57 protein-coding genes and 1 tRNA gene (2 of these 58 only partly in view) are annotated in these 55,649 nt (G+C 70.0%); 32 read left to right on the top strand and 26 right to left on the bottom strand.

What is annotated here, in order from left to right; translation table 11 throughout:
* The 4 genes from RZO50_RS04890 to RZO50_RS04905 all read left to right on the top strand — a co-directional run.
* A protein-coding gene (locus RZO50_RS04890; protein WP_322598549.1) for a carbohydrate ABC transporter permease crosses the window boundary here: on the top strand, positions 1–210 show its 3' portion. 675 nt of this gene lie to the left of the window's left edge; the window shows 210 of its 885 coding nt (coding positions 676–885); its start codon lies beyond the left edge, outside the window; the stop codon is at positions 208–210.
* 68 nt (positions 211–278) lie between these two features.
* Entirely contained in the window at positions 279–830 is a 552-nt protein-coding gene (locus tag RZO50_RS04895) for a hypothetical protein (protein WP_322598550.1), read from the top strand.
* A gap of 84 nt (positions 831–914) precedes the next feature.
* Positions 915–1,199 (top strand): GntR family transcriptional regulator, encoded by a 285-nt coding sequence (locus tag RZO50_RS04900; protein WP_322598755.1) that lies wholly within the window; start codon positions 915–917, stop codon positions 1,197–1,199.
* A gap of 211 nt (positions 1,200–1,410) precedes the next feature.
* Positions 1,411–1,836: a hypothetical protein gene (locus RZO50_RS04905; protein WP_322598551.1), complete on the top strand. Its 426-nt coding sequence runs from the start codon at positions 1,411–1,413 to the stop codon at positions 1,834–1,836.
* Positions 1,837–2,093: 257 nt separating this feature from the next.
* On the opposite strand, the gene RZO50_RS04910 is transcribed toward RZO50_RS04905, so the two are convergent.
* Positions 2,094–2,167 (bottom strand) — tRNA-Gly (locus RZO50_RS04910).
* Positions 2,168–2,245: 78 nt separating this feature from the next.
* Here RZO50_RS04910 and dcd point away from each other — a divergent pair.
* Positions 2,246–2,851, top strand: coding sequence for a dCTP deaminase (gene dcd, locus RZO50_RS04915; RefSeq protein WP_322598552.1), 606 nt, complete (start codon positions 2,246–2,248; stop codon positions 2,849–2,851).
* A 157-nt stretch (positions 2,852–3,008) separates the two neighbouring features.
* On the opposite strand, the gene RZO50_RS04920 is transcribed toward dcd, so the two are convergent.
* From RZO50_RS04920 to RZO50_RS04930, 3 genes are all read right to left on the bottom strand, one after another.
* On the bottom strand, positions 3,009–5,255 hold the full coding sequence (locus RZO50_RS04920; protein ID WP_322598553.1) for an alpha-galactosidase: 2,247 nt from the start codon (positions 5,253–5,255) through the stop codon (positions 3,009–3,011).
* Positions 5,252–6,349 carry a LacI family DNA-binding transcriptional regulator gene (locus RZO50_RS04925; RefSeq protein ID WP_322598554.1) on the bottom strand — a complete coding sequence of 366 codons (1,098 nt, stop codon included), beginning with the start codon at positions 6,347–6,349 and terminating at the stop codon, positions 5,252–5,254. Before RZO50_RS04925 ends, RZO50_RS04920 begins: the two co-directional genes overlap by 4 nt.
* A gap of 214 nt (positions 6,350–6,563) precedes the next feature.
* Positions 6,564–7,118 carry a helix-turn-helix domain-containing protein gene (locus RZO50_RS04930; RefSeq protein WP_322598555.1) on the bottom strand — a complete coding sequence of 185 codons (555 nt, stop codon included), beginning with the start codon at positions 7,116–7,118 and terminating at the stop codon, positions 6,564–6,566.
* Between the two features lie 89 nt (positions 7,119–7,207).
* Here RZO50_RS04930 and RZO50_RS04935 point away from each other — a divergent pair, with 89 nt between their 5' ends.
* The gene (locus tag RZO50_RS04935) at positions 7,208–7,759 is read left to right on the top strand and encodes a MarR family winged helix-turn-helix transcriptional regulator (RefSeq protein WP_322598556.1); all 552 of its coding nucleotides are present in this window, start codon (positions 7,208–7,210) and stop codon (positions 7,757–7,759) included.
* A gap of 156 nt (positions 7,760–7,915) precedes the next feature.
* Positions 7,916–9,688 (top strand): BCCT family transporter, encoded by a 1,773-nt coding sequence (locus tag RZO50_RS04940; RefSeq protein ID WP_322598756.1) that lies wholly within the window; start codon positions 7,916–7,918, stop codon positions 9,686–9,688.
* 38 nt (positions 9,689–9,726) lie between these two features.
* On the opposite strand, the gene RZO50_RS04945 is transcribed toward RZO50_RS04940, so the two are convergent.
* Positions 9,727–11,133, bottom strand: coding sequence for an MFS transporter (locus tag RZO50_RS04945; protein ID WP_322598557.1), 1,407 nt, complete (start codon positions 11,131–11,133; stop codon positions 9,727–9,729).
* 85 nt (positions 11,134–11,218) lie between these two features.
* Between RZO50_RS04945 and RZO50_RS04950 the strand changes: the two genes are divergently transcribed.
* The 9 genes from RZO50_RS04950 (at position 11,219) to RZO50_RS04990 (ending at position 20,125) form a co-directional block, all read left to right on the top strand.
* Complete coding sequence (locus tag RZO50_RS04950) at positions 11,219–11,707, top strand: cation:proton antiporter regulatory subunit (protein WP_322598558.1); 489 nt, start codon at positions 11,219–11,221, stop codon at positions 11,705–11,707.
* An 8-nt stretch (positions 11,708–11,715) separates the two neighbouring features.
* Complete coding sequence (locus RZO50_RS04955) at positions 11,716–12,897, top strand: cation:proton antiporter (protein ID WP_322598559.1); 1,182 nt, start codon at positions 11,716–11,718, stop codon at positions 12,895–12,897.
* A 142-nt stretch (positions 12,898–13,039) separates the two neighbouring features.
* Positions 13,040–14,899, top strand: a complete 1,860-nt coding sequence (dnaK, locus tag RZO50_RS04960; RefSeq protein ID WP_322598560.1) for a molecular chaperone DnaK — start codon at positions 13,040–13,042, stop codon at positions 14,897–14,899.
* A 2-nt stretch (positions 14,900–14,901) separates the two neighbouring features.
* Positions 14,902–15,510, top strand: coding sequence for a nucleotide exchange factor GrpE (locus RZO50_RS04965; RefSeq protein ID WP_322598561.1), 609 nt, complete (start codon positions 14,902–14,904; stop codon positions 15,508–15,510).
* Between the two features lie 8 nt (positions 15,511–15,518).
* Entirely contained in the window at positions 15,519–16,529 is a 1,011-nt protein-coding gene (locus RZO50_RS04970) for a DnaJ C-terminal domain-containing protein (protein WP_322598562.1), read from the top strand.
* 98 nt (positions 16,530–16,627) lie between these two features.
* A complete protein-coding gene (locus tag RZO50_RS04975; RefSeq protein ID WP_322598563.1) occupies positions 16,628–17,086 on the top strand; it encodes a heat shock protein transcriptional repressor HspR in 459 nt (152 codons plus the stop codon).
* A 39-nt stretch (positions 17,087–17,125) separates the two neighbouring features.
* On the top strand, positions 17,126–18,193 hold the full coding sequence (locus tag RZO50_RS04980; RefSeq protein ID WP_322598564.1) for a DUF998 domain-containing protein: 1,068 nt from the start codon (positions 17,126–17,128) through the stop codon (positions 18,191–18,193).
* Positions 18,194–18,256: 63 nt separating this feature from the next.
* Positions 18,257–19,003, top strand: coding sequence for a potassium channel family protein (locus RZO50_RS04985; protein WP_322598565.1), 747 nt, complete (start codon positions 18,257–18,259; stop codon positions 19,001–19,003).
* A 9-nt stretch (positions 19,004–19,012) separates the two neighbouring features.
* Positions 19,013–20,125, top strand: coding sequence for an AI-2E family transporter (locus RZO50_RS04990; RefSeq protein ID WP_322598566.1), 1,113 nt, complete (start codon positions 19,013–19,015; stop codon positions 20,123–20,125).
* 3 nt (positions 20,126–20,128) lie between these two features.
* On the opposite strand, the gene RZO50_RS04995 is transcribed toward RZO50_RS04990, so the two are convergent.
* The 3 genes from RZO50_RS04995 to RZO50_RS05005 form a co-directional block, all read right to left on the bottom strand.
* Positions 20,129–20,491: an SHOCT domain-containing protein gene (locus RZO50_RS04995; protein WP_322598567.1), complete on the bottom strand. Its 363-nt coding sequence runs from the start codon at positions 20,489–20,491 to the stop codon at positions 20,129–20,131.
* An 11-nt stretch (positions 20,492–20,502) separates the two neighbouring features.
* Positions 20,503–20,922: a DUF6325 family protein gene (locus tag RZO50_RS05000; RefSeq protein WP_322598568.1), complete on the bottom strand. Its 420-nt coding sequence runs from the start codon at positions 20,920–20,922 to the stop codon at positions 20,503–20,505.
* A gap of 81 nt (positions 20,923–21,003) precedes the next feature.
* Positions 21,004–21,597, bottom strand: coding sequence for a hypothetical protein (locus RZO50_RS05005; RefSeq protein WP_322598569.1), 594 nt, complete (start codon positions 21,595–21,597; stop codon positions 21,004–21,006).
* 186 nt (positions 21,598–21,783) lie between these two features.
* Between RZO50_RS05005 and RZO50_RS05010 the strand changes: the two genes are divergently transcribed.
* Complete coding sequence (locus RZO50_RS05010) at positions 21,784–22,980, top strand: glycosyltransferase (protein WP_322598570.1); 1,197 nt, start codon at positions 21,784–21,786, stop codon at positions 22,978–22,980.
* Between the two features lie 4 nt (positions 22,981–22,984).
* A complete protein-coding gene (locus RZO50_RS05015; RefSeq protein WP_322598571.1) occupies positions 22,985–24,193 on the top strand; it encodes a glycosyltransferase family 4 protein in 1,209 nt (402 codons plus the stop codon).
* Here RZO50_RS05015 and RZO50_RS05020 read toward each other — a convergent pair.
* Positions 24,190–24,405: a hypothetical protein gene (locus RZO50_RS05020; protein WP_322598572.1), complete on the bottom strand. Its 216-nt coding sequence runs from the start codon at positions 24,403–24,405 to the stop codon at positions 24,190–24,192. The two genes, RZO50_RS05015 and RZO50_RS05020, sit on opposite strands and share 4 nt — an antisense overlap.
* Positions 24,406–24,502: 97 nt before the next feature.
* Between RZO50_RS05020 and RZO50_RS05025 the strand changes: the two genes are divergently transcribed.
* From RZO50_RS05025 to RZO50_RS05050, 6 genes are all read left to right on the top strand, one after another.
* Positions 24,503–25,498: a GlxA family transcriptional regulator gene (locus RZO50_RS05025; protein WP_322598573.1), complete on the top strand. Its 996-nt coding sequence runs from the start codon at positions 24,503–24,505 to the stop codon at positions 25,496–25,498.
* A 58-nt stretch (positions 25,499–25,556) separates the two neighbouring features.
* Positions 25,557–25,961 carry a response regulator gene (locus tag RZO50_RS05030; protein WP_322598574.1) on the top strand — a complete coding sequence of 135 codons (405 nt, stop codon included), beginning with the start codon at positions 25,557–25,559 and terminating at the stop codon, positions 25,959–25,961.
* 1 nt (position 25,962) lies between these two features.
* Positions 25,963–26,316: a response regulator gene (locus RZO50_RS05035; protein ID WP_322598575.1), complete on the top strand. Its 354-nt coding sequence runs from the start codon at positions 25,963–25,965 to the stop codon at positions 26,314–26,316.
* Positions 26,316–28,061 carry a sensor histidine kinase gene (locus tag RZO50_RS05040; RefSeq protein ID WP_322598576.1) on the top strand — a complete coding sequence of 582 codons (1,746 nt, stop codon included), beginning with the start codon at positions 26,316–26,318 and terminating at the stop codon, positions 28,059–28,061. Before RZO50_RS05035 ends, RZO50_RS05040 begins: the two co-directional genes overlap by 1 nt.
* Before the next feature lie 121 nt (positions 28,062–28,182).
* On the top strand, positions 28,183–30,390 hold the full coding sequence (locus RZO50_RS05045) for an ATP-dependent Clp protease ATP-binding subunit (protein WP_322598577.1): 2,208 nt from the start codon (positions 28,183–28,185) through the stop codon (positions 30,388–30,390).
* Positions 30,391–30,445: 55 nt separating this feature from the next.
* On the top strand, positions 30,446–31,321 hold the full coding sequence (locus RZO50_RS05050) for a UbiA family prenyltransferase (protein ID WP_322598578.1): 876 nt from the start codon (positions 30,446–30,448) through the stop codon (positions 31,319–31,321).
* 139 nt (positions 31,322–31,460) lie between these two features.
* Here the strand turns inward: RZO50_RS05050 and RZO50_RS05055 are convergent, their stop codons facing one another.
* The 4 genes from RZO50_RS05055 to RZO50_RS05070 all read right to left on the bottom strand — a co-directional run bounded on the left by RZO50_RS05055 (position 31,461) and on the right by RZO50_RS05070 (position 35,175).
* Positions 31,461–32,603, bottom strand: coding sequence for an FAD-dependent oxidoreductase (locus tag RZO50_RS05055; RefSeq protein ID WP_322598579.1), 1,143 nt, complete (start codon positions 32,601–32,603; stop codon positions 31,461–31,463).
* Entirely contained in the window at positions 32,596–33,297 is a 702-nt protein-coding gene (locus RZO50_RS05060) for a methyltransferase domain-containing protein (RefSeq protein WP_322598580.1), read from the bottom strand. The genes RZO50_RS05055 and RZO50_RS05060 overlap by 8 nt, the downstream gene beginning before the upstream one ends.
* Entirely contained in the window at positions 33,294–34,391 is a 1,098-nt protein-coding gene (locus tag RZO50_RS05065) for a type III polyketide synthase (RefSeq protein ID WP_322598581.1), read from the bottom strand. The genes RZO50_RS05060 and RZO50_RS05065 overlap by 4 nt, the downstream gene beginning before the upstream one ends.
* A gap of 199 nt (positions 34,392–34,590) precedes the next feature.
* Entirely contained in the window at positions 34,591–35,175 is a 585-nt protein-coding gene (locus RZO50_RS05070; protein ID WP_322598582.1) for a nitroreductase family protein, read from the bottom strand.
* 151 nt (positions 35,176–35,326) lie between these two features.
* On the opposite strand from RZO50_RS05070, the gene rraA reads away from it, so the two are divergent.
* Together rraA and RZO50_RS05080 are read left to right on the top strand one after the other, a co-directional pair.
* Positions 35,327–35,788 (top strand): ribonuclease E activity regulator RraA, encoded by a 462-nt coding sequence (gene rraA, locus RZO50_RS05075; RefSeq protein ID WP_322598583.1) that lies wholly within the window; start codon positions 35,327–35,329, stop codon positions 35,786–35,788.
* A 69-nt stretch (positions 35,789–35,857) separates the two neighbouring features.
* A complete protein-coding gene (locus RZO50_RS05080) occupies positions 35,858–36,238 on the top strand; it encodes a VOC family protein (RefSeq protein ID WP_322598584.1) in 381 nt (126 codons plus the stop codon).
* Between the two features lie 19 nt (positions 36,239–36,257).
* On the opposite strand, the gene RZO50_RS05085 is transcribed toward RZO50_RS05080, so the two are convergent.
* Entirely contained in the window at positions 36,258–37,655 is a 1,398-nt protein-coding gene (locus tag RZO50_RS05085) for a glucose-6-phosphate dehydrogenase (protein ID WP_322598585.1), read from the bottom strand.
* Positions 37,656–37,700: 45 nt separating this feature from the next.
* Here RZO50_RS05085 and RZO50_RS05090 point away from each other — a divergent pair, with 45 nt between their 5' ends.
* Positions 37,701–39,494, top strand: coding sequence for a glycoside hydrolase family 15 protein (locus tag RZO50_RS05090; protein ID WP_322598586.1), 1,794 nt, complete (start codon positions 37,701–37,703; stop codon positions 39,492–39,494).
* Positions 39,495–39,637: 143 nt separating this feature from the next.
* On the opposite strand, the gene RZO50_RS05095 is transcribed toward RZO50_RS05090, so the two are convergent.
* The 4 genes from RZO50_RS05095 to RZO50_RS05110 all read right to left on the bottom strand — a co-directional run bounded on the left by RZO50_RS05095 (position 39,638) and on the right by RZO50_RS05110 (position 43,690).
* The gene (locus tag RZO50_RS05095; protein ID WP_322598587.1) at positions 39,638–40,735 is read right to left on the bottom strand and encodes an ABC transporter permease; all 1,098 of its coding nucleotides are present in this window, start codon (positions 40,733–40,735) and stop codon (positions 39,638–39,640) included.
* On the bottom strand, positions 40,732–41,616 hold the full coding sequence (locus RZO50_RS05100) for an ABC transporter ATP-binding protein (RefSeq protein ID WP_322598588.1): 885 nt from the start codon (positions 41,614–41,616) through the stop codon (positions 40,732–40,734). Before RZO50_RS05100 ends, RZO50_RS05095 begins: the two co-directional genes overlap by 4 nt.
* A gap of 110 nt (positions 41,617–41,726) precedes the next feature.
* Positions 41,727–42,434 (bottom strand): response regulator transcription factor, encoded by a 708-nt coding sequence (locus RZO50_RS05105; RefSeq protein ID WP_322598589.1) that lies wholly within the window; start codon positions 42,432–42,434, stop codon positions 41,727–41,729.
* Positions 42,431–43,690: a sensor histidine kinase gene (locus RZO50_RS05110; protein ID WP_322598590.1), complete on the bottom strand. Its 1,260-nt coding sequence runs from the start codon at positions 43,688–43,690 to the stop codon at positions 42,431–42,433. Before RZO50_RS05110 ends, RZO50_RS05105 begins: the two co-directional genes overlap by 4 nt.
* Positions 43,691–43,799: 109 nt before the next feature.
* On the opposite strand from RZO50_RS05110, the gene RZO50_RS05115 reads away from it, so the two are divergent.
* Together RZO50_RS05115 and RZO50_RS05120 are read left to right on the top strand one after the other, a co-directional pair.
* The gene (locus RZO50_RS05115) at positions 43,800–44,369 is read left to right on the top strand and encodes a hypothetical protein (protein WP_322598591.1); all 570 of its coding nucleotides are present in this window, start codon (positions 43,800–43,802) and stop codon (positions 44,367–44,369) included.
* 191 nt (positions 44,370–44,560) lie between these two features.
* A complete protein-coding gene (locus tag RZO50_RS05120; protein ID WP_322598592.1) occupies positions 44,561–45,895 on the top strand; it encodes a lytic polysaccharide monooxygenase in 1,335 nt (444 codons plus the stop codon).
* 52 nt (positions 45,896–45,947) lie between these two features.
* Here RZO50_RS05120 and RZO50_RS05125 read toward each other — a convergent pair whose 3' ends face one another.
* Both RZO50_RS05125 and RZO50_RS05130 read right to left on the bottom strand, forming a co-directional pair.
* Complete coding sequence (locus tag RZO50_RS05125) at positions 45,948–46,433, bottom strand: nitroreductase/quinone reductase family protein (protein WP_322598593.1); 486 nt, start codon at positions 46,431–46,433, stop codon at positions 45,948–45,950.
* A gap of 55 nt (positions 46,434–46,488) precedes the next feature.
* Positions 46,489–47,328 carry an exodeoxyribonuclease III gene (locus RZO50_RS05130; RefSeq protein ID WP_322598594.1) on the bottom strand — a complete coding sequence of 280 codons (840 nt, stop codon included), beginning with the start codon at positions 47,326–47,328 and terminating at the stop codon, positions 46,489–46,491.
* A gap of 46 nt (positions 47,329–47,374) precedes the next feature.
* Between RZO50_RS05130 and pyrE the strand changes: the two genes are divergently transcribed.
* Together pyrE and RZO50_RS05140 are read left to right on the top strand one after the other, a co-directional pair.
* Positions 47,375–47,953 carry an orotate phosphoribosyltransferase gene (gene pyrE / locus RZO50_RS05135; protein ID WP_322598595.1) on the top strand — a complete coding sequence of 193 codons (579 nt, stop codon included), beginning with the start codon at positions 47,375–47,377 and terminating at the stop codon, positions 47,951–47,953.
* A 63-nt stretch (positions 47,954–48,016) separates the two neighbouring features.
* The gene (locus RZO50_RS05140; protein WP_322598596.1) at positions 48,017–49,096 is read left to right on the top strand and encodes an alkene reductase; all 1,080 of its coding nucleotides are present in this window, start codon (positions 48,017–48,019) and stop codon (positions 49,094–49,096) included.
* A 129-nt stretch (positions 49,097–49,225) separates the two neighbouring features.
* Here the strand turns inward: RZO50_RS05140 and RZO50_RS05145 are convergent, their stop codons facing one another.
* Positions 49,226–50,050: an HAD-IIA family hydrolase gene (locus tag RZO50_RS05145; protein WP_322598597.1), complete on the bottom strand. Its 825-nt coding sequence runs from the start codon at positions 50,048–50,050 to the stop codon at positions 49,226–49,228.
* A 105-nt stretch (positions 50,051–50,155) separates the two neighbouring features.
* Between RZO50_RS05145 and RZO50_RS05150 the strand changes: the two genes are divergently transcribed.
* Complete coding sequence (locus RZO50_RS05150) at positions 50,156–51,118, top strand: SDR family NAD(P)-dependent oxidoreductase (RefSeq protein WP_322598598.1); 963 nt, start codon at positions 50,156–50,158, stop codon at positions 51,116–51,118.
* A 5-nt stretch (positions 51,119–51,123) separates the two neighbouring features.
* Here the strand turns inward: RZO50_RS05150 and RZO50_RS05155 are convergent, their stop codons facing one another.
* The 5 genes from RZO50_RS05155 to RZO50_RS05175 form a co-directional block, all read right to left on the bottom strand.
* Positions 51,124–51,537, bottom strand: a complete 414-nt coding sequence (locus tag RZO50_RS05155; RefSeq protein ID WP_322598599.1) for an ATP-binding protein — start codon at positions 51,535–51,537, stop codon at positions 51,124–51,126.
* Entirely contained in the window at positions 51,527–51,859 is a 333-nt protein-coding gene (locus RZO50_RS05160; RefSeq protein WP_322598600.1) for an STAS domain-containing protein, read from the bottom strand. Before RZO50_RS05160 ends, RZO50_RS05155 begins: the two co-directional genes overlap by 11 nt.
* The gene (locus RZO50_RS05165) at positions 51,856–53,811 is read right to left on the bottom strand and encodes a glycosyltransferase family 2 protein (RefSeq protein ID WP_322598601.1); all 1,956 of its coding nucleotides are present in this window, start codon (positions 53,809–53,811) and stop codon (positions 51,856–51,858) included. The genes RZO50_RS05160 and RZO50_RS05165 overlap by 4 nt, the downstream gene beginning before the upstream one ends.
* Positions 53,808–54,953: a PP2C family protein-serine/threonine phosphatase gene (locus RZO50_RS05170; RefSeq protein WP_322598602.1), complete on the bottom strand. Its 1,146-nt coding sequence runs from the start codon at positions 54,951–54,953 to the stop codon at positions 53,808–53,810. Before RZO50_RS05170 ends, RZO50_RS05165 begins: the two co-directional genes overlap by 4 nt.
* Positions 54,954–55,031: 78 nt before the next feature.
* Positions 55,032–55,649, bottom strand: partial view of a DUF2332 domain-containing protein gene (locus RZO50_RS05175; RefSeq protein WP_322598603.1) — the 3' portion only. It continues 417 nt past the right edge of the window; only the last 618 of its 1,035 coding nucleotides appear in the window; the start codon falls outside the window, past its right edge — the gene reads right to left on this strand; its stop codon occupies positions 55,032–55,034.

The following is a 55,649-nucleotide window of genomic DNA, read 5'->3' on the forward strand; positions in this document are numbered from 1 at the left end:
GACTTCCTCGGTCCCTTGTTGTATCTGAAGGACCCGGACCTGTACACGCTGCCGATCGCTTTGCGCCTGTTCGTCGATCAGACCTCGTCGGTGGACTACGGCGCGCAGATGGCGATGGCGGTCCTCGCGCTCATCCCGGTGTTCCTGTTCTTCCTGATCTTCCAGCGCTACCTGGTTGGAGGAGTGGCGACACAAGGGTTGAAGGGCTGAGCATGAGCGACTTCTCATCGGCACCCGCCTCTCGCGGGTCGAGAGCGCGGCCCCGGATCGCCCATCTCATGACCAGCCGCGGACTGGCGCTGTTCTCCGAGACGATCGTGGTCAGTCTCGCGGTGGGGGTCCTCTCGTTGCCGGGCGTCACGGCTCTGCCTGCGGTCGCGGCGGGCGCGGCGCATGTGCACCGTCATGTCCGTGGGGAGTCGGACACGCTCCTCGAGCTCGGGCGGGACTTCCTTCGCGCGCTGCGCGGAGGGTGGGTCTGGGGGCTCCTCGCCGCGGTGGTGTACGCGGGCATCTCGATCACGGTGTCGAGTCCGATGACGTCGGCCATTCCCGGCGGTGAGGTGTTCCGATGGGGGTCGCTCGCGTTGGGTGCGCTCATCGCCCTCGTGCTGCTGCGTGCCGCAGCGAGGTGGCGGTTCGGTGTGACCTGGGCAGGTCTGATCAGGCTGGCCGGTGAGCAGACCGTGCGCGATCCGGCCGGGTCTTCACTTCTGCTATTGGCGCTCGGGTTGGCGTACGTGATCGTGTGGATGTTCGCGCCGCTTGTCGTGCTCGTTCCGGGACTGCTGATCTTCGCGGCGTGCGCTGTGGCGACACGCGCTGAGTGAGGTGAGGTCGCACAGTCGTGCCTCGGCCCTCGCCGGGAACACCGTACTGTCCGCTGTCGGCCGGCGTGAGCGGCCGCAGGACTGATCTCTTCCGGCCGACTTCTTCCGGAGGAGCGCCTCCCTTCCGTCGGGCAGCTCGCACGGGACTTGGCGGTTGCCCCGGGAACGGTCGCCAGGGCCTACCGCTCGCTGGAGTCCGATGGGTTTGTCACCGCGCGACCCGGCGGTGTGACGCGTGTGAGTCCGCACGCGAGTCCTGCGAGTGCGCGCGTACTCAGCGCTGCGCGTACCTTCTCGGCGGAGTGCGCTCGAGTAGATCTGTCAGCTGATGACACAGTGCGTCTTCTGCGGGCCATGTGGGGCAGCTGACCGCCAACTTGCGGAGTTCGAAATTACTGGCGGCGGCTGCGGACGGCATCTCGTGGCGCAACGGGGTTCGCTCGAAACAGGCACTGTTCAGACGCATGTCCGCCATGCGAGAGTGGGCGCGGAGGTGCGAGTGCGCGCAGCGAGTGAAAGAGACACGGAGCATGCGGTCGACAGAGTCCCGGGAGCCGCGATCCTTCGACGTGTTCGGCGGATGCTCTACGCGGCTGTCGGATCCGCGATCGCCTATTCGGTCTTCACCGTGGGGAGTAAGGGGGGTTGTCTCGGAGTTGTCTCCGAGACGGGCTTCCTCGACGAGAACGGCGTCGCCACGGACGTCAATCCCACGTGTGTCACCCTGACACTCGGGCCCAGCCCGCTGGTGTACGTGGCGTTCGGCGCGGTCGTGTTCGTTGCCATCGGGCGCGTGCTGACCCGCGCTGACAGCGAGAGTGTGGCCTTCCGCATCCTGGACCGCGCCTCGTTCGTCATCGTCATCGCGGCCGCGGCGGCGATCGTCGTTTCACACGTTTGGTTCGGGCTCATCCCCCTCGACGGGATCGGCGGGACCGGGACGTATCTCTGGCCCTTCCCGTTCGCGAGCGGCGACGTGCAGACAGGCTCGATGACCGGTCCGTGACAAGCACGCATCGGCGACCTCCCGCTGAATCCATCGTGGAGGTGCTGGGGTGGACACTGACCGTGGGGCGATGGAGTGACGCGTAGATATGCACGGGCAAGTGCCATGGTGGGGTCGCTGACGCTCGGGGCATGCGCGCCGGACTCCGCGCCTGCTCCCGACCAGTCGGCGAGTAGTTAATGGGCGAACCAGCCGAACGATGCCGTCCCAGTCCGAACTAGCTTTGGAAAATCCAACCTAGCTTTGGAACGGGCAAATGGAGGGGATGACGGGAATCGAACCCGCGCTGTCTGCTTGGGAAGCAGAAGTTCTACCATTGAACTACATCCCCGCAAGCGGAAAACCGCAGCATCCGACAGCATACAAGGTCTGCGTCGATGCGCGGTGCGCGGATCGCTAGGCTGATGCCGTGCTGCTTTCCGATCGCGATATCCGCGCAGAAGTCCAGGCCGAACGCATCGGGATCGCGCCGTGGGATGCGCAGATGGTGCAGCCCTCGAGTGTGGATGTGCGCCTCGACCGCTACTTCCGGCTGTTCGACAACCACAAGTACCCCTTCATCGATCCGGCCGAGGACCAGCCCGACCTCACGCACCTCATCGAGGTCGATCCCGAGGAGCCGTTCATTCTGCACCCGGGCGAGTTCGCGTTGGGATCGACGTTCGAGCAGGTCACGCTGCCGGACGACGTCGCGGCGCGCCTGGAGGGCAAGTCATCCCTCGGCCGCCTGGGCCTTCTCACCCACTCGACGGCCGGGTTCATCGACCCCGGATTCTCGGGGCACGTGACGCTCGAGCTGTCGAACGTCGCCACCCTCCCGATCAAGCTGTGGCCGGGCATGAAGATCGGGCAGCTGTGCTTCTTCCGGCTGTCGTCGCCGACCGAGAACCCCTACGGATCGGGCCCCTACGCCAACCGCTACCAGGGCCAGCGCGGCCCCACCGCTTCGCGTTCCTTCCGCAACTTCCACCGCAGCGACGTCGGCGTGACCGACGCCGGCGCCGCCGGGAAGTGAGAAAACTCTTCCCCTCCGGATGAGAATCCTCTAACGTAGGGGACGTCGGGAATCGGAGGCGACGGAGTCGTCGCTTTCATGCACCACCGATACCCGGGGTTTCACCCCGCGGTCGCCGCGTCGTCGGGGGGCACAGCGGTGACCGCGGGATGCCCCGTCAAACGACGTCGATCGCCTCGATGTCGTACAACACCGTCGTGTCCGGGAACACCGCCGGATGCGCGATCCCGGCGAACCGAAGCGTCCGCCCGCTGAACACCGCACCGGAACCGGACGCGAGCCGCTCGGCCGTGACGGCCGAGTGCGCGGCCGTGTCGCCCGCCCCGGTCCCCCACCACGGCGGCGGCAGCATCCCGCCCAGCTCACCCGCCGGCAGCACCGGCCGCACCCGATACCGGCGCCCGGCATCCAACCCCCGCAGACGTACCCGTCCGTACATGCTCGTCATCGGCCGCTCGACGGACGCGATCGCGAACAGGCCCCGCGCGCGGTCGGCGCTGACGACGCCGTGGCCGAACAGGGTCTCGTCACCGGTGTCGAGGCGCACGACATCGCCGGTGTGCAGCAGATCGCGCCACCGCTTGTAGAACGCCACCCACGCGCCGAGCTGCGCGAACTCGTCTGCCGGGGCGGCCCGCAGGTCCCACTCGATGCCGAGGTGGCCGAACACGGCGGTGGATGCGCGGTATGCCAGAGAATGCCCCCGTCCGGTCGTGTGCGAGACACCCGACGCGATGTGCGCGCCCATCAGTTCCGGCGGCAACAACTGCTGGGTCCACCGGTGCATGAGCTGGCGCTCGTGAGGGTCGATGCAGTCCGAGGTCCATACCCGGTCGGTGCGCTCGATCACCTCGAGGTCGACCCGCCCGCCGCCCGAGGAACACGATTCGATCTCCAGTCCCGGGAACGACTCCTTCAGCTCGTCTACGAGCCGGTAGAAGGCGAGCGTCTGGGCGTGCACGGCCGGTCGGCCGTCGGCGCGGTCGGCCGCCTCGACGAGGTCCCGGTTGTGGTCCCACTTGATGTACGAGATGTCGTACTCACGCAAGATCGCGACCATGGCATCCCGGATGTAGTCGTAGCAGGCGGGGATCGCCAGGTTCAGCACCTGCTGGTTGCGGCTCGGAACGGGAAGACGATCGCGGTCGGCGCTCATGATCCACTCCGGGTGCGCGCGCGCGACATCCGAGTCGACGTTCACCATCTCGGGTTCGAACCACAGGCCGAACTGCATGCCGAGACCCGTGACGTGATCGACGAGCGGGCCGAGTCCATCCGGCCACACCTCCGCCGAGACCTGCCAGTCGCCGAGTCCGGAGGTGTCATCGCGCCGCGAGCCGAACCACCCGTCGTCCAGCACGTACCGCTCGACGCCGATCTCGGCCGCCCGGTCGGCGAGGTCGATCAGGCCCGGCAACGAGTGGTCGAAGTACACCGCCTCCCACACGTTCAGCGTGACCGGGCGCGGGGAGGCGGGATGCTGGTCGCGCGCCCGCAGGTGACGATGGAAACGCCCGGCGAGCTCGTCGAGTCCGTCCCCGTACGCGCCGTACAGCCACGGGGAGGTGTACGACTGGCCGGCTCCGAGGACGACCTCGCCGGGAAGGAGCAGCTCGCCGCCGCCGATGACCTGCTCGCCGCTGAAGACCCGCTCGGCGTAGTGCACGTGATTGCCGCTCCACGCCGTGTGCACGGCCCACACCTCTCCACCGGCGAAGTCGAAGCCCGGCACTCCCGCGTGCAGCAGGTAGGCCGAGTCGGCGCCGGTGCGCCCGCGTCGGTTCTCGCGGAGGTGCGTGCCGACCCCCAGGTCGGTGCGCTGCGGGGTGCGTTCGCGCGCCCAACGGCCCGCGAAATCGAGCACCTCTCGCGCGACCGTGGGGATCGGGAGCGCGAGCGTGAGCGCATCGAGGGCGTAGTCGTCGTCTCCGAGGTTGGTCACGTCGGCGCGTGTGCGCACGAGTCCTGCGGGCAGCATCTCCACTCGCAGCGTCAGACCCAACCCGGCGCCCGCGTCCTCGGCGCGCACGATCAGCGTGCCGGCGGCGGCATCCGTGTGCCCGGCGCCGAGGGGCGCGTCGTCGAGGAGGCGCTCGATCACCCGGAACCGCGGTGACCATGCCGTGCCCTTGCGGGAGCCGGACAGTCCGGGACGCCCCGGCCATCCGGTCCACCCCTCGGGCACGATCCCGACCCGGACCGGTTCGTCGGCCTGGTTCTGGCCCACCGGATCGATGCCCGCATCGACGAGGGCCGCCGCCTCACCCGCCGTGAGGGGGCCGAGGTCGGCGCCCCAGTGCGCCACGGCGGGGAGGAGATCCTCGGAGAGGTCGAGGATCAGTGCGACGCCGGCGGCACGAAGCGACACGGTGCGGCGAACGGGTGCGGGGGTGGATGCGGTCACGAAGGGCCTTTCGATGAGCGGTCGGACGCGGTCGACGGGGGAGTGAGAGGACAGCCGCACGACTCGCGGAGGACGAGCTCGACGGGGAACACGTGGTGACGGGTGGTGGTGCCGGGGCGGGCGTCGACGCTTCCGGTCAGGAGATCGAGCGCGAGGTCGGCCATCTCGCCCACCGGCTGACGCGCCGAGGTCAGGGCCGGCCAGGAGTATTCCCCCGCGCGGGTGCCGTCGAAGCTCACCAGCGGGCAGTCCCGTGGAATGTCGATGCCGCCCTCGAGCAGGGCGCGGAGCACCCCCACCGCCTGCGCGTCGGAGCTGACGAAGAGCGCGTCGGGGAGCATCCCGGTCTCGAGGAGGCGCCGCGCCGCGCGGTAGCCGCCGGCAGCGCTCCACGCCTCGACGGCGAGGGGGCCCTCGCTCGCCTCGTGCGCGGCGAGGGCTTCCCGCCAGCCGACGACGCGCGGATCGGGGCTGGCGAGACCATCTGGGCCGATCACCAAGCCGATGCGGCGGCGATCATGCATCTGTATGAGATGGGAGACCGCGGCGTGCGCGCCGGCGGCGGCATCCGGGCCGATCGTGTGCCGCCCGGGCACCGGACCCGCGCAGTCCAGAAGCACGGTCGGTGGATCGCGCGGATCCAGGGGAACCCGGTCGCGCCATCGGTCACCCGAGCTCATGAGGAGCAGGCCGTCGACTTGCCGGTCGGCCAGTTCGGCGACGAGGCGATGCTCGGTGTCGGCGTCTCCGTGCGACTCGGCGACGACGAGGTGGTACCCGCGGGCGGAGGCGGCGCGCTCGAGGGACTGCGCAAGCTCGGCGAAGAAGGGATTCAGGGTGTCCTGCAGCACCAGGCCGAGGGTGCGGGTGGTGCCGAGGTTCAGGGCGCGGGCGGTGAAATTGGGGCGGTATCCGAGATCGGCCATCACCGCTCGCACGCGCTCGGCGGTCTCCGGCGCGACCGGGCGCGGCCCGTCGTTCATGACGTAGCTGACCACGGCCGTGCTGACGCCCGCCGCGCGCGCCACGTCTGCGCGGGTCACGCGGCGTGCGCGACCCGCATCGTCGCGCATGTCGTCCGCCGGCGTGGTCATGCACCGCAGTCTACGCGGGTAGACCCCTACCCCGCCACGGCATCGCACCCCGCCCTGCGTCGCCCGCGAAGTCGGAGGATCGCGCGTATGTCGGAGGATTTGGCGGCGATCCTCCGACATACGGCCGAATCTCCGACATCGGGTGGAGGTTCGGGGTGGAGGTGCGGGGTGCAGGTGCGGGCGGAGGTGCGGGGCGGGGGCGGGGATGGGCGGGTCAGGTGGCGGGGGTGCAGCGCGGGTCGTGGGGTCCGAAGCCGTGATGACGGTTGTCGCCGTCGCCGTCGCCGTCGCCGCGCTCGGCTCGACCGGCGCCCGGGTGGCCGAAGCCGTGGCGGCCGAATCGGCGTCGACCGCCGCGTGGGGGAGCGTCGGGGTCGCCGCCGAGCGCGCGGGTCATCGCGTCGAGGTTGCGCATCGTCGTGTCGAAAGCGTCCTGGCCGACCGCATCGACGGCTCGTCTGCGCACGGTGTCGCGGATCTCCTCGAGGCGCAGCCGGGCCGCGCGGCCGTCATCGGTGAGCGCCCACGTGCCCGTGCCGGTGTCGTCGATCCATCCGCGGGCAGCGAGGTGGCGCAGGCGCCGGGTCCGTCCGGGACCGCGGTGCGGTGGACGCGAGGCGTCATCCGGCGAGTCGAGGGCGGTCAGCAGCATCAGGTCGCGACGGTCGACGCCTTCTTCGGCGAAGCGGGTGTCGATCTCGGTGGCCAGAGCGCACTCGAGGGCGTGGAGGCGGCGCACGATCTGGCGTTGGTTCTGTGAAGTGTCCATGGTGACTCCTGTATTACATGTCATGTAGCAAGTAGATGCATGGTGACATGTGTCCTGTCTTCATGTCAAGAGACATGTAAGTTCGAAGGATGTCCGAGCCCCGAGCAGACGACCCCGCTGCCGCCATCGCCGGCGCCCTCGCGCGGCTGCGCGGACGCCGCGTGCCCCGTCCGCCGTGGGAAGGCGGGCGGCATCCGCACGGCAAACCCGGCGTCGGCGAGCGCGGGCGGCCCGAGTGGCCCGGGGCGCGCCCGTTCGGAGGCCCGCACGGTGGGGCGCGTTTCGGCGGACCCGCGCGCGTGCGCATGCTCGACGTGCTCGCCGGTGCGTCCGATCCGCTGAGCGTCAGCGAGCTGGCCGAGCGCATCGGCGTCGACCAGCCACGGGCCTCGCGACTGGTGCAGCAGGGCGTGCAGGCGGGGATGGTCCGTCGCGAGGCCGACCCCGACGACGCTCGGCGCACCCGCATCGCCTTGACCGATGACGGGGCGGCGATCGCCCGCAGCGTCCGCGGCGAGCGTACGGATGCGGTGCGCACGGCCCTCGCGGACTTCACCGACGCCGAGCGGGCGGAGCTCGCGCGGCTGCTCGGCAAGCTCGCCGACGCGTGGCCGGACGCCGAGGGAAACCCACGAGCATAGCGAGCCGCCGCGTCCGGTGGCGACGGCTACCGGTGATTCCGCCTCGGTCGATACCGTGGAGCGGTGAGCGACAACGAGACGAAGAACGAACCCGCCGTCGACCCACCCGGATCCCCGAAGGAGGTCGCCCCCGCCGGGACCGACCCCGCGGAGCGGGTGATCTCCACCCCCACCCTCGCGACCGGCCGCGGCGTGCAACCGTGGGTGTTCTGGCCCGCCGCCGGGGTCGTGCTCGTCTTCAGCGCCTTCGCCATCCTCGCGCCGAGCGCGGCCGAAGCGCTGTTCGCCGGCATCCAGGACACGATCGTGGATGCGTTCAGCTGGTACTACGTGCTGATCGCGGCGATCTTCGTGGCGATCGCGATCATGTTCGGCTTCTCACGCTTCGGTGACATCAAGCTCGGACGGGACGACGACGAACCGGAGTTCTCGGTCGGCGCCTGGTTCTCGCTGCTGTTCGCGGCCGGAATGGGCATCGGCCTGGTCTTCTACGGCGTCAGCGAACCGCTCAGCCACTTCGTCTCCCCGCGGCCCGGCGTCACCGGAGAGGAGCCGGCGCTGGCGCAGGCAGCTCTCACGCAGACCTACCTGCACTGGGGTGTCACGGCCTGGTCGATCTACGTCATCGTCGGACTCAGCCTCGCCTACGCCATCCACCGTCGCGGGCGGCCCATCTCCATCCGCTGGACCCTCGAGCCGGTCCTCGGCAAGAAGCGCGTCGAGGGCCCCTGGGGCCACGCGATCGATGTCGTCGCGCTCGCCGGCACCGTCTTCGGCGTCGCCACCTCCCTCGGCCTCGGCGTGCTCCAGATCAGCGCCGGACTGGATGCGGCCGGGCTTGCCGAGCCGACCGAGGGCCTGCAAGTGCTCATCATCGGCGTCATCACCGTGTGCGTGCTCGCCTCGGTGCTCTCCGGCGTCACGCGCGGCATGAAGTGGCTGTCCTCCACGAACCTCGTGCTGGCCGGCCTTCTGCTGCTCTACATCCTGATCTTCGGTCAGACCGAGTACCTGCTGCGCGAGTGGGTGCAGTCGATCGGCTCCTACATCCAGAACTTCGTCGGACTCTCCTTCACCGTCAGCGCCTTCCAGGGCGAGGCGGGCGAAGCCTGGCAGTCGTCGTGGACGTCGTTCTACTGGGGCTGGTGGATCTCGTGGGCCCCCTTCGTCGGGATCTTCATCGCCCGCGTCTCGCGAGGCCGTACCGTGCGTCAGTTCGTCCTCGGCGTGATCGGTGTGCCGACCTTGCTCGGAATCCTCTGGTTCGCGGTGCTCGGCGGATCGGCGCTGTACCTCGAGATGAACCAGCCGGGTTCGATGACCCTCCCGGACGGCTCGGTCAACATCGAGGGTGCGATCTTCCAGCTGCTGGGGTTCTTCCCCGGCACAACGCTGCTCACGATCGGGGTGATGGTGCTCGTGGCGGTCTTCTTCATCACCTCGAGCGACTCGGGCGCCCTCGTGATGGGCATGATCGCCACCGGCGGCAACCAGGAGCCGGCGAAGTGGATCCGCACCTTCTTCACGCTGGTCACCGCGCTCCTGGCGATTTCGCTGCTGCTCACCGGCGGCCTCACCGCGTTGCAGACGGCGGCGATCACGATCGCCTTGCCCTTCAGCGTCGTGATGCTCCTCATCTGCTGGGCCACGATCGTCGCGTTCCAGCGGGAGCGCCGCGCGTACGACCACGCGCAGCGCGCGGCATTCGTGGAGCGCATCGGCGACTACTACGGCCTCGATGTCGAAGAGCCCGACCAGCGGGGCGTGCGATGGCCGAGGCTCCCCAAATGGATGCACCGCCGCTCGGCTGACGGCGACGGTGACGGGACCGGCAACGGTCGCGGGGAATCGCCCGCGCAGCGCGTCGACCCGTCCGTCACCCAGATCGAGGCGTCCCGCAGCGACGTGGGGGCCCACCCGCCCGAGTGATCACCGCGCCCTGAAGCACCCGCGGAAGCAGGCCGTCGTCAGTCGATGACGGCCTGCTTCGCCTTCACCGGAATCATCAGCGCGAGTCCCACGAGCAGGACGAGCGTGATGCCGAGGATGCCGAGGCGCGTGTCGCCGGAGATCGCGACGAACAGGGCGAACAGCCCCGGTGCCATGAACGACACCGCCCGGCCCGTGGTCGCGTAGAGACCGAAGATCTCCCCCTCGCGCCCCGCCGGGGTGATGCGGGCGAGGAACGACCGGCTCGCCGATTGCACCGGGCCGACGAACGCGGTGAGGATGAGCCCGGCGATCCAGAAGCCGATCTGCGCGGTGCCGATGAACAGCACCACCGTGCCGGTCGCGACCAGACCGATCAACGAGGCCATGATGACGTTCTTCGGGCCGAACCGATCGTCGAGTCGTCCGGCGAGGATCGTCGATGCGCCGGCGACGACGTTGGCGGCGACGGCGAAGTAGAGCACCTCGCTCGAGGAGAAGCGGAACACCTGCGCGGCGATGATCGCGCCGAACGTGAACACCCCCGCGAGGCCGTCGCGGAACACCGCGCTGGCGAGCAGGAACATGAGCACCTGCCGGTTCCCCCGCCAGAGCTTCACGAGGGTGCCCCACAGGACGGCGTAGGAGCGGAAGAAACCGACGCGCACGCGTCGCTGCGCCGCCGGGATCTCCGGCACCTTCAGCAGGACCGGCACGGCGAACACGCCGAACCAGACCGCCGATGCCACGACCGCGATCCGGATGTTCAGGCCGTCGTCGGTGGAGACGCCCAGGACTCCGGCGGATCCGTCGGTTCCGAATCCCTGGATGAACAGCACCAGCAGCAGGAGGAGAAGCACGATGCCGCCGACGTAGCCCATGCCCCAGCCGAAGCCGGAGACCCGGCCCATGTTCTTCCGCGTGGAGACCTGCACGAGCATCGCGTTGTAGTTCACGCCGGCGAACTCGAAGAAGACGTTCCCGACCGCGAGGAGCGTGGCGCCGAGGATGAGATACCCCGGGGTGCCCTCGACGAAGAACATCGCCGCCATCGCCCCCACGACCACGAACGTGTTCACGCCGAGCCAGAACTTGCGTCGCCCGCTGCCGTCCGAACGCTGGCCGAGCACCGGGGCGAGGACGGCGATGAGGATGCCGGCGATCATGAGCGCCAGGCCGACGACGCTGGCGTTGTTCGCCAGCGCGGTGACCAGGGCCGGGTCGTCGGCGTCGCCGCCCGCCGCATCCACGATCGCGGGATCGACGAACAGGCTGCTGGCCAGGTAGGTGCTGAAGACGAAGGTCGTCACCACGGCGTTGAAGGCCGCCGACCCCCAGTCCCACAGCGCCCAGGCCAGGACACCGCGTCGGCGCGGCTCGGTGGGGTGCCCGATCGTCGCGGAGGCGTTCTCGGACTCGGGTGACGGGCTCTCGGGGAGGGGCATGTCGGTCACGGTATGACCTTTCGGTGAACGGCCGGTTCCCCGCGGAGGACCAGCGGGGATGGCCTCATGATGCGAGGATGTGGCCATGCCCGTCAACGTCGAGCGCACCGAACTGCCGGGGATCGGCATCCGCCACGATGTCGAGACCGCGGCGGGCCGGCGCCTGTCCGTGATCACCTTCCGCGACGGCGGCCGCGAGATCGCGGTCGCTGATCCGCACGATCCCGACCGTGCCGAGGTCTCGTTGGAGATCACGGACGACGAGGCGACAGCGCTGTCCGAAGTCCTCGGCGGGTCGCTGATCATGACGCAGCTCGCCGGCCTCCGCGAGCAGGTGTCCGGTCTGTCGACGTCTCAGATCCCGGTGCGCGCGGACTCGCCCTACGCGGGTCGACCGCTCGGCGAGACCCGCGCTCGCACCCTGACCCGATGTTCCATCGTCGCGGTCGTCCGCGCCGGAGGCGTCGTGCCCGCGCCGGGGCCTGCCGACGTGCTCAGCGTCGGCGACGCGCTCGTGGCGATCGGAACGCCGTCGGGTCTGGAGATGCTCGCCCGCATCATCGAGGGAAGCTGAGGGGACCCATGGACCACGGCGCGCTCGTGCTCATCGAGCTCGGCGCGCTGCTCCTGGGAATCGCCCTCCTCGGGCGCCTCGCCGGACGCCTCGGCATCTCCCCGATCCCGCTGATCCTGCTCGGCGGTCTCGCCTTCGGGGAGGGCGGGCTGCTGCCCTTCGGCGCCGGGGAGGAGTTCATCGAGGTGGGCGCCGAGATCGGCGTCGTCCTCCTGCTGCTGATGCTGGGGCTGGAGTACACCGCCGACGAGCTCGTCGGGAGCCTGCGCACGTCGCGTCGCGCCGGGGTGATCGACATGCTGCTCAATGCGCTGCCCGGTGTGGCTGTGGGGCTGTTGCTGGGGTGGGGGCCGATCGCGGCGATCGCCTTGGGCGGCATCACGTGGATCTCGTCATCGGGTGTGGTGGCCAAGCTCCTGCAGGATCTCGGGCGACTCACCAACCGCGAGACCCCGGTGGTGCTGTCGATCCTCGTCATCGAAGACCTCGCGATGGCCTTCTACCTGCCGCTGCTGACCGCACTCCTGCTCGGATTGAGCCTGGGGGCGAGCGTCCTCACGGTCGTCATCGCCATCGCCGCTGTGGCCGTGATCCTCTTCGTCGCCCTGCGTCACGGACACGTCGTGTCGCGTCTGGTGTCGTCCCGCAGCGCCGAGGTGCTGTTGCTCACGGTGCTGGGCGTCACCCTCATCGTCGCGGGCCTTGCCGCTCAGGCGAGCGTGTCCTCGGCGGTCGGGGCGTTCCTCGTCGGCATCGCGATCTCGGGCCCGGTCGCCCGACACGCCCAGCAGATGCTCACGCCGTTGCGGGATCTGTTCGCATCGGTGTTCTTCCTCTTCTTCGGTCTGTCCACCGATCCCGCCGACCTGCTGCCGATGCTCGCGCCCGCCCTGGGTCTGGCCGCGGTCACGATGGCCACCAAGCTCGTCACCGGGTACGTGGCCGCCAAAGGTGCCGGGATCGGCGAGGCCGGACGCTGGCGAGCGGGCTTCGCCCTCATGCCGCGGGGCGAATTCTCGATCGTCATCGCGGGGCTCGCGATCGCGGCCGGCGTGGATCGGTCGCTGGCCGCCCTCGCGACGGCGTACGTGCTCATCACGATCATCGCCGGACCCCTTCTCGCGCGCATTCCGGACGCTCGCGGCTTCACGGCGTGGACGGCGAGGCGGATCACCTCGCGCAAAAGTTGAGTCCATGCATATCAAGTTCATTTGACACGGTCGAGTGCGAGGTTTACGCTTGAGTCATCTCGGCTCAGGTCCCTGAGTCGACCCGGACTTTCCGATGACAAACCGGGCCCGCGACCGCCGGCCCCATCCAGAAGGAGAAGACATGCCCCGTGCTGTTGGAATCGACCTCGGTACGACGAACTCCGTCGTCAGCGTCCTCGAGGGCGGCGAGCCCAAGGTGATCGCGAACGCCGAGGGTTTCCGGACGACCCCCTCGGTCGTCGCCTACACCAAGGACGGCGAGGTGCTCGTCGGTGAAACCGCCAAGCGTCAGGCCGTCACCAACGTCGACCGGACCGTCTCCAGCGTCAAGCGCCACATGGGCACCGACTGGGGCTTCGATGTCGACGGCAAGAAGTGGACGCCGCAGGAGATCTCCGCGCGCATCCTCATGAAGCTCAAGCGCGATGCCGAGGAGTACCTGGGTGACAAGGTGACCGACGCGGTCATCACCGTCCCCGCCTACTTCAACGACGCCGAGCGTCAGGCCACCAAGGAGGCCGGTGAGATCGCGGGCCTGAACGTTCTCCGCATCATCAACGAGCCGACCGCGGCAGCCCTCGCCTACGGCCTCGACAAGGGCCAGGAGGACGAGCTCATCCTGGTCTTCGACCTCGGTGGCGGAACCTTCGACGTGTCGCTGCTCGAGGTGGGCAAGGACGACGACTTCTCGACCATCCAGGTGCGCGCCACCTCCGGCGACAACCGCCTCGGCGGCGACGACTGGGACCAGCGCGTCGTGGACTACCTCATCAAGCAGTTCAAGGAGACCACCGGCGTCGACGTCTCCGGCGACAAGATCGCCCTGCAGCGCCTCAAGGAGGCCGCGGAGCAGGCGAAGAAGGAGCTCTCCAGCTCGTCCTCGACGTCGATCAACCTGCCCTACCTCTCGCTGACCGAGTCCGGTCCGGTGTCGCTGTCCGAGACGCTCTCGCGTGCGAAGTTCGAGGACCTCACCAAGGATCTCCTGGACCGCACCAAGAAGCCCTTCGAGGACGTCATCCGCGAAGCCGGCATCAAGGTCGCCGACATCGCCCACGTGGTTCTCGTCGGTGGATCGACCCGCATGCCCGCCGTTGCCGAGCTGGTCAAGAAGGAGACCGGCAAGGACGCCAACAAGGGCGTGAACCCGGATGAGGTCGTCGCCGTCGGCGCAGCCCTCCAGGCCGGTGTCCTCAAGGGTGAGCGCAAGGACGTGCTGCTCATCGACGTCACCCCGCTGAGCCTCGGCATCGAGACCAAGGGCGGCATCATGACCAAGCTCATCGAGCGCAACACCGCCATCCCCACCAAGCGGAGCGAGACCTTCACCACCGCCGACGACAACCAGCCGTCGGTCGCGATCCAGGTCTTCCAGGGCGAGCGCGAGTTCACCCGCGACAACAAGCCGCTGGGCACGTTCGAGCTGACCGGCATCGCCCCGGCGCCGCGCGGCGTCCCGCAGGTCGAGGTCACCTTCGACATCGACGCCAACGGCATCGTCCACGTCTCCGCCAAGGACAAGGGCACCGGAACCGAGCAGTCCATGACGATCACCGGTGGCTCCTCGCTGCCCAAGGACGACATCGACCGCATGGTGCGCGAGGCCGAGGAGCACGCCGCCGAGGACAAGAAGCGCCGCGAGGCCGCCGAGGTGCGCAACCAGGCCGAGACCACGTCGTACTCGGTCGAGAAGCTCATCTCCGAGAACGGCGACAAGCTTCCCGAAGACGTCAAGACCGAGGTTCAGGCCGACGTCGACGCCCTCAAGTCGGCGCTCGCGGGCGACGACGACGAGGCCGTGAAGACCGCCTTCGACAAGCTGAACCAGAGTCAGCAGAAGCTCGGCGAGGCCATCTACCAGGCCACGCAGAACGAGCAGGCCGCTCCGGACGCCGGGGCGTCCGAGGAGCAGGCTTCGACGGAGTCCGATGAGGACGTCGTCGACGCCGAGGTCATCGACGAGGACGAAGAGAAGAAGTAAGCATGCCCAAGGACTTCGAACAGGGACCCGACGAGGTCCCCGAGAACGAGGTCCCCGGCGACGAGGGGTCGGAGGCGCAGGCCTCCGACCCTCAGCCGGAGGATCCGGCCCTGACCGTGGACGACATCCTCGGTGCCGAGCAGTCGGAGGGCGCCGCCGAGGCGGACGCCGCCGAGGACCAGGTGCTCGCCGACCTCGAGTCCCAGCTGCTGGGCGACCTCAAGCGCCTGCAGGCCGAGTACGCCAACTACCGGCGTCGCACCGAGGAGCAGCGCGAGGTCGAGATCGAGCGCGCCAAGGGTTCGGTCGCCAAGGGACTCCTGCCCGTGATCGACGACCTCGACCGCGCCGAGAAGCACGGCGATCTGAGTGAGGGCACGCCCTTCGCGGCGATCGCCGAGAAGCTGCGCGGCGTCGTCGAGCGGATGGGCATCGAGCCCTACGGCGCGGCCGGTGAGGCCTTCGACCCTCAGCACCACGAGGCGATCTTCCAGGCACCCACCCCGGGAACCGAGACCCCGACGATCCTCGAGGTCGTCGAGGTGGGTTACCGCCTGGGTTCTGTCGAGCTGCGCCCGGCCAAGGTCGTGGTCGCCGTTCCGGCGGAGTAGGAGGACACGTGGCGAGTCAGGACTGGTTCGACAAGGACTTCTACAAGGTCCTCGGCGTCTCGAAGGACGTCAGCGACGCCGATCTGAAGAAGACCTACCGCAAGCTCGCGCGCACCTACCACCCCGACTCGAACCCGGGGGACGCCAAGGCCGAGGCGACCTTCAAGGAGATCAGCGAGGCCTACGCCGTGCTGAGCGATCCTGAGCAGCGCCAGGAGTATGACCAGATCCGGGCCATGGGCTCGGGTGCGCGGTTCACCTCCGGCGGGTCGGGTCAGGGCGGCGGCTTCGAGGACGTCTTCTCGATGTTCGGACAGGGCCGCGGCGGAGGCGGTGGCCGTTTCGACGGCGCCGACTTCGACGACATCTTCTCGATGTTCAATCAGCAGCAGGGCGGACGCGGCACGGGCTTCGGTTCAGGCCGATTCGGGCAGCCTTCCGGCGGGTTCCAGGGATTCGGGGGCCCGACGCGGGGGGCGGATGTCACGGCGCGGACGACCATCGACTTCGTCACGGCCACAAAGGGCGAGACGATCACCCTGCAGGGCGAGGACGGCAAGCCGTTCAAGGTCAAGATCCCGGCCGGCGTGCGCGACGGGCAGAAGATCCGCCTCCGCGGGCGCGGACGCCCCTCGCCGGACGGCGGGGAGACCGGCGACATCGTGGTGCAGGTCAGCGTCCGCGCTCATCCGGTGTTCACCCGTGACGGGTTGAACCTGCGGGTGACCGTCCCGGTGACCTTCACCGAGGCCGCACTCGGCGCCACCATCGAGGTGCCCACCCTCGGGGGAGACCCCGTGCGGCTGCGGGTGGCACCGGGGACTCCGTCAGGTCGCGTGCTGCGGGTCAAAGGCCGCGGCGTGCAGACCCAGAAGGGCACCGGCGACCTCCTCGCCGAGGTGCAGGTGGCCGTCCCGTCGCACCTCGACGACGCGGCACGCGAGGCGCTTGCCGCCTACCAGGCGCTCGAGCCCAGGGAGAACCCCCGCGCGGACCTGATGGCCAAAGCGCGAGGCTAGCGTTTCATCCTCCTCCGCCCGCTCGGCGACCGGCTACTTTTGGAGTCAGACGCCGAGCGGGCGCGGCGCAGGACACGGCATGAAAGCGAGGTGAGGACATGGTCGAACCCGACGAGATCGACGAGGATGCCCCGATCCTCGCCATCGCCGGCGCGGCGGAACTCGCGGGCATGCACCCGCAGACCCTCCGCCAGTACGACCGTCTCGGTCTCGTGGTGCCCGCCCGCACCCAGGGCGGTTCCCGTCGCTACTCCCTGCGGCACGTGGCGCAGTTGCAGGAGGTCGCGCGCATGTCGGCCGAGGGGATGAGCCTGCCGGCGATCGCGCGGATCATCGAACTCGAAGACCGGGTCCGCGAACTGCATCTGCGGGTGCGCGACCTCGAAGACCGCATGAGGAGCGAGCTCGAGCGTCGCCCCGGCGCGCGCGTCTTCGCCGCCGGGGCGACCGGGGCGGTCATCTCCTTGAGACACGGAACACGCGTGCGCCGCGCCACCGAGGTCGTGCTGTGGCGCCCGCACCGAGTGTCGCCGCCGACGGAAGCTCCCGACGACTGACCCTGCCGCGGGACGTCGCGGCTCGCTAGGGTGTGGCTCGTGAGCGCACCGGCACCGACCAGACGATCCGAGAAGCTGCGTGCTGCGGCACGGCGTGAGTTCGACGGAACGACCGAGCGGTCGCTCGAATCGCTCTCTCTGAGCGCCGGAGTCGTGGCGTTCGTCGTCGTCGCCCTCGTGACCCTGCCGGTCTTCCGCCTCGAGGCGGCACCCATCGCGGGCCCCGACTCCATCGGACAGTTCGTCGCGGTCGCCTCGGCCACGGTCGCCCTCGTCGCCTTCGGAGCCGGGCGCTACCTGATGCGGCTGAGCGGGCACGGTGCACGGTTGCGCGTGCTCGATTACCTCGACATCGCCGCACTCGCTCTCGCGCATGCGATCATCGCGCTGCTGTCGTGGACGCTCGTGGCAAGCATCATGGAGCGCAGTTTCATCGGCGCCGAGGTGTACCCGCTGCCGCTGATCGCGCTCGCCGGAGCGACGGCGTTCGTCACCGCGTACGCCGTCTTCGCCTCGGCCACGCAGATGGACCTGCCGTTGCTGGCGATCATCCTCGCGGTCTTCCTCGTCGAGGGGGTCGTCACCGCGATGCTCACCGCGAGCGACCCGCAGTGGTGGAAGCTCAACCTCAGCGCACTCGGGATGACCGACGATCTGTCCGCCTACGCGTTCAACATCACACTCATCATCGCCGGGTTCATCGTGACGACCCTCGCCCGCTACGTGACCATCGGCATCCCCACCCCGCATCCGCACGGCGCCCGGAACGTGCGTGTCTCCCTGATCGTCGTCGGGGTCTTCCTCGCCTGCGTCGGAGTCTTCCCCGTCGACGAGTTCTTCCTGCTGCACACCGGTGTCGCGTCCGGGATGGCGGTGGCCTTCGGCGTCGTCGTGATCGCGCTGAAGTGGTGGATCCCGGGGATCGCTCGGGCCTTCCTCGCTCTCGGGTGGGTGTTCGCGGGCGTCATCGTGCTGCTGGCGGTGATGTTCGCCACCGGCGCCTACACGTTGACGGCCGTCGAGCTGGTGGCGGGTGTGATGGTGTTCGCGTGGATCATCCTGTTCATCCGGAACGCCGCGGCACTCCAGGCCGACGCCGCGCGCTGAGCCCGCGCGCACCGGCGGCGAGGCTGCGCCGCGCAGCACCGCGGCGCTCGTAGGCTCGATGCCATGACGTTGGATCGGTGGCATCAGCTCACGTACTGGCCGTTGATCGCCGCATCCCTGGCCTTCATCGTCGCCTACTCGTGGCAGGTGATCGCCGACCTCGGCGGCACGGGGTTCTCGCTGGCGCGGGCGGTCATGATCATGACCTGGATCGTCTTCGCCGTCGACTACCTGGTGCAGCTGTCGCTCGCGCGACCGAGAGGGACGTGGTTCCGCCGGCACCTGTTCGACCTGTGCGTGGTCGTGATCCCCGCGTTGCGCCCCCTGCGCCTGCTGAAGGCGCTCACGGTCCTCCACGTGCTGCAGCGCACCGCCGGGGCGGCCCTCCGGGCGCGCATCGCGGTCTACGGCGCCGGTGCCGCGCTGACCCTCATCTGGGTTGCCGCGCTGACGGTCCTCGAGGCCGAGCGCGATGCCCCCGACGCGAACATCACGTCGTTCGGCGATGCCCTGTGGTGGGCGTTCGTGACGATCACCACCGTCGGATACGGCGACTACACCCCCGTGACCGCATGGGGGCGCGTCATCGCGGTGCTGCTCATGACCGGTGGCATCGCCGTGGTCGGTGTCGTCTCGGCCACCTTCGCGTCCTGGGTGCTCGAGAAGGCCGCCGCCGGCGCGGACGACGCCGGCGAACCGGCCACCCGGGGTCAGATCCGTGCCCTCGCGGCGCAGATCGACGACATCGCGGTGCGGCTCGGGCGCCCCGGCGGCGACGCGTCCTCTCCCGATCAACCCCCGAACCCCTAGCCTGGCACCGTGAGACGCTCCGCCCCCGAACCCGCTCCCGCGCCGCCGCCGGCACTGTCGCCGACGCTGCGCATCCTGCTCGGCCTCGCCGCGGTCGTCGTCGTCCTCGTGGGCCTCTCCCTCGGCCGTGAGATCGTGGGCCCCCTGGTGCTCGGGGCGGTGATCGTCATCATCTGCCAGCCGCTCGCTCCCCTGCTGCGACGGAAGGGCTGGCCCCGATGGGCGGCGACGACCTCGGTGATCGTGCTGGGGTACCTGATCCTCGCCGTCCTCGCGCTCATGCTCGCGTTCGCGGGTGTCCAGTTCGGGCGTCTCGTCCAGGACTTCGCGTCCGACCTGCAGCAGACCGCTCTGGCACTGGTCGACTGGCTTCGCGACCTCGGGATCGACGACCAGATCGCGGCCGCCACCGCATCCCTCCTCGCCCCCTCGACATTGCTGTCGATCGCCTCGTCCATCGGGGGCGGCGTCCTCGCCGCGCTCACCGCGTTCTTCTTCGTGTTGGCGTACGTGATCTTCATGGCCGCCGATGCCTCGCGCTACTCGCGTGCCGAGAGCGCCTTCGGCGCCGGGATCCGCCCGACCGTCGACCGCATCGCGTCCTACAACCGCAGTGTCCGGCGCTACTACGTCGTCAATGCCGCGTTCGGTCTGGTCGTCGCCGTCATCGACGGACTCGCGCTGTGGGCGCTGGGGATCCCGGCGCCCCTCGTGTGGGCGATCCTCGCCTTCGTCACCAACTTCGTGCCGAACATCGGCTTCGTCCTCGGGCTCGTGCCGCCCGCGATCCTTGCGCTCGTCGTCGGCGGGTGGCCGATGATGCTCGTCGTGGTCGCCATCTACTGCGTCGTCAACGTCACGCTGCAGGTGCTGATCCAGCCGAAGTTCGTCAGCGACGCCGTGAACCTGTCCCTCACGCTGAGTTTCTTCTCGGTGATCTTCTGGACCTTCATCATCGGTCCCCTCGGCGCGATCCTCTCCATCCCGCTGACGCTCCTCGTGCGAGCGCTCGTCTTGGAGGGTGATCCGGGCACGCACTGGCTGCGGTGGTTGTCGGGCGACCCGGATGCAGCGATCCCCGCCGGTGGGCCACCGACGGGGATCGCGAAGAAGAAGCGCTGACTCTCAGCCGAGGAGCTTGGCCTTTGCGGCGGCGAACTCGGCGTCCGAGAGCACGCCGGCATCCTTCAGGGCGGCGAGCTTCTGCAGTTCCGCGACGATGTCGACGCCCGCGGCGGGCGCCGGCGCAGCGACGGGCGCAGCGGCAGCCTGCGCCGCTTGCTGCTGGGCGACCGCATCCTGGGCGGCCTGCTGCATCGCGGCCTGCTGCTGCGCAGCCTGATACTGCTGCTGCTCGTACTCCGACTGCTGCTTGCGCTGCCGGCTGTTCGACATCGCGCCGCTGACGGCGTTGGCGGTGCCGGCGACGACCGCGGTGCGGGCGGCGAGGCCGATGAGGCCGGGGCGGCCGACTCTGCGAATGGGCATGATGACTCCTCTTACTCTCCGGCCTCGTCGGCCAGGTCCATGACGGCGTTGACGATGGGGGCGGGGATGCGCTCCGCCGACAGCACGACGGCACCCGAGGCGCTCACGCGCTGGGCCAGCTCGCGCGCATAGCTCAATTCGAGGGCGACGAGCATCGCCGACCCTCCCGGAGGGACGAGTTCGGCGAGCTCGGCGATGTCCTCCTCGCCGGCGATGCCCACCTCGTGCAGCTCGAGGGCGAACTCGTCGGCCTCGATCTCGGCGACGGTGATGTCGCCGTCGCCCGACTTGGAGATCAGCACCAGGTCGAGAAGGCGCATCAGGCCGTTCTCGAGCAGGTCGGACAGGGCTGCCATCGTGCCGGCGTCGGGGCGCTCGCCCTCGAAGCCGACGAGGTAGAGCTCGACGGGGCCGTAACGGAACTCGGGCATGCTGTGCCTTTCTGACGAGGAAGGGTCCTCGCTGAGGCTAGCGCGCCAGGAACACGACGGGTAGACCGCGAGTGAACGCGGTCAGGCCGGATCGATGCGCAGCACGCCCTCGGACTCGCCGACCGTCAGATCGTCGACGATGCGCACGGTCCGCGCGAGGTCATCGATCGACCCGATGACGGTGCCGAAGCGCTCGCGATCGGCGCACACCGCCGTCACGGTCACGAAGTGCGAACCCGTGTCCCACGTGTAGGTCGCGAACGGCGGCGTGCGGGCATCGGCCGGCAACGGCATGGCGAGCTTCTCCCCGACGCCCAGGTGGGGATTGCGGAAGGACTCGGTGTCGTCGTACTCGATCGGCATCATGGCCCGCGCCGCCCGTGCCTGCGACGTCGCCTCCTGCACCTGCGCCATCGCGACCAGCAGATCCGGATCGCTCTTCCACACCCATACCAGCACGCGCCCGTTCGCGCGCTTCATCAGCAGCGGGGTCGCCTGGCTCATCACCCACGCGAGAAATCCGCTTCCCGGACGACCCTCGGCGCCCGCGGCCCGGTTGGCCTGCGTCAAGAGCATCCGGATCGCGGCCTTGCGGTGACGGCGCCCCCGGAATCCCAGGGATCCGGTCACGGGGACCCACAGGTGCTCGTCGGCATCAGCAAGCAGTCGCGGCATGCGCCCAGCGTACGGGGCGCATCCTTCGGTCTCCTGAGCGCGCACGAGGATGCACCCCGCCGCTCCCGGGTCCCGGCGGGTGCTCGGGTACAGTTGACGCGCGCGAGCGGTGCGACCCACCCCGCCGCTTCATCCCGCAGACAGCCGCTGCGCTCCGGCGCCGCACAGATAGGCAGCCCGCACCCCGTGACAGATCCCGCCACGCCCGCTCCCCGCCGCCCGCTCACCGTCGTCATCGGCTGCGACACGTTCGCCCCCGACATCAACGGCGCCGCCCGGTTCGCCGAGCGACTCGCGGCCGGTCTCGTCGGCCGCGGCCACGATGTGCACGTCGTCGCCCCCCACCAGCGCTACCGCCGTGCGCACCCGGGCGTCGAGGTGGTCGAGGGCGCCGAGATGACCGTTCACCGCCTGCCGTCCGTGCGCTGGCCTCCGCACGACTGGTTGCGGTTCGTGTGGCCGTGGCGCTCCAAGCACTATGCGCGGAAGGTCCTCGACGAGGTCAAGCCGGATGTCGTGCACATCCAATCGCACATCATCATCGGCCGCGGGCTGGCGCACGAAGCCAACCTGCGCGGCATTCCCGTCGTGGCCACCAACCACGTGATGGCCGAGAACATCCTCGACTTCACGGTGCTCCCGCAGAAGATCACCGACGCGATCATCCGGTGGGCCTGGGGTGATGCCCAGCGCACGCTCTCGTCCACACGTGCGGTGACCACGCCCACCCGCAAGGCGGCGGACTTCCTCGAGTCGACGATCGACGTGACCGATGTGATCCCGGTCAGTTGCGGCATCGACAAGGCCAACTACACCCCCGACCTCGAACCCCGTGCGGAGAATCGCGTGCTGTTCGTCGGTCGCCTCACCAGCGAGAAGCAGATCGACGTCGTGCTGCGCGCCCTGGCGACCCTGGACCCCGCCCTCGAGGTCGGCTTCGACATCGTCGGTGGCGGCGACCAGCGCAAGAACCTCGAGAACCTCGCCCACGAGCTCGGCCTCGAGGGTCGCGTCGTCTTCCACGGGCACGTCAGCGACGACGAGCTGCGTCGCCTCTATTCCCGCGCGAGCGTGTTCGCGATCGCCTCGATCGCCGAGCTGCAGTCCATCGCCACGATGGAGGCGATGGCCTCGGCGCTGCCGGTCGTCGCCGCCGACGCGGTCGCCCTGCCGCATCTGGTCCACGACGGCGAGAACGGCTACCTGTTCACGCCGGGCGACGTGGAGCAGCTCGCCGCGCGCCTGACCGACGTGCTCACCGCATCGCCCGACGAACGCCGTCGCATGCAGCAGGCCTCGCTGGACGGCGTCGCGGTGCACGACATCAACCGCACGCTCGACACGTTCGAGGCGCTCTACCGCGGCGAACCGCTCCCGGAGTGACCTCGTGCACGTCGTGATGTTCGGCGACCAGCACGTCGCGTCGCTGGGGGGCGCTCAGGTCTCGATGCGGCTGCAGCGGGAGTTCCTCGAGCGCGCCGGCCACGTCGTTTCGATCGTCGCGCCGGCCCTGCACGGTCGGCGCGGTGCCGCGGTCGCCCCCGATCCCGCTCTTCTGGACGTGCCGTCCCTGCCGATCACGATCGACCGGGAGTACTCGCTGTCGTGGCCCGGCGCTCGCGCCGACCGGTGGATCGATGGTGTGCTCGTCGCGCGCCCGCCGGTCGACATCGTGCACGTACAGGCTGACTTCTGGGGAGCCTTCCTCGGGCATCGGTTCGCCGCCCGGCACGATCTCCCGGTGGTGCACACCATGCACAACCGCGTCGACGTCGGCATCGCCGCGACCACTCCGGCGCCCCGAGCGACACTGCGCGCCCTGACGGTGTGGCAGCGGCACGCCATCGCGTCGAAGACGCGTGGGGTGGACGGGTGGACCTATCTGCGACGTTTCGCCGAACGCGCCTCCGCGGTCACCGCCCCGTCCTCGCACTTCGCGCGCCGACTCGAAGCCCACGGCGTCGTCCCCGCGGGCGGGAACGGCGAGGTCGACGTGATCTGGAACGGCATCCACGACGACCTGCTCGACGAGGTGCGTCGGTCCGCGCCGGCGCGAGGGTCGATGCGGCCGCGGCTGGTGTGGCTCGGACGGATGAGTCCGGAGAAGCGACTCCTGCCGTTCCTTCAGGCTTTGGCGTTCACCCGGCCCGACGCCGACGTCGAGATCATCGGCGGCGGCGGCCAGTTGCGCGCCGCGCAGCGATTCGTGACCGCGCACGGCATGGATGCCGCGACCGGGACGAGCGTCGGCTTCGCCGGGCGTCTGCCGTACGCTGAAACGCTGCGTCGCATCCACCGTGCCGACGCCGTCGTGCAAACCTCGATCGGGTTCGAGACGCAGGGCATGACGGTGTTCGAAGCGGCGAGCCTCGGTACTCCCGCCCTGGTCAGCGATCCCGATATCGCCGGCGAGCTCGGCGCCGGCAGGTGGGACGTCGCGGACGGCTCCGTCGAGGCTCTCGGGGAGGCGATCCGCGTCGCCGTGGCCGACATCGCCGCCGGAACCGCCGCCGTCCCCGACGCGGGGGTCGCGGAGGCGTTCCGGCAGTCGTCGCGGACCGCGGCCATGATCGAGGTCTACGACCGCGTCCGCTAGCGCGTTCCGGCGAGACCGGGCCGCGCGACCGAGACCCGGCGGCGCGCACCGCGGTCTCGGACGCGAACCCGGGTCTCGGCTGCCGCGCCGTCGCGCGCGGGAATGCGCGAGGGGTCGGTCGGGAGACGGCGGCGTGCGTCGGTGGCCAGCGACACGAGGGTCGAGACGAGGCCGATAGCGGCGAGGGTGGCGAAAGCGGCGAGAAGGATCATGGCAGAAAACGTACGTCGTGTGAGATACTGCCAAAAGTGGCAGAAGCGACACCGAGCGGTGTGAAACTGCCACTCCGTCTCGAACCTCGGAGGTCGCATGAGAACCGTCGCCTGCATCGTCCAGGAGGGCTTCGCGCCCTTCGAGTTCGGCGTGGCGTGCGAAGCGTTCGGGCTCGATCGCAGCGGGGAAGGCATCCAGAACTTCGACTTCCGCGTCGTCGCCCCCGATCCCGGAGCCGTCTCCTCGAGCATGGCGTTCTCGATCAACGTCGAGCACGACCTGACCTTCGCGTACGAGGCCGACCTGGTCGTCGTCGCACCGATCCCCCGCGAGAAGTGGGGACGCGTCGACGCGCGGGTCCTCGACGTCGTCCGTCATGCCGACGCCCGCGGCGCCTGGCTGCTCAGCGTCTGCAGCGGCGCCTTCATCCTGGCCGATGCGGGCGTGCTCGACGGGCGCCGGGCGACCACCCACTGGATGTACACCGAGACGATGATCGAGATGTATCCGCAGGTCGACATCGACCCGGACGTCCTCTACGTGCAGGACGGTCGCATCATCACGAGCGCCGGCACGGCCGCGGGGCTGGACGCGTGCCTTCATCTTCTCCGGCAGGAGCTCGGAGCCGAGGCGGCGAACTCCATCGCCCGTCGCATGGTCGTCCCGCCGCAGCGCGACGGCGGTCAGGCCCAGTTCATCGCGCGTCCTCTCCCCGAGGTGTCCTCTCTGTCCCTCGCGCCGGTGACGGACTGGATGCTGGAGAACCTGCGAGCCGACCTCACCGTCGATCAGCTCGCCGCGAAGGCGCATATGTCGCCGCGCACCTTTGCGCGTCGGTTCAAGGCCGATCACGGGGTCACACCGGCGGCGTGGCTCGCGCGGCAGCGGGTGATCCAGGCGCAGCGCCTTCTCGAGCGCACCGATCACGGCCTCGATCGCATCGCGGAGGAGTGCGGCTTCGGGTCCGCCGCGGTTCTGCGGCACAACTTCGCCCGTGTCCTCGGCGTGACACCGACCGCCTACCGGGCGCGCTTCGCGTGCATCGACGAGTCGAGCCGGGTGCACTCATCGGCGTCGGTGCCGGCCGCCTGAGGTCGGTTCTCGGGGCGAGGGGCCGGCTCAGCCGCCCGCGGCGTATATCGTGAGGGATGTGACAGACGCGCCTTTCCGAGTGATCGTCGTCGAAGACGACGAGGATGTCGCGCTGTACGTCCAGACGATCCTGCGCCGCCGTCTGTCGTGCGAGGTCGAAGTCCTCCATAGCGCCGACGGGTACGAAGAACGCGAGGCCGGGTTCGATCCCGAGGTCGTCCTCACCGATCTGGAGCTGCCGGGGCGCGGGGGCTACGAGCTTCTCGGCGACATCCGCGCGCGGCGCACCGATCTCGCGATCGTCGTCATGACCGCGCACGCCGGTGGTGAGTACGCTGAGCGTGCCGAACGCCTGGGGGCCGACGGGTACCTCGCCAAGCCCCTGTCGTCGAAGGATCTCGTCGCCACGGTCGAACGGCTCGCCCGCGCGCAGCGGGGAGAAGCGCCTGTGGAAGGGGATTGAGATGGCCAACTCGCCGGATGTCCTGGTGATCGACGATGTCGAGGATCAACGCGAACTGCTGCAGACGCTCTTCACCCGCGCCGGCTGTGAGGTGCGCACCGCGAGCGGGACCGCCGCGGCCGAACCGCTCCTGTCGGCCAAGGCTCCCGACATCGCGGTGGTCGACCTGCTGCTGCGGGGGCGCGACGACGGGTGGAAAGCGATGGAGAGCATCCGGACGATCGCACCGACGGCGAAGATCGTCATCTGCTCGGTTCTCGACCCCGCGCAGTTCCCGGCCGCTGACGCCCATCTGCCCAAGCCCTTCACCGCGGTTCAGGTGCGTCGGGTGCTCGACCAGTTGAAGCCCTCCTGATGACGGCGACGTCGACCGAACGCACGATCGACAGCGGCACAAGCGGTCGCTCGCACCCCGGGCTGTTGCTGTTGCCCACCCTTCTGCTCGTCCTGCTTGCGCTCCCGGCGGTCTTCCTGTTCGGGGCGGGGCAGATCACGGATCCGATCGCCATGTGGAGCGCGGTCGTCGGCCTGGCGCTGCTCGAGGTGGTCGCTGCGGCCGTGCCGTGGCACCGGCTGAATCGCGACTGGGTGGCGATCGTGCCCATCCTCGCGATCTTCGCGATCGGGCTCTTCCGCGTCGGCACCGGCGGGTCGATGTCGATGTTCTCCGTGATCATCCTCCTCCCGATCGTGTGGATCGCCACGCTTCCCGGCCGACGCATGGTCTTCTATGGGATCGCCGCTCTCGTGGTGGCCTTTCTCGGGCCGTACTTCTCGGGGCTCGAGGACTGGGGCAACGGCCAGCTCGTCCGCGTCGTCTTCGTCGCCGTCGTGATCGCCGTGGTCGGCATCGTCGTGAACGAGACCACACGATCGGCCCGGGCGCGGTTGAAGGAGGTCGCCGGACTGTCCGGCGAGCGGGCGCGATTGCTCGACGAGGCCGAGCGCCGGCGGGCGGAGCTGGCCCAAGCCGCCGAAGAGCTCCGCGTGTCCGAGGCATTCGCCACGAGCATCTGGGAGGCGATGGACAACGAAGCCGTCATCGTCACCGACAAGAGCGGCCGCATCGTGGGCTGGGGGCCCGGCGCCGAGCTGCTGCTCGGATACGACGTCGTCGACATCCTCGGTGTCGACGGCGAGCACAGTGGCGAGGAAGCGGTCGGCGACCTCTTCGTCCCGCGTTCGGTGGGACTCGACGGAGCCGACGACAGCATCGCGGACGCGGATGACATCCTGCCGAGGCTGGTCGAGATCGGCCGTTCGGTCGGACAGGGCGAGGGCGACCTGCTCGTGCGTTCGGTCGACGGCGTCGAGATTCCCATCTACCTCACGTGCGCCGAGCGGCGTGTCGGCGACGAGGCCGTCGGATACACCTTCGTCGCGCGCGATGCCCGGCATGCGAAGGAGATCACGCGCCTGAAGGACGAGTTCGTCGGAACGATCTCGCATGAACTCCGCACGCCGCTCAGTTCCATCCTCGGCTACCTCGAACTCGTGATGGAGGAGGAGGAGACCCTCTCCGACGATCAGAAGCGCTTCATCGGCGTGGCCGAACGCAACGCCAACCGGCTGTTGCAGCTGGTCGGAGACCTGCTGTTCATCGCGCAGGTCGAGGCCGGGAAGATCCCGCTCCAGCGCGAGACGGTCGATGTCGCCGCGATCGCCTCGGCGTCCGGCGAGTCGATCCAGCCGGTGGCCGAGCGTGCGGGGGTCACCGTCGCCGTCGAGCTCCCCGAGGGCCCCCTCCACCTGCACGCCGACCCTCGGCGCATCGGGCAATCGATCGACAACCTCGTCTCCAACGCGGTGAAGTTCACTCCCTCCGGTGGGTCGGTCATCGTCGCCGTCGGCCGCGAGGACGGACACGCGATCGTCACCGTCACCGATACCGGCATGGGAATCGACCCCGAAGACCTCGCGCAGCTCAGCGAGCGCTTCTTCCGGTCGAAGATGGCCACGCGCCAGGCGATCAAGGGCGTCGGACTGGGGCTGTCGATCACCAAGGCGATCGTGACCGCCCACGACGGCACGATGTCCGCCACGAGTGCTGTCGGCGAAGGCACGCAGTTCCGCATCGCCCTGCCTGCCCACCACGCCTGAGGGGCGCGAGATGACCCGCACCGACCGGAGATCCGGTCGGTGCTCGCGCATGCTCGCATCCACCTGCTAAAGTTGAGTCAGCAACACTCAACTTTTAAAATCCGCTGATTCAGGAGAAAACATGAACGCCACCCAGATGCCCGGGCAGGAGGAGCAGCAGAGCGCCCTCGAGCAGTTCGGGATCAACCTCACCGACCGCGCACGGCAGGGAAAGCTCGACCCGGTCATCGGTCGCGACTCCGAGATCCGCCGCGTCAGCCAGGTGCTCACGCGGCGCACCAAGAACAACCCCGTCCTGATCGGCGAACCGGGCGTCGGCAAGACCGCCGTCGTCGAGGGACTCGCGCAGCGCATCATCGCCGGCGACGTCGCCGAGTCCCTCAAAGACAAGGAGCTCATCACCCTCGACATCTCCGCGTTGGTCGCCGGAGCGATGTATCGCGGTCAGTTCGAAGAGCGCCTGAAGAGCGTGCTGAAAGAGATCACCGAGTCCGATGGGCGCGTGATCACCTTCATCGACGAACTGCACGTCCTCATGGGCGCCGGCGGTGGGGAGGGATCGGTCGCCGCGGCCAACATGCTCAAGCCCATGCTCGCGCGCGGCGAGCTGCGCCTGATCGGTGCGACCACCCTCAACGAGTACCGCGAGTTCATCGAGAAGGACGCCGCGCTCGAACGCCGCTTCCAGCAGGTGTACGTCGGCGAGCCGACCGTGGAAGACACCGTCGCGATCCTGCGCGGACTCAAGGAACGGTACGAGGCGCACCACAAGGTCGCGATCGCCGACGGCGCCCTCGTGGCCGCCGCATCCCTCTCGCACCGCTATATCCCGAGCCGCCAACTCCCCGACAAGGCGATCGACCTCATCGACGAGGCGGCATCGCGCCTGCGCATGGAGATCGACTCGGCACCCCTCGAGATCGACGAACTGCGCCGCCACGTCGACCGCCTCAAGCTCGAAGAGCTCGCGCTGAAGAAGGAGAAGGACGACGCCGCCAAGGAGCGTCTCGCCGCCCTCCGCGACGACCTCGCTCAGGAGGAGGCCAAGCTCGGCGAGCTGCAGTCCCGGTGGGAGCACGAGCGCGCATCGCTGAACCGCGTCGGTGACCTCAAAACCCGTCTCGACGCGGCGCGGATGGAAGCCGAACGTGCCCAGCGCGAGGGGAACCTCGAGAAGGCATCCCGTCTGCTCTACGCCGAGATCCCCGCCCTCGAGCGGGGTCTGCTCGAGGCCGAGCGTGAAGAGCCCTCCGGTGAGCGCATGGTCGGAGACCAGGTCACCGAGACCGACATCGCCGGTGTCATCGCCGCCTGGACCGGCATCCCCGTCGGGCGTCTCATGCAGGGTGAGACCGAGAAGTTGCTGCACCTCGAACAGGAGCTCGGCAAGCGGCTCATCGGGCAGAAAGACGCGGTCAAGGCCGTCTCCGACGCGGTGCGCCGCTCGCGCGCCGGTATCAGCGACCCCGACCGACCGACCGGCTCGTTCCTGTTCCTCGGGCCCACCGGTGTCGGCAAGACCGAATTGGCCAAGGCGCTCGCGGAGTTCCTCTTCGACGACGAGCATGCGATGGTCCGCATCGACATGTCCGAATACGGGGAGAAGCACTCCGTCTCGCGTCTGGTCGGTGCCCCTCCCGGATACGTCGGCTACGAACAGGGGGGTCAGCTGACCGAAGCCGTGCGTCGTCGGCCGTACTCGGTCGTGCTGCTCGACGAGGTCGAGAAGGCGCACCCCGAGGTCTTCGACGTGCTGCTGCAGGTCATGGACGACGGTCGCCTCACCGACGGCCAGGGCCGCACGGTCGATTTCAAGAACGTCATCCTGATCCTCACATCCAATCTCGGTTCGCCCATCCTGATCGACCCGACCCTGTCGGTCGAGCAGAAGCGCGAGCAGGTGCAGGGGCTCGTGCGGCAGGCGTTCAAGCCCGAGTTCGTCAACCGCCTCGACGACATCGTCATCTTCCAAGCGCTCACCGAAGACGACCTGGCCCAGATCGTCGAGCTCGCCGTCGACGCGCTGCAGCGACGTCTGAAGGATCGCCGGCTCGCGCTCGCGGTCACGCCCGACGCGCGGACGTGGCTGGCAGAGCGCGGCTACGACCCGGTGTTCGGTGCGCGGCCGCTGCGTCGGCTCATCCAGTCGGAGGTGCAGGACCGTCTCGCGATGGCGCTGCTGTCGGGTCACGTGCGCGACGGCGACGTCGTGCGGGTCGACATGGCCGCCGACGGCTCGTCGCTCGTGCTCACGAGCGACGGCCCGCCCGCGGCGCCCGAGGACAGTGAGGACGACGACGTGATCGACGCCGAGATCGTCGACGACTGATCGTCGCCGCGGCCGGAGGCGCACCGGCCGCGGCACGGGCGGGTAGCGTGCAACCATGGACGCCGCCGACAGACGCCGACGAAGCCCCGGGCGGGTGCTCGCTGCGCTGGCGGGGTCGTCCCACCCGGGCCCGACCGTCGTGGTCACTCTTCTCGCCCTCGCCCTCGGGATCGCCGCGGGAGTGTCGGCGGTCGACCTGATGCTGCTGGTGTCGGCTGTGCTGTTCGGCCAACTGTCGGTCGGCATCTCCAACGACGTGCTCGATGTGCGGCGCGACCGCGCTGTGGGGCGATCCGACAAACCCCTCGCACGTGGAGACGCCTCGCCCGGACAGGCGTGGGCCGCGGCCGTCATCTGCCTGATCCTCGCGCTCGGACTCTCCGCGATGATCGGGATCGGGATGCTGGCCGCCCACGCCGTGTTCCTCGCCTCGGCGTGGGCGTACAACGCCGGTCTGAAGGCGACGCCGATCTCGATCGTGCCGTTCATCGTCGGATTCGGCGTGTTCCCCTCCCTCGCGCCGCTCTCGGCGGAACCGCCGGCGCCCGCCGCGCCCTGGGCCTGGATCGCCGGTGGGGCGCTCGGTGCGGCCATCCATCTGGTGAACGTGCTGCCCGACCTCGACGACGATGCGCAGACCGGGATCCGAGGCTTCCCGCACATGATCGGGGCCCGTGCCTCGGCGCTGCTCGCGATCGGCGGACTGTTCGTCGGTGACGTCGCGGCCCTCATCGGCCCGGTCGGCGGCGATCTGTCGGCCGTGACGCCCGTGGCCGCAGGTTTTCTCGTCGCCGCACTCGCCCTCACCGTCGTGACGGTGATCGTCGCGTTCGCGCGTCCCCGGGCGCGCGTGCTGTTCACGCTCGTGATGGCCGCCGCTCTGCTGTTGGCGGTGCAACTCATCGCCACCGGCGGCTCTCTCGCCTCCTGACACCCGCGGTCCGCGCCGCCCCGCGCCGGTCCGGGGATGTCGGAAGATCGAGCCGATGTCGGATGATCCGCGCCGAATCCTCCGACATCGACGTGATTCTCCGACATCGGCGTGATCCCCTGACCGTGAGCGCGTCGAATCAGGCGTCCGCGTCGAAGCCCATCGCGTAGGCGTGCGCGAAGACCGCGGACGCCGGCGAGGCGAGGAGCGCGCGCAGCGCCCCCATCCGCAGTCGGTGCGCTCGGGGCGAGGCCGGCCGCCCGAGAGCGGTGTTGGCCGCCGCGATGGCCGCGGACAGCCGCGCCGATCGCACCCGGCGGCGCTCCCATGCGTCCAGGCGCGGGGGCGGGCTGCCGGTCCGCATCCACTCGGCGAGGAGCGGTGCGAGGGTGACCGCATCCAGCAGCCCGAGGTTCATTCCCTGCCCGCCGATCGGACTGACCTCGTGCGCCGTGTCGCCGACGGAGAGGACGCGACCATGTCGCAGGCGCGGGGCGATCACCCGGCGGACGCCGAATGCGCTCGCGGCCGTGACGCCTTCCCCGGCCTGCGCCTCGCCGCGCACGGCCATCGCCTCACGCAGTCGCGCGGCGCGGGTGGCGGGGGTGTCGGCCTCGTGCGGCGCGGCATCCCACGCCACGAACCGGCGCAGGCCGTCGGGGAGGGGGAAGGACTCCAGCACGCCGGCGGGATCCAGGTGCACCGCGGCCACCGAGGTATCGGCGTCCATGGCGGCGGTCGCATCCGTCATCAGGTAGCGGTCGGGGTACTCGTGGCGGCTGAGCGCGCCGGCACGGTAGACCAGGTCGCGTCCGCCGGATCCGGTCGCCGCGACGACGACCCGGGCGTCGCGTTCCGAGATGTGACCGGCGACAGCGGCGCGAACCCGCACGTGGTCGGATCCCTGGTGCATCGCCGTCACGGTGGCGCCGCGAACCGGGTCGGGTGCGCCCGTCGACAGCACCGCCTCGGTCGCGGCCTGCGGCAGGGTGGCGACGAACGGGAACCGGCGGGAGAGCCGGTCGAAGCGCACCACCCCGACGACATCCCCCCGGCAGCGGGCTTCGCCGCGCGCGACGCGGGCGGCGTGGCCGAGCAGATGCTCGGTCGTCCCGGAGGCCTCGAGGGCGGCGAGCACCGGCGAGTGGATGCCGATGGCGCGGGTGCCGGCCCCGGCTGCCGGTCGGCGCTCGAGCAGTTCGACGTCGACGCCGTGGCGGGCAAGCTCGCCCGCGAGCAGCATGCCGACCGGTCCCGCGCCGACGACGATGACCTCACGCACGGCCGCGCCCTTCGGCCAGCACCCGGAACGGTGCCGGCGTCGACACCCGCCACGCCCCGGGCGAGTCGGCCAGCGCGGTCCGCAGCTCATCGGGGGTGAAGCTGCGGCGGATGGACCGGAGGCCGTCGGTGCGAAGGAAGGTCCCGGCGGCGAGCGGGGTGATCCCCACCGCGTAGAGCCCGTAGGCGAGACGGCCGCGAGCGATGTCGCCGTGCAGCACGATGCCGCGCGAGAGCTCGACGGATGCGTCGACGACAGCGGGGAGCGCATCTCCGAGGTGGTGGAGGACGTGATTGGAGACGACCACGTCGAAGCGCTCGCCGCGCTCGACCAGCGCGGCGGCGTCGGCGCACTCGAAACGCTCGCCGGGGTGACGGGTCACGCCGGTCGCAACCGCGTGCGCCCGCGGATCGGGATCGACTCCGAGCACATCGACCTCGAGTCCGTCGCGGCGGGTGGCCGCGGCGAGGCGTCGGACCAGATCGCCGCCGCCCGACCCGAGGTCGAGCACGCGGGCGGGACGTCCGAGGCCGGCCAGATGGGGGCGCATCCGCGTTCGGTACACCGTCCCCCAGCCCGAGACGAGTCGGTTGACCAGATCGAACCGTCGCAGGGTCGCGGCCAGACGTGCCGGGTCGCAGTCGGGGTCGTCCATCAGCTCGACGAGCTCCTCGTCGCGCAGACCGAGGTTCATGGATGCGTCCGCTTCGTCATCCGGGCCGATTCGACCGTGAGCCCCGGCCCGAACGCGAGCGCTCCCACCGCCGCTCCGTCGGCGAGGTCGCCGTGCAGGATCTCGCGGAGGATGAACAGCAGCGTCGCGCTCGACATGTTGCCGTGCGTCCGCAGCACGTGCCGGGAGAGGGTGAGCGCGGCGGCATCCAACCCCAATCCCGATTCGACCCGGTCCAGGACGCTGCGACCGCCGGGGTGGACGGCCCACGCGTCGACGCTGTGGAGGAGCGGGCCGATCGCGTCCCGGATCTCGCGACCGATGATGCGCGGGACGTCGGCCGACAGGATCATGTCGAAGCCGTGATCGCCGATCGTCCAGGTCATGTCGGTCTCACCCTCGGTCGTGAGGGTCGTCGCGAATCCGTCGAGTTCCAGACCGCCGGGTCGACCCGCGGCGGGGTCTCCGGTGATGACGGCCGCAGCGGCACCGTCGCCGAAGACCGACGCCGCCACGATCTGCTGGGGGTCGTTCGAGACGCGGATGTGCAGGGAGCACAATTCCGCACTGGCGACCAGGACCACCGCATCCGGATCGGCGCGGGCGATCCGTTCGGCGGCGCGGATCGCGGGCAGCGCCGCGGCGCAACCGATGAAGCCGAGATGGTAGCGCTCGGCCTCGCGGCGGATGCCGAGGTCGCGCACGAGCCGGTAGTCGGGCCCGGGTGCGAAGAACCCCGTGCACGAGACGGTGATGACGTGGGTGACCTCGGCCGGGGCGACCTCGGCGTCGCGGAGGGCGGCGCGCGCTGCGGCGGCATAAAGTCCGGGGGCCTCGCGGATGTAGAGGTCGTTGCGCGCACCGGTGCCCGGAGCATGGAGTGTGCCGGCGGCATCCCGGAACAGGACGTCTCCGGGAGCGGGGTCGCCGGCCGTGGCGAGTTGGGAGACGACGCTGTGCCGGGTCTGGATATCGGCGGCGTCGAAGGCGGCGTGGATGAGGCGTTGCGTGAGCCGCGTGGTCCCGGGCTGCGCGGTGAACATGTCGCGCACGTCGTTCTGCGCGAGGCGTACGGGAGGCACGGTGGTGCCGATCGCAACGATCCGAGGGGCCATGTGCCACTCTAAGCATGCCCTGGACGGCCGCGGGCGAGGGTTGCGCGAAGCGTCATCCGCCGTTCGCCTTGTCCCGCGCGTCCGCCGTCCCCGCCCGGCGATGTCGGAGAATCGCGCCGATGTCGGAGGATCTGCGGCGAATTCTCCGACATCGGGCTGATTCTCCGACGACGCGCGGGGTGGCAGGCGCAGGTGCGGGTCAGGCGTCGACGATGACCGAGGCCTCGAGCGCGCGACGGGTGCGCGGGGCGTTCTCGCGCTGGCGCAGCTCGTTCGAGATGCCGTCGTGGGATCCGAGGGTGCCGACGGCGATGATCGTCACCGGCTCGAGGTTCTCGGGCAGCTCGAACGCGCGGGCGACCGCGTCATGGTCGAATCCGCCCATCTGATGTGTCGCGAGGCCGGATGCGTGCGCCTGCAGGCTGAAGTACGCCGATGCCTGACCGGTGTCGTACTCGGCCCATCGCTGCGGGGTGCCGTCCTCGCGGGCGGTCTCGGCGACGAAGACGACGAGGGCGCCGGCGTCACGCGCCCAGGCCTTGTTGAACCCGCCGAGGGCGTCGACGAGGGTGGCGTGCGGCGCCGATCCCCGCCGCGCGACGATGAAGCGCCACGGCTGGGAGTTGTTGGCCGACGGCGCCCAGCGCGCGGCCTCGAGGGCGGCGGCCAGTGCGGCGTCGTCCAGGGCCGTGTCGGTGTCGAACACGCGCGTGCTCCAGCGTTCGGCGATCACGTCGAGAACGGGGTGATCGGTGTCGGCGGTGCGGTCCTGCAGCAGTGTCATGGGGTCTCGATTCTCCAGGGGAACGGATTCTGCCGGCGGGCTCCGGTCGTCCGTCGGAGCAGTGCAACAACATCCACGCGCATCCATTCCCGGTCGCCGTCGTCCGTCCCGCGCCTCCGAGCGCGCGGGACGGCGCCGCTAGTCTGGGCAGATGACCGCGACCGCCGATCTCTACGACGAGCGCGGAGACGCGCTCGCCTCCGTCTCCGTGCAGTTTCAGGACCTCGGCGGACGCCGCGCGTTCGAAGGGCCGATCCGCACCGTCCGCTGCTACCGCGACAACGGTCTTGTCCGAGACCTCCTCGCCGGCCCGGGGGAGGGGGCGGTGCTGATCGTCGACGGCGGCGGCTCGCTGGAGTCCGCCCTGATGGGCGACATCATGGCCTCCGCCGCGGTGGCCAACGGATGGTCGGGCGTCATCATCCACGGCGCGATCCGTGACCGTGATGTCCTCGCAACCCTCGACCTCGGGGTCAAGGCGCTCGGTTCCAACCCACGCAAGAGTGTCAAGGACGGTGCCGGCGAGGTGGATGTGCCCGTCGAGATCGGAGGCGTGACCTTCCGTCCCGGTGGGTTCGTCTGGGCCGACACCGACGGCATCCTCGTCGCCTGATCGCGCACCCCATGGACATCCGCTGATGCGATGACGGATGCTGGTCTTCCACCGACCCGGGGAGGCGCCATGTTCCGCATCGACGACGCGTTCAGTGGATTCGCCGTCGACGACATCGACGTCGCGCGGTCGTTCTACCGTGACACCCTCGGCATGGTCGTCGAGGACGACGAGATGGGATTCCTCACCCTTCGGTTGCCCTCCGGCGCGGCGATCTTCGTCTACGCGAAGGACGACCACGTGCCCGCCACCTTCACGATCCTGAATTTCCCCGTCACCGACATCGACGCCGCCGTCGACGACCTGCGTGCTCGCGGGGTCGACACCCGCATCTACGGCGATCAGTTCGGCGGCGACGATCGCGGCATCGTGCGCGGCGGGGAGGCCGGGCCCGACATCGCGTGGTTCCGCGATCCGGCGGGGAACGTCCTCGCGATCCTGCAGACGTAGCGCGAACGGGCGCCGCGCGTCAGTGCTTCAGCGGCGGGGTGGCGTGCGAGGGCCAGCCGTCGGGGTTGGTCGCCCCGGCGGGGTACTCGTCGAGGGGCACGTCGTCCGCGCGCCACGCGTCGACGATCGGCTGGACGATCCGCCAGCATTGTTCGGCCGCGTCGCCGCGGACGGACAGAGCCGCGTCACCGTCGAGGATGCTGGAGAGCACCTCGCCGTAGGCGCGGAGCGCGCCCGCGCCCAGGTCTGCGGTCAGCCCGATGCGTTCGAGCTCGAGCGGGTCGTCTGCGCCGTTGACGTTCAGCTCCAGGGAGAGCAGATCGGGGCCGAGCGAGAAGCGCATGATCGAGCCCGACGCATCCCCGGTGAGCCCGGCCGGTACATGACGGACCGGGCGGAACTGCACGACGATCTCGCGCACCGGCTCGCCGAGCGCCTTGCCGGAGCGCAACGTGAAGGGAACACCGGCCCACCGCGCGGTGTCCACGGCGAAGGTCACCTCGGCAAGGGTTTCGGTGTGGCGCGAGGGATCGACGCCCGGCTCGTCGACGTACGACGGGAACGTGCGATCCCCGATGGACCCGGCGGTGTACCGGGCACGGCGGGAGGCCGTCGCGGGGTCGTCATCCCACACGTGGGTGGCCCGGAGCGCCGCGCCGGTGGCATCGCGCAGATCGCGCTCGTCGAGGGATGCCGGGGCATCCATCGCCAGGAACGCGAGCACCTGGAGCAGATGGCTCTGGATCATGTCGACCATCGCGCCTGCCTTGTCGTAGTACCCCGCGCGGTTCTCCAGGCCGAGTGCCTCGTCGAACCGCACCAGCACGCTCTCGACATGTTCGGCGTTCCACACCGGCTCGATCACGCGGTTGGCGAATCGCACGCCCAGCAGGTTCAGCAGCGTCGACCGACCCAGGAAGTGGTCGACGCGGAAGATCTGATTCTCGGGCACGAGCCTGTCGACGGTGAGGTTCAATGCGTGGGCACTGTCGGCATCCGTCCCGAACGGCTTCTCCAGGGCGAGGATGGTGCCCGCCGGAAGGGTGACATCCGCCAGTGCCTCGCACGCGCGGGCCGCGATCGCGGGCGGCACGGCGAAGTAGAGGGCGAGCCGTCCGTCGACGCCGTCGACGAGGCGTTGCAGGTCGGCGGCCTCGGTGATGTCGGCGCGCTGATAGGTGGTCTGGTCGACCGCGCCGAAGGCGGCGTCGGCGTCGCCGGCGGCGAAGGCCGTCTTGACGACGTCGCGCCAGTGGGTGTCGTCCCAGTCATCCATGCCGGCGCCGCGCAGGTGGACCCGGCGGGACGGTTCGCGGCTGAGGAGTTCTCCGAGGGCGGGAAGCAGTAGGCGGGAGGTGAGGTCTCCCGAGGCGCCGAGGATGAGCAGGGTCGTGGTCGCGGAGGTCACGGCGCCCACGATAGCGTCGAAGCGCTGCCCGCCACAGGCTTCCGGGAGGACACCATGCCCGCACCCATCGAGGACTACGCCCTCCTCAGCGACTGTCGCACCGCGGCGCTGGTGTCGCGGGAAGGAAGTATCGACTGGTTCTGCCCACCCCGCTACGACGCCGCATCGGTGTTCGGTGCGCTGCTCGGTGACGAGGACCACGGTCGATGGATGCTGCGCCCCGCTGACCCGCATGCGACGCCGACGCGCCGCTACGACGGCGACACGTTCACCCTCGTGACCCGGTGGCAGAGCGTGGACGGTGTCGCCGAGGTGCACGAGTTCATGCCCATCGACGGGGACCGCACCGACATCGTGCGTCGCCTCGTCGGTGTCTCGGGCGAGGTCGTCTTCGATCACGAGCTCGTGGTGCGCTTCGACTACGCCCGAGCCCTGCCGTGGGTGCGGCAGATCGGTGAGGAGGACAGCCCCGCTCTCCTGGCGATCGCCGGCCCCGACGCGGTGGTCGTGCGTGGTGCGCGACTACGCGCGGTCGATCACCGGCACCGCGGCACGGTGACCGTGTCCGGCGGTGACGAGATCGATGTGACCCTGACGTGGTTCGCCTCCCACCTGCCGACTCCGCCCCCGGTCGACGTCGCCGCCGAGCGCGCATCGACCCAGGCGTTCTGGCACGACTTCGCCGAGACGATCGAACACCACGGTCCCCATCACGCAGAGGTGGTGCGCTCCCTGCTCGTGCTGCGGGCGTTGACGCATCGTGACACCGGCGGCATCGTCGCCGCCGCCACCACGTCGCTGCCCGAGGACTTCGGCGGATCCCGCAACTGGGACTACCGGTACGTCTGGCTGCGCGACGCCTCCCTCACCCTCGAGGCGCTGCTCGAGCACGGCTTCACCCGCATCGCCTTCCGCTGGCGGCGCTGGCTCCTGCGCGCGGTCGCGGGCGATCCCGCAGACGTGCAGATCATGTACGGCATCGCCGGCGAGCGCGAACTGCCCGAGAGCGAACTGGAGAGCCTCCCCGGCTACGAGGGATCGGCGCCGGTGCGCCTGGGCAACGGTGCGTATACGCAGTTCCAGGGCGATGTGATCGGCGAGGTGATGGTCGCTCTCGAAGCCGCCCGGAATGCCGGCGTCGAGGAGTCCGATTTCTCGTGGGCGCTGCAGAAGGCCCTCCTCGACCAGGTCGTGGAGTGGTTCGACCGGCCGGACTGCGGCATCTGGGAGATCCGCGGCGAGGAGACGATGTTCACGCACTCCCGTGCCATGGTGTGGGCCGCGCTCGACCGCGGCGTGCGCGCGGTCGAGGAGGCCGGGCTGCCGGGGGATGCCACGCAGTGGCGGCGACTGCGCGAGAAGGTGCGGGACGAGATCGACGCGAACGGCTACGACGCGGAACGCGGCCATTTCGTGCAGCACTACGGTTCGACCGAGGTGGACGCGTCGCTTCTGCTCCTGCCGCAGGTCGGATTCTGCGCTCACGACGACCCCCGGATGCTCGGTACCGTGGCGGAGATGGAGCGCACGCTGATGCGCGACGGGTTCCTGATGCGCTACCGCACCGGGAGCGGGGTCGACGGTCTCCCCGGTGACGAGCATCCGTTCCTCGCCTGCACCTTCTGGCTGGTGGAGCAGTACGCCGTCAGTGGGCGCCTCGACGATGCGAACGCGCTCATGAACCGGGCCTGTGCGGTGGCCAACGACGTCGGGCTGCTGTCGGAGGAGTACGACGTGGGTCGCGACCGCCACGCCGGCAATACCCCGCAGGCGCTGTCGCACCTCGCCCTCGTGCGCGCCGCCGATGCCCTCGTCGGCCACTCCGGCCGGGCCGCCCTCCGCACCTGACCCGCCCCGTCGGTGCACCAATTCAGGCTGCACGACGAGGGAGCGGCCGATTCCGGGCTGTGGGCGGCAATCGGCTGCGCTGAGCCTGAGTTGGTGCACACCGCGCGCCGGGACCGGGATCCACCCCGTCCCGGCGCGCGGACTCAGCGGGAGAGGGCTTCGGAGAGCTTCACGCGCGCGCCCATCCGCAGCAGCGAGTTCTCGTAGATCTTCGCCGCGACGACGATCGCGACGACGCACGTGGCGATGAGGATCACGAGCGACAGCAGCGGCTCCCACCACTGCGCGTCACCCAGGAACATGCGCACCGGCATGCCGACCGGGGCCGAGAACGGCACGTACGACATCACCGCCAACACGACTGGGTTCTCCCAGAAGAAGATCACGAGGAAGTACGGCGCCATGACGAGCATCGTCAGCGGGGTCGTGGTCGATCCGATGTCCTCCTGACGGGAGACCATCGACGCCGCGGCGGCGAACAGGGTCGCCAGCAGCACGAAGCCGAAGAGGAAGAACACGGCGAACCACGCGATCGGCGCCCCGAGGCCCTGCAGCACCTCGGACTGACCGGTGACGGTGAGCCCGATGACGGCGATGGCGACCAGGATGAGGATCTCGCCCATCGCGAGGATCGTGTTGCCGATCACCTTGCCGGCCAGGAGCGACCGCACCGAGATGGCGGAGATGAGCAGTTCGACGACCCGGGTCTGCTTCTCTTCCACCACCGACTGCGCGATGGTTCCGCCGAACAGTGACGCGGCCATGAGGAACACCACGCCGAAACCGACCGCGGCCAGGTAGCCGAGTGCGCCCGGGCCCGTTTCGGGGTCGAGGATCTCCACGGGCGGCAGTTGCGAGAGCGACAGCAGCAGGTTCGTCGGGGCGCTCGTCTCGGCGATGACGGTGAAGCCGGTGGGGGAGGCGGCGTCGGCGACGACCGCGGCGTCGACCTCAGCGGCGGCGACGAGCTCACGGGCGTCGGCATCAGACGTGGCGTCGGTGATATCGAGGCCGGGCGCATCCTGCACGTACTGCTGCGCGTCGGCGGTCACCGCGACGGGGGTGCCGGAGGAGTTCTGAGCGGTGAACCCGCCCCACAGTACGAGGGCGAGCGCGCCGACGAAGAGAATCGCGAACGAGACGATGAAGGCTTTGCTGCGCAGTTTCGAGCCGATCTCGCGTTCGGCGACGAGCCAGACGCTCTGCGCGCTGCTGGGCGCGGCGGTCGGGGCGGCGTTCACTGGATGACCTCCTTGAAGATCTGCGACAGGGACGGATGCTGCGGGGCGAAACCGGCGACGTCGCCCTGCGCGACGGCTCGGCGCAGCACGCGCTGCGCCGTCTCGTCGCTGTCCGCGTCGAAGACGGCGTATCCGCCGTCGAAGTCGAGCACGACCACCCCCGGCTCCTCCCGCAGCCACCCGGCGTCGCCGCTCGAGACGAGCTCGTAGCGCCGCTGCGCGTGTGCGGCACGCAGGTCGTCGCGTCCGCCCTTCGCGCGGACGGTCCCCCCGGCGATGATGACGAGGTCGTCGCAGAGACGCTCGACGACGTCGAGCTGGTGCGAGCTGAACAGCACCGAGGCCCCCGCCTTGGCGCGATCCTGCAGCACCGAGGCGACGACCTCGACGGCGAGCGGATCCAGACCCGAGAAGGGCTCGTCGAGGATGAGGACCTCGGGGTCGTGCACGAGCGCGGCGGCGATCTGCGCGCGCTGCTGGTTTCCCAGCGACAGCGTCTCGACGTTGTCTCCGAGGCGCTCGCCGAGGCCGAGGTCTTCGAGCAGCGCCCGTGCACGCGCGTCGGCGTCGGCTTTGCCGAAGCCGTGGAGGCGCGCGAGGTAGACGATGTGTTCGAGCACCTTCATCTTCGGGTACAGCCCGCGCTCTTCGGGCATGTACCCGAAGCGGCGACGGTCGGCGGGGGTCACGGGTGCGCCGTCGAGGGTGACGGTGCCCGCGTCGCCGGCGAGGACGCCCAGCACGATCCGCATCGTGGTGGTCTTGCCGGCGCCGTTGCCGCCGACGAATCCGGTGAGGCGTCCGGGCGAGACGTCGAAGGTGACGTCGTCGAGGACGCGGCGGTCGCCGTAGCTCTTGGTCAGGCCCTGCAGTCGCAGCATGCCGTTCTCCTTCCGGCGGAGATCTCCCGCCGTCTTCGACGCTACGGACCGGCGTGCAGGGGGACATCCCCCTGCGGGTGGGTCCTGTCCTCCGTCCGCAGGGGGAGCGCTCAGGCCAGACCGTGCCGGTGGGCGTAGACGACGGCGGCGACCCGGTCGCGAGCGCCGAGCTTCTGCAGCACGTTCGACACGTGCGTCTTGACGGTGGCCTCGCCGATGAAGAGGTGCTGGGCGATCTCGGCGTTGCTCAGGGCTTGCGCGACCAGGCGCAGCACCTCCGCCTCGCGCTCGGTGAGGTCGATGACCGGCGGTTCCGGTTCGGACGGCCGTGCGGCTGCGGAGGGGGTGGCGCCAGCGGGTGCGGATCCGGTCCCGCGCGCGGTCCCGGCGGCATCCGGCGCGGCGAACCGTGCGATCACGCGTCGCGTGACCTCGGGGGCCAGCAGCGCGTCGCCGCCGGCGAGCACGCGTACGGCGTGGACGAGCTCTTCGGGGCCCGCGTTCTTCAGCACGAAGCCGCTCGCCCCGGCGGCGAGGGCCTGGAAGAGGTAGTCGTCGCGGTCGAACGTGGTCACGATCACGACGGCGGGGGCGTGGTCGACCTCGGCGACGATGCGCCGGGTGGCCTCGAGGCCGTCCATGTCGGGCATCTGCACGTCCATGCAGATCACGTCAGGGTGGAGGGTGGCGGCGGCGTCGATCGCCTCGCGGCCGGTGGCGGCTTCGCCGATGACCTCGATCTCACCGGTCGCCTCGAGGATCATCCGGAACCCGGCGCGCATGACGGAGTGGTCGTCGACGAGCAGAACGCGGATCATGCGGGAACCGCCGCGGTGGTGGGCACCTCGGCGCGGACGAGGAACCCGCCTCGTTCACGGGGCGTCGCCACGAGGTTTCCACCGATCGCGGCGGCGCGCTCGCGCATGCCGACGATGCCGAGACCCGGCCGCGGGGCGAGAGTCGCCCGGCCGGTGTTGGCGATCTCGAGCTCGACGGCATCCGAGCAGTACCGAACGCGCACGTCGGCGGTGGCTCCGGGCCCGGCGTGCCGCCGCGTGTTGGTGAGGGCCTCCTGCGCGATGCGGTAGAGGCCGACTTCGGTGACGGCGGAGAGTGGCCGGGGATCGCCGATGACGGTCAACGTCGTGGGGAGCCCGTGGTCGCGGGAGTGGGCGACGAGGTCGTCGAGGGCGGCGAGGGTGAGGGTCGATCCCTCGACCGGGTCGGTGTCGTTGGTGCGCAGCGTCTCGAGAAGGTGCCGCAGCTCGCCGAGGGCGCTACGGGCGGATTCCTCGACGCCGCCGAGCGCCGTGCGCGCCGCCGCCGGATCCCGGTCGAGCACGGCGCGGGCGGCGCCGGCCTGCACCCCCATCGCCGAGACATGGTGGGCGACGACATCGTGCAGCTCGCGGGCGATGTGCACCCGGTCGAGTGCGACCGCCTGAGCGGCGGTGACTTCGCGTTCGCGTTCGAGCTCGCGCGTGCGCTCCTCGAGGGCGGCGCGCTGTTCGGCGGCCGCGAACGCGCGATCTCCCATGTAGTACGCGCCGCCGAAGAAGGCGGCGTTGACGAGGAACTGCAGCAGCATGTAGGCCGCGAACGGGGAGAAGAGTCCGGCCTGTGAGAGCGCCTCGTCGGAGGGGTCGATGGCGGCTCGGAACGTGTTGACGGTGAGCCACACGAACATCCCGACGATGATGGCAGCGCGCACGAGGGTTGCGCGCCGGCGGTCGGTCAGCCAGGCGCCGACGGTGTAGACCCCGATGAACAGCGCGATGTTGCCGACGTAGACCTCGGGGATGCGGGCGGTCATCCCCACGAAGTAGGCCAGCGCGATGGTGACGGCGACGGTGCTGGGGTAGCGGCGGCGCACCGCCAGCGGTGCGGTGAGCGCGAGCGCGTAGAGGAGCCCCCACTCGGGCCCCGGCCCGTCGGTGCCGAAGATGCCGGCGACCGAGTTCAAAGCGACGCTGAGCACCGCGGCGACGAAGAGGCCGGCGGCCAGCCACGCGTCGGCGCGGAGCGAGGCGCGGTCGGCGTCGCGCACCGGGCGCGTAGTGTCGATGGCGGACATCCCTCCACCGTAGGGCGGAGGTCGCGGCGCGACATCCCCCGGCGGGCGGAGATCACGACGCAACGCGGATCGTACTGGTTGCTGGTTGACTGTGCCGGGGGAGGGATGGATGAACGAGAGCGGACCGCGTCGGCGGGAGCACCGCCGGGTGATCGCCGACCGTCGCCAGGACGGCCGCGTCGGGGTGGCGATGGTGGGTATGGCCGTCGTGGTGTGGTGGCCCGCCTTCACACTGGGGGCGTACGACGACCTCTTCTTCGATCAGCTGATGGCGGTGTGGGCCGCCGCCACCGCCGCGTTCGTCTTCGTGCTCGTGGAGCGTCGACCGGTCGGGGTGCGCCTGCTGCGGGCGTTCCTGCTGCTGCTGCCGAGTGTCTGGCTGGCGCTGATGTTCTTCATCAACGACGAGGAGGAGGACATCTTCGTCTTCCTCATCGACGCCGGCGCCATCCTCGCCGTCCTCATCGGTCTGCCGTTCACGCTGTGGCTGCTCGTGCGCATCGTCTGGCCGGAGTTCGGTGACGAGACCCGGGTGAGTACGAAATGGCTGATCGCTCTGGTCGTCGTCGGCGTCGCCGCAGCGTCGTACGTGCTCGGAGTGAACCATCAGGCGTTCCTCACCTGCGACGACTTCACCGAAAGCGGCAATTCCGCTCCGGCGGACTGCACGCCCGACTGATCGACCGGGCCGACCCCGTCCCGGGCTCGGTCCGGATGAGGGCATTCTCATCTTGGGGGTGCAACCTCTGATCACGAGCGGTTTCGTGCCGGCACGGGGCGCCATCCGCCGGAGGCCCGACTCGGCGGCGACATGTGGGTGCGCTATACGGGAGGAGCCAGACATCCCCCCTCCCCCTCGAAGGATGCCCCATGCGACACCTCCGTCCTGTCCTCGCCGGCGCGGCCGTCACCGGTCTGACCGTCACGCTGCTCGCGCTCACCCCGACCGCCGCCAATGCACACGGCTACATCACCGGCGACATCGTCGCGCGCGCAGCGGCGCCGCAGAACCTCGACCGCGGTGCCGTCGCGTACGAGCCGCAATCCCTGGAGGCCCCGAAGGGGTACCCGGATGCCGGACCAGCGGACGGCAAGCTCGCTTCCGCCGGGGGGCTGTTCGGGGGCAACCTCGACGAGCAGTCCGAGGAGCGGTGGTGGAAGAACAAGGTCACGACCGGTGACCTCACCCTCGACTGGTCCTTCACCGCCCCGCACCGCACGTCGGAGTTCCGCTACTACCTCACCACGCGCGACTGGGACCCCAACGATCCGCTCGAGCGCAGCGACTTCGAGCTGCTCGCGGTCGTGCCGCACGACGGTTCGGCGGCCTCGACGAACCCCAGCCACACCGTGACGATCCCCGATGACCGCACGGGCTATCACGTCATCTACGCCGTGTGGGACGTCGCCGACACGTCCAACGCGTTCTACAACACGATCGACCTGGAGATCGCCGGCGACGCCCATCCGGCCGACCCTGATCCCGTCGACCCCGATCCCGTCGACCCCGATCCCGTCGACCCGGGCCCCGTGGATCCCAGCCCCGTCGATGCGGTGACCCACCTGCACGTCATGGCCCGCACCGACACGACCGCCCAGCTCATGTGGACGGCATCGGACGACGCCGTCTCGTACCGGGTCTCGCGTACGGCGCCCGACGGCACCGTCACCTCGGCGCTGACGACGGCGACGGTGTTCGACGACACCGGACTGCAACCCGAGACGACCTACAGCTGGACGGTGCGGGCCGTGGATGCGGCGGGCGATCTCGGCGACCCCGCCGAGATCGTCGCGACGACCGCGGCCGCGACCCCCGGCGACCCGGTCGACCCCCTGCCGACAGAGGGCGCGCCGTGGGACCCGGAGGCGGTGTACGCGCGCGGTGATCTCGTTCTTCACGAGGGCGTCGTGTACGAAGCGGTCCAGAGCCACCGTGGAGTCGGTGACCCGAACTGGATCACGGCGCCCTCGCTCTGGGCGCCCGTCGGCACGATGCCTGATCCCGAGCCGACGCCTGATCCCGAGCCGACGCCTGACCCCGAGCCGACGCCCGAGCCCGAGCCGGATGCCTGGAAGCCCCGCGGGACGTACGCGGTCGGCGATGTCGTGACCTGGCAGGGAGTGACGTACGTCGCCGTGCAGGCGCACACCGGCAACGGCGACGAGGGCTGGATCAGCGCCCCCTCCCTCTGGCGTCGCGGCTGAGCGACCCGCCGGCGCGCCCCGCGCGCCGGCCTGACACCGCGCCGTTGCGGCGTCAGGCCGGCGCCGTGCGGAGGACGAGCGCCTCGGTGACCCCGAAGACGGCGATCGCCGCCCGGTCCCTCTCCGCCATCGGCGTCGTCTCGATCGGAACGATCCGCGGGTCGAAGACAGCGATCTCCTCGCCGCCGACGACGAGAGTCGCCCCGTCCGCGGCCAGCACGTTCTGCAGCCATTGGGTGCCCCGCCCGTACGGCAGGGTCACGAAGAACTCGTCGCCTTCGCGGTGGGTCGCGATCGGCGTCTCGTACGCCTTACCCGACGTGCGGCCACGGTGCCTGATCACGGTCCAGGGTGACTCGTGCGTGCCCGCCCCGCGCATCGCCCCGGGGTTCAGGACGTCGCGCTGCACCACCCTCACGGCACGGAGGACTCTCGGGTTCTTCGCGCGCACACCGATGACGAAGACCGCCAGAACGGCGGCGAGGCCGACCGCGAGGGTCACCGCGACCGAGACGAGGACGCGCGCGAGCGAGGTCATGCGACCAGCTTCCCGAGTCCCGCACCGGGCCACAACCCCGGAGGGTGCGGCGAGGTCAGAAGATCATCGGGCGATCGTCATCGTCCGCGCCGTCCAGGTCCAGATCGACCACGACCGGCACATGGTCGCTCGGGCCCTCGCCCTTGCGTTCATCGCGGTGGATGGATGCGTCCGTCACCGCATCGGCGAGGGTGCGCGATCCGAGGATGAAGTCGATGCGAAGACCCTCGTTGCGGGGGAAGCGCAGGCGCTTGTAGTCCCAGTAGGTGTACCCGGTGGGAAGGAGCGGGCGCACGACGTCGACCACGCCGGCGGAGGTCAGCGACGTGAAGGCCTGCCGCTCGGGCGGGGAGACGTGGGTGGAGAAGCCGGGGACGATGGTCGGGTCGCCGTTGTCGGCGTCGGTCGGCGCGATGTTGTAGTCGCCCACCAGCGCGAGCGGCAGGTCGGGTTCGTCGGCGAGCACGTCACGGGTGTGCTGTTCGAGGGCCGCGAGCCAGTGCAGCTTGTAGTCGTAGTGGGGGTCGCCCAGGCCCCGGCCGTTGGGCACGTAGAGGCTCCAGACGCGGATGCCCCCGGTGGTGACACCGATCGCTCGCGCCTCCTGCGGGGCATCCGGGCCCTCGTGGCCCTTCGCGAACCCGGGCATGCCGGGGAAGGCGGTCTCGACGTCGGTCATCGGTTCACGGCTCGCGACGGCGACGCCGTTCCACTGCGAGAAACCGTGGGCGCGCACCTCGTAGCCCGCCGCTTCGAACGCTTCGTACGGGAACTGCTCCTCTTTGCACTTGATCTCCTGCATCGCGAGGACGTCGATGTGCTCGCGGACGGCGAAGTCGACGATGCGGTCGACGCGGGCGCGGATCGAGTTGACGTTCCAGGTGGCCAGGCGCATGGATTCCAGCCTAGGCGCCGGTGGCGACTCTCCTAGACTCGAGACCATGACCGCCGCCTCCTCCGCAGCACTCGAGACCGACCGCCAGAACCTGATCGCGCTGATCAAGGCCGAAGCCGTCTTCCACGGCGACTTCACGCTGTCGAGCGGCAAGAAGGCGTCGTACTACGTCGACATGCGCAAGCTCACCCTCGACCACCGGGCGGCCCCCGCGATCGGTCGCATCATGCTCGACCTCGTGCGGCAGGTCGACGGGATCGTCGCCGTCGGCGGGCTCACCCTCGGAGCCGACCCGATCGCGAACGCGGTCATGCACGAGTCGGCCCGCACCGACGTGCCGCTGGATGCGTTCGTCGTGCGCAAGGAGCCGAAGGACCACGGTCGTGGCCGTCAGGTCGAGGGGGCCGATGTGGCCGGCAAGCGCGTCGTCGTCGTCGAAGACACCTCCACGACCGGTCAGTCCGCGTTGAAGGCCGTCGAGGCGCTGCGCCGCGAGGGTGCCGAGCCGGTCGCCGTCGCGGTCATCGTCGACCGCAAGACCGGGGCGCAGGCGGCTGTCGAGGCCGCGGGGCTGCAGTGGCTGGCCGCCGTGGACCTCGACGACCTCGGGCTCGCTCCGCAGTAACGCGCCCACCCGAGCCGTGGCGTTCGGGAATACGCGCACCGGGTGGTGTCGTTGGGCGTCACCATGGATCTCTACGCTCCCGCGACCTTCGGTGCCCTGTCCCTGTCGAACCGCGTCGTGATGGCACCCCTCACGCGCACGCGCGCCGGGGCGGATGGGGTGCCCAACGACGTGATGGTCGAGTACTACCGTCAGCGTGCCGCCGTGGGACTCATCATCACCGAGGGCGTGTGGCCCGTCGCCGAGGGCAAGTCCTACCCCGGTCAGCCCGGCATCGAAACCCCCGCCCAGGTCGAAGGGTGGCGCCGCATCGCCGACGCCGTCCACGCCGAGGGCGGCACGATCGTCATGCAGCTGATGCACGGCGGACGCGTCTCGCACACCGACATCACCGGGACGGCGCGAATCGTCGCCCCGAGCGCCCTACCGGCGCCCGGACAGACGCACACGGCATCCGGCAAGGTCGACATGCCCGTCCCGCACGCGCTGACCACCGACGAGGTCCCCGCGGTGACCGAGCAGTTCGTCGCCGCCGCCCGCAACGCGATCGCGGCGGGACTCGACGGTGTCGAGGTCCACGGAGCGAACGGGTATCTCGTCCAGGAGTTCCTCTCGCCCGTCTCCAACGTCCGAGACGACCGGTACGGCGGGTCGCCCGAGAACCGCGCACGGTTCGCGATCGAAACCACCCGCGCCGTCGCCGAGGCCGTCGGCGCCGACCGGACCGCGATCCGCCTGTCTCCGCAGCACAACATCCAGGGTGTGCTCGAGACCGATGACGCCGACGCTCACGCGACCTACGCTGCGCTCGCCGAAGGCCTCGCTCCGCTCGGGCTGGCGTTCGTGGACATTCTGCATGCCGAGCCCGCCGGGGACCTCGTCCAGCACATCCGCCGCACGGCCGGAGCGCCGGTGATCCTCAATTCCGGATTCGCGGCGCCGACCGACCGCGACGAGGCCGAAGCCCTCGTCGCCGGTGGATGGGCCGATGCGGTCGCCGTCGGCCGCCCGGTCATCGCCAACCCCGACCTTGTCCGGCGATGGCGCGAGCGGACCGAGCTGAACGTTCCGCGTTCGGAGCTGTTCTACGGTTCCGGGGCGGAGGGCTACACCGACTACCCGGCGCTGGTCGCGGTCGCCTGACCGCGGTTCAGTCGTCTCGGCGTCGGATCCAGATCACGATCCATGTCACGAGGGTTCCGAGCAGGATGATCGCGGAGCTGGCCAGGAGCAGGGTCTGTTCGGTCTCATTCATGAGGCTTCCCGGGCGGTTCAGAGGCCGTGGGTGACTTCACCCTCGGGCATCTCGGCCTCGATGGGGCCGTCGACGAGCAGGTCGGCGACCGAGTCGAGGATCTCGTCGGGACGGAAGGGGTAGCGTTCGATCTCGGCGTCGTCGGAGATGCCGGTGCGCACCAGCACGGTGTGCAGACCCGCCTCGATCCCCGCGACGACGTCGGTGTCCATCCGATCGCCGATCATGCCGGTGTTCTCGGAATGCGCCCCGATCCGATTCAGGGCTGACCGGAACATCATCGGGTTCGGTTTCCCGACGACGTAGGGCTCCTTGCCGGTCGCCTTGGAGATCAGTGCGGAGATCGCGCCCGTCGCCGGCAGGACCCCCTCGGTGGAGGGGCCGGTGGCATCGGGGTTCGTCGCGATGAACCGCGCACCGCCGCGGATGAACCGGATCGCCTTCGTGATGGCCTCGAACGAGTAGTTGCGCGTCTCCCCGATCACCACGTAGTCCGGGTCGGTCTCGGTCATGATGAAACCGGCCTCGTGCAGTGCCGTGGTCAGCCCCGCTTCGCCGATCACGAATGCGCTGCCGCCGGGCATCTGCAGGCGGAGGAAGTCGGCGGTGGCCAGTGCCGACGTCCAGATGGACTCCTCCGGCACGACCAGGCCCGATGCGCGGAGGCGAGCGCTGAGGTCGCGCGGCGTGAAGATCGAGTTGTTCGTCAGCACGAGGAACGGCACGCCCAGGTCGCGCCACTGCTGCAGCAGTTCCGATGCGCCGGGGACGGGGGTGTTCTCATGGACGAGCACGCCGTCCATGTCGGTGAGCCAGCATTCGACCTCATCGCGGGTACGCATGGCCACAGCCTATGCGCCGTCGCCGACCTCTGTCCGTCGGAGACGGGCGGCGACGCGCCCGCGCGCCCCATTCCGCCAGAGGCATGCGCGGCATAGGGTCGACGTGTGAGTGGACCCGAGTGGCATCTCCCCGACCTCACCGGCCGGACCTACCTCGTCACGGGCTCGAACGCGGGCCTCGGGTACTTCTCGTGCGAGTATCTCGTTCGAGCCGGTGCCGACGTGATCATGTCGGCGCGGAACCCCGCGCGCCTCGCGGCGGCCCGTGCCGCACTGATCCGGCGCGTCCCGGAGGCCGGCGACCGCGACGCGGTGGAGTCGCTCATGCTCGACACCAGCAACTCCGGCTCGCTCCGCGCCGCGGCGGCGACGCTGCGCAGCCGGGGCGCGCTGGATGGGGTGCTGCTGAACGCCGGGATCGTCCACGCGCCCAAGCAGCGCACCCTCACCCGCGACGGCAACGAGCTCGTCTTCGCCACGAACGTCCTCGGGCACTTCGCTCTGGCCGGCGAGCTGCTGCCGGCGCTCGCCGCGGCCGGTGGCCGGATGGTGTGGGTGGGCAGCATGTCGACGTCGATGTGGCGCTATGACCCCGTCGACCCGCAACTGTCCGCCGGCTATACGCCCTGGCGGGCCTACGTGCAGTCGAAGATCGCAACCAGCTCGCTCGGCTTCGAAGCCGACCGACGCCTCCGGGATGCGGGGGTCGCCGTGGCCAGCATCGTCGCCCACCCCGGGTACTCCACGAGTGGACGCACCGCGGGCATCCGCGGGGTGAACCACCCCTCGCGCCTGACGCGCTTCGCCGACGGCCTCCAGGCCCCGGTCACGCAGTCCAAAGAGGCGGGAGCGCAGCCGCTCGTCCACGCCCTGGCCGCAGCCGATGTAGACGGCGGCGAGTACTGGGGTCCGCGTCGGGTGCTGCGCGGCGAGCCGCACCGGGGCTCGGCGTCGCGCGTCACCCGTGACCGCGAGGTCGCGGCCCGCATCTGGGACGCGTGCGAGCACGCGACCGGAGTGGCGTGGCCGTTCGCGAAAGCGGCCAAGACCAAGCGTCTGCGCCGCTGACCGGGCTACGCGGCGGGCTGTCGGCGTCGCCGGAGGATCCAGGTGTTGCCGTCCTCGGTGCGGCGGGTCAGTTCGTCGAGCGCGGCGAGGGCGATCGCGAGACCGCGCCCTGATTCCGCGTCCGCATCCGGCATGCCGACGTTCTCGAGGTCGATGAGCGCCGGGTCGGCATTGTCGGTGAAGACGGCCCAGAGCTGCTCCGCGTCGCAGGTCAGGGCGAAATCGATCTCGATCGGCTCGCGCGACTGCGCGTGCTCGACGATGTTGGTCGCGACCTCGCTGACGGCCAGGCGGAAGAGCATCTGGTCGTCGTCGCCCACGCTCCCCCGCTCGAAGAGGACGTCGAGGAGATCGTGGACGGTATCCACGAAGGTCTCCTCGGCCGCCCCGCGCGCCTCGAGGCGGACGTCACCGCTCATCGAAGGCCTCCTCGACGCTGGGGTAGTCGCGCAGCACGCGATCGAGGTTGGTAAGGGCGAGGACCTTCCGCACCGCGTCGGTCGCGCCCGCGATGCGCAGATCCCCCGAGGCCTGCCGAGCCGACTTCAGCCCGCCGATCAGCACTCCGAGCCCGGACGAGTCGATGAACGGAGTGGCCGACAGGTCGACGGCGATGCGGGCGTGGCCGGACTCGATGAGGTCCGCGATCGCGGTGCGCACGGCGGGGGCCGAGGTGGCGGTGAGGCGTCCGTCGGTGCGCACGACCGAGTACGCGTCGCCGAGGGTCGTGGTGACGTTCACGTGTTCGCCTCCTGGCGGTTCGATGTCGAGGACGGTCCCCGGTAAAGGGCCGCCTGGATGATGACGCTCAACACGGCGAGGTCGTAGATGACCCAGACGGTGTTCACCAGTGTGCCAGTCCCGTCGGCCGTTCCCACCGCGATCCGGGCGAAGCCGATCAGCATCGCGATCACCAGAACCGCGATGGCGGTCAGCTGGGGCCAGATCTGACGCCACGGGATCCCGGAGTCGTCGCGCCCGTCCTTCTTCGTCACGGCGAAACCGAGAGGGCGCCGCAGGACGACGTTCGAGAAGGCGGTCGTGCACGCGCGTATCCACACGGGGAACAGGGCGAGCGAGTATTGCTGGCCGCGCCAGGTCCGTATGCCTCTCGCGACGACGAGGAAGAGGACCTGGTTGATGAGGAAGTAGGGGAGGAAACGCGCGAAGAAGTCCACGCTCCAGGCGGTGACCGGCATCACCCCCAGGGTCAGGTAGATGACGGGCGCGGCGAGGTACACGATCGCGGTGAACCCCGACAGGTAGCTCCACATGGTGGCGAAGTACATCAGTCGCTGACCGGCCGACAGGCCCTTCTTCACCAGGGGGTTGTCCCGCAGCATCACCTGCAGCGTCCCCTGCGCCCACCTCAGGCGCTGGGTGAGCATGGTCCGGAGGTCCTCGGGGGCCAGTCCGTGCGCGAGGATCTCATGGTGGTAGACGCTGCGCCACCCGAGGGCGTGCAGCTGCATCGCGGTGGCCATGTCCTCCGTGACCGAGATGGTGGCCATCGGCTGCACCGGCTGCGCCTCGTCGGGTCGGTCCACGCGGAGGGCCGCGAGAAGCGCCGCGACGGATTCCATCGCCCCGAGCGGCGAGAACTCGTGGGCCGAGAGCGCCGCCAGGGCAGCGTCGTCGATCACCGGCGACCCGGTCTCCTCGTCGACGCCGGCGAGCTCGTGCACGATCTGGAGCTCCGCGCGCAGGGCGGCCATGTCGCGTGAGACCACGCTCTCGGATGCGCGTCTCACGTCGGCATCGAGACGGTAGGTCACCTCGGCGATGGCACCGCCCGCCGCGATCTCGCGTCGCGCCTCGGCGACCCTGTCTCGCAGCCCGGACAGATCGCCGCGCATCGACGCCGGGGTCCGCCGACTGCGCGCGGCGCGGGCGAGCAGGCCCTCGGCGGCGCGGAGCGCCCGCGAGGTCGACTCCTCGACATCGCGCACATAGCCCACGATCCCCAGCTGCATGAGCGCGTCGCGTCGCAGGATCGCGTTGGAACCGCAGAAGAAGGCGGCGTTCCAGCCGTCCTTCCCCTGCTGGATCGGGCCGTAGAACAGCGGAGCCTGGCTGCCCAGGGGGTCGGTCTCGTCGACGTTGACGAACCACTGCGGCGTTTGGACGAGGGCGACTTCCGGGTCGTCGGCGAAGTAGCCCAGCGTGCGATGCAGGATGAGCGGGTCGGGCACCTGGTCGGCATCGAGGATGAGCAGGAACTCGCCCTCCGTCTGAAGGAGCGCGTTGTTGAGGTTCCCCGCTTTCGCGTGGCGCGGCTTCCCGGCCCACTCGGCCGACCTGGTGATGTAACCGACACCGAGGTCCGCCGCGGCCGCTCTCATCTCGGGCCGCGCGCCGTCGTCGAGGATCCACGTCTCGTGCGGGTAGGCGATTCGCGCGGCCGCCGCCGCGGTCGCCGCGACCATCTCGATCGGCTCGTTGTAGGTGGTGATGAAGACATCCACCGTCCCCTGCGGTGGTGAAGTGGGGGCGGGTCTTTCCCGGGCGCGCCACATCGTCACCGCGAACAGGAACGTGTCGACCAGGCTGTAGGTCTCGGCGATCACCAGCGGCACGGCGATCCACCACGCCTCCCAGTTGATCGAGTCCAACCAGCGCCAGGCGATGTAGTTGACACCGAGGAGCACCGACAGCAGCGCGAGGATGCGGATGACGACGAAGCGCGCGGTCATGCATCCCTCCGGATGATCATCACGGTGACGTCGTCGGGGGCGTCGCGGTCGCGCGCCAGGCGCACAGCCTCGAGGGCGGCGCCGGTGGGTTCGCGATCCCGGAGCGTGCGCAGGACATGGCCGAACGGGTCGTCCTCGTCGAGCACGTCCAGCAGCCCGTCGCTGCACACCAGGAAGACGTCACCGGGATTCAACCGAAGGTCCACCGGTGCGCGCGGCTCGAGGAACCCCGTGCCCAGCGGAAGCCCGGTGGATCGCACCGGTTCCCAGGTGTCGTCGGATCTGAGGACGAAGGAAAGACTGTGGCCGGCGTCGACGATCGTGAGGTCGCCGGTCGCCATCGAGAGCTGGGCATGCACGGCCGTGACGAACGTATGCGTCTCGCCGATCACTTCGGAGAGCAGCTCGTCGGCCTCCTCGACGGCCTCCAGTACCGAGCGATCCGGAGCGGTGCGCAGGGAACCGCGCAACCCGGCGGCGATCATCGCGGGGCCGGCACCTTTTCCCATCACATCGGCGAGGGTGAAGCGCACGGTCTCGCCGCGCGTGTGCCAGTCGTGCATGTCGCCCAGGAGCGCTCCCGCAGGGCGGGCGGCGGAAGCGAAGCTCCACCCCGTGGCCTTCGGGGCGGGGGCGCTCAGGACCGCTCGCTGGATCGAGGCGGCTCCCTCCCGCTCCCGGGTGTGGGTGAGCTCGCTCTGCACCCAGAGCGCGAGTTCGCGCAGAAGCTCGCGCTGGCGAGCATCGAGCGACCGCGGGCGGGTGTCGAGGATGCACAGCGTCCCCACGGGCTCGCCCCCCGGCGCCTTCAGCGGGTGTCCCGCGTAGAACCGCAGGTGCGGGTCGCCGGCGACGAACGGGTTGGCGGCCAGCGAGGGGACCGCGGTCGCATCCTCGACCACCATCGTGTCCGGCTCGCGGATGGCGAGGTCGCAGAAGGCGTCCCGGCGGGGCGCTTCGCGTGATCCGAGTCCGATCTCGGACATCCGGAACTGGCGATCGTTGTCGAGCAGGGTCACGCTGACCATCGGCACGTCGAACATCTCTTGCGCCAACCGTGCGACGCGATCCACCCGCTCATCCGGCGGTGTGTCCAAGACTCCGAGCGCTTCCACGGCACGCTGCCGCTGTGCTTCCTCCACATTTCCCCTGACGTCTGTTGCCCACCTCGTCAGACTGTCCCCCCTCCAGTATGTCGGGCGATCATTCGGGCGGGGGGCTCAGCGGGAGAAGGGAGCCGTCTCGTAGACCGCGCCGTGCTGGCCTGCGAGGGCGGTCGCGATGCCGTCGACCGACTGCACGAGGCGGTGGGAGGTGTCCGTCCCGCGCGGAACCTGCGCATCCACGTCGGGATGGGTGCCGAGCGATTCGTTCGACACCCACCGGACGGGGCGCCCGAGGCGCTCGCCGAGAGACAGCGCGAGACGGCGGAAGGCGGCGCGTGCCGCGGCGTCGAGGTAGAGCAGCACGGCGCTGTGGAAGAGGACGAGGGTCGCATCCTCCGGTGCGGTCGCCGCCGTGGGCGCGGTGGCTTCGAGCAGGTCGCCGCGGACGATGCGCGGCGGGTCGGGTGCGGCGAGCGACGCGGCACCTGTCAACCGTGCGACCCGGGCGTCGTGATCCGGCCCGGGCCACACGAGCGTCGCCAGCCACGCCACCGCCTCCGGGTCGGCGACGTCGATCGGCGAGACGTCGATGCCCGCGCGCCACGTGACCTGGGGCATGCGCACCGGCACGTCGGCCGGATCATCCACGCGGCACTCGAGCACGACATCTGCGGGTCCGTCATCGGGGTGCAGGTCGTGGGACCCGGCGGGGGAGGTGTAGCGGTACGAGTA

This window comes from Microbacterium xanthum, assembly GCF_034531355.1.
GTDB classification, from domain to species: Bacteria; Actinomycetota; Actinomycetes; order Actinomycetales; family Microbacteriaceae; genus Microbacterium; species Microbacterium xanthum.

Bases quoted from the DNA above. Each gene is read 5' to 3' on its own strand.
- RZO50_RS04955 (WP_322598559.1), top strand. From the start codon at position 11,716: ATGGACCACGGCGCGCTCGTGCTCATCGAGCTCGGCGCGCTGCTCCTG.
- RZO50_RS05050 (WP_322598578.1), top strand. From the start codon at position 30,446: ATGGACGCCGCCGACAGACGCCGACGAAGCCCCGGGCGGGTGCTCGCT.
- RZO50_RS05145 (WP_322598597.1), bottom strand. From the start codon at position 50,050: ATGCGTACCCGCGATGAGGTCGAATGCTGGCTCACCGACATGGACGGC.
- RZO50_RS05130 (WP_322598594.1), bottom strand. From the start codon at position 47,328: ATGCGCCTGGCCACCTGGAACGTCAACTCGATCCGCGCCCGCGTCGAC.
- RZO50_RS04895 (WP_322598550.1), top strand. From the start codon at position 279: ATGACCAGCCGCGGACTGGCGCTGTTCTCCGAGACGATCGTGGTCAGT.
- RZO50_RS05125 (WP_322598593.1), bottom strand. From the start codon at position 46,433: ATGACCTCGCTCGCGCGCGTCCTCGTCTCGGTCGCGGTGACCCTCGCG.
- RZO50_RS05165 (WP_322598601.1), bottom strand. From the start codon at position 53,811: ATGACCGCGCGCTTCGTCGTCATCCGCATCCTCGCGCTGCTGTCGGTG.
- RZO50_RS05040 (WP_322598576.1), top strand. From the start codon at position 26,316: ATGACGGCGACGTCGACCGAACGCACGATCGACAGCGGCACAAGCGGT.
- RZO50_RS05000 (WP_322598568.1), bottom strand. From the start codon at position 20,922: ATGCCCGAGTTCCGTTACGGCCCCGTCGAGCTCTACCTCGTCGGCTTC.
- RZO50_RS04975 (WP_322598563.1), top strand. From the start codon at position 16,628: ATGGTCGAACCCGACGAGATCGACGAGGATGCCCCGATCCTCGCCATC.
- RZO50_RS05120 (WP_322598592.1), top strand. From the start codon at position 44,561: ATGCGACACCTCCGTCCTGTCCTCGCCGGCGCGGCCGTCACCGGTCTG.
- RZO50_RS05025 (WP_322598573.1), top strand. From the start codon at position 24,503: ATGAGAACCGTCGCCTGCATCGTCCAGGAGGGCTTCGCGCCCTTCGAG.
- RZO50_RS04930 (WP_322598555.1), bottom strand. From the start codon at position 7,118: ATGGACACTTCACAGAACCAACGCCAGATCGTGCGCCGCCTCCACGCC.
- RZO50_RS05070 (WP_322598582.1), bottom strand. From the start codon at position 35,175: ATGACACTGCTGCAGGACCGCACCGCCGACACCGATCACCCCGTTCTC.
- RZO50_RS04945 (WP_322598557.1), bottom strand. From the start codon at position 11,133: ATGCCCCTCCCCGAGAGCCCGTCACCCGAGTCCGAGAACGCCTCCGCG.
- RZO50_RS05155 (WP_322598599.1), bottom strand. From the start codon at position 51,537: ATGAGCGGTGACGTCCGCCTCGAGGCGCGCGGGGCGGCCGAGGAGACC.
- RZO50_RS04905 (WP_322598551.1), top strand. From the start codon at position 1,411: ATGCTCTACGCGGCTGTCGGATCCGCGATCGCCTATTCGGTCTTCACC.
- dnaK (WP_322598560.1), top strand. From the start codon at position 13,040: ATGCCCCGTGCTGTTGGAATCGACCTCGGTACGACGAACTCCGTCGTC.
- RZO50_RS05110 (WP_322598590.1), bottom strand. From the start codon at position 43,690: ATGTCCGCCATCGACACTACGCGCCCGGTGCGCGACGCCGACCGCGCC.
- RZO50_RS05020 (WP_322598572.1), bottom strand. From the start codon at position 24,405: ATGATCCTTCTCGCCGCTTTCGCCACCCTCGCCGCTATCGGCCTCGTC.
- pyrE (WP_322598595.1), top strand. From the start codon at position 47,375: ATGACCGCCGCCTCCTCCGCAGCACTCGAGACCGACCGCCAGAACCTG.
- RZO50_RS04925 (WP_322598554.1), bottom strand. From the start codon at position 6,349: ATGACCACGCCGGCGGACGACATGCGCGACGATGCGGGTCGCGCACGC.
- rraA (WP_322598583.1), top strand. From the start codon at position 35,327: ATGACCGCGACCGCCGATCTCTACGACGAGCGCGGAGACGCGCTCGCC.
- RZO50_RS05115 (WP_322598591.1), top strand. From the start codon at position 43,800: ATGAACGAGAGCGGACCGCGTCGGCGGGAGCACCGCCGGGTGATCGCC.
- RZO50_RS05065 (WP_322598581.1), bottom strand. From the start codon at position 34,391: ATGGCCCCTCGGATCGTTGCGATCGGCACCACCGTGCCTCCCGTACGC.
- RZO50_RS05140 (WP_322598596.1), top strand. From the start codon at position 48,017: ATGGATCTCTACGCTCCCGCGACCTTCGGTGCCCTGTCCCTGTCGAAC.
- RZO50_RS04965 (WP_322598561.1), top strand. From the start codon at position 14,902: ATGCCCAAGGACTTCGAACAGGGACCCGACGAGGTCCCCGAGAACGAG.
- RZO50_RS05090 (WP_322598586.1), top strand. From the start codon at position 37,701: ATGCCCGCACCCATCGAGGACTACGCCCTCCTCAGCGACTGTCGCACC.
- RZO50_RS05080 (WP_322598584.1), top strand. From the start codon at position 35,858: ATGTTCCGCATCGACGACGCGTTCAGTGGATTCGCCGTCGACGACATC.
- RZO50_RS05005 (WP_322598569.1), bottom strand. From the start codon at position 21,597: ATGCCGCGACTGCTTGCTGATGCCGACGAGCACCTGTGGGTCCCCGTG.
- RZO50_RS05035 (WP_322598575.1), top strand. From the start codon at position 25,963: ATGGCCAACTCGCCGGATGTCCTGGTGATCGACGATGTCGAGGATCAA.
- RZO50_RS04935 (WP_322598556.1), top strand. From the start codon at position 7,208: ATGTCCGAGCCCCGAGCAGACGACCCCGCTGCCGCCATCGCCGGCGCC.
- RZO50_RS05100 (WP_322598588.1), bottom strand. From the start codon at position 41,616: ATGCTGCGACTGCAGGGCCTGACCAAGAGCTACGGCGACCGCCGCGTC.
- RZO50_RS04950 (WP_322598558.1), top strand. From the start codon at position 11,219: ATGCCCGTCAACGTCGAGCGCACCGAACTGCCGGGGATCGGCATCCGC.
- RZO50_RS05060 (WP_322598580.1), bottom strand. From the start codon at position 33,297: ATGAACCTCGGTCTGCGCGACGAGGAGCTCGTCGAGCTGATGGACGAC.
- RZO50_RS05105 (WP_322598589.1), bottom strand. From the start codon at position 42,434: ATGATCCGCGTTCTGCTCGTCGACGACCACTCCGTCATGCGCGCCGGG.
- RZO50_RS04995 (WP_322598567.1), bottom strand. From the start codon at position 20,491: ATGCCCATTCGCAGAGTCGGCCGCCCCGGCCTCATCGGCCTCGCCGCC.
- RZO50_RS05045 (WP_322598577.1), top strand. From the start codon at position 28,183: ATGAACGCCACCCAGATGCCCGGGCAGGAGGAGCAGCAGAGCGCCCTC.
- RZO50_RS04985 (WP_322598565.1), top strand. From the start codon at position 18,257: ATGACGTTGGATCGGTGGCATCAGCTCACGTACTGGCCGTTGATCGCC.